At 40.5% G+C, this 57671-nt stretch carries 59 protein-coding genes and 2 pseudogenes (1 of these 61 running past the window's edge); 21 read left to right on the top strand and 40 right to left on the bottom strand.

What is annotated here, in order from left to right:
* The 9 genes and pseudogenes from KG708_RS17770 to ompR all read right to left on the bottom strand — a co-directional run.
* Positions 1–525: the 5' end (the start) of a DUF1308 domain-containing protein gene (locus KG708_RS17770; RefSeq protein ID WP_301003486.1), read on the bottom strand. 1734 nt of this gene lie to the left of the window's left edge; 525 of the gene's 2259 nt are visible here — the first part of the coding sequence; the start codon lies at positions 523–525; its stop codon lies off the left edge, out of view.
* A gap of 11 nt (positions 526–536) precedes the next feature.
* Positions 537–1433, bottom strand: a complete 897-nt coding sequence (locus KG708_RS17870) for a hypothetical protein (RefSeq protein WP_366513631.1) — start codon at positions 1431–1433, stop codon at positions 537–539.
* A gap of 753 nt (positions 1434–2186) precedes the next feature.
* Positions 2187–2396 (bottom strand): hypothetical protein, encoded by a 210-nt coding sequence (locus tag KG708_RS17075; protein WP_213611795.1) that lies wholly within the window; start codon positions 2394–2396, stop codon positions 2187–2189.
* Positions 2397–2492: 96 nt separating this feature from the next.
* Complete coding sequence (locus tag KG708_RS17070; protein ID WP_213611793.1) at positions 2493–3809, bottom strand: VCBS repeat-containing protein; 1317 nt, start codon at positions 3807–3809, stop codon at positions 2493–2495.
* A 459-nt stretch (positions 3810–4268) separates the two neighbouring features.
* On the bottom strand, positions 4269–4802 hold the full coding sequence (locus KG708_RS17760; RefSeq protein ID WP_301003485.1) for a SpvB/TcaC N-terminal domain-containing protein: 534 nt from the start codon (positions 4800–4802) through the stop codon (positions 4269–4271).
* Positions 4803–4929: 127 nt separating this feature from the next.
* On the bottom strand, positions 4930–5301 hold the full coding sequence (locus tag KG708_RS17755; protein WP_301003484.1) for a fibronectin type III domain-containing protein: 372 nt from the start codon (positions 5299–5301) through the stop codon (positions 4930–4932).
* Positions 5273–6874, bottom strand: a pseudogene (locus tag KG708_RS17060) (IS1634 family transposase). Before KG708_RS17060 ends, KG708_RS17755 begins: the two are co-directional and overlap by 29 nt.
* Positions 6875–7410: 536 nt before the next feature.
* Entirely contained in the window at positions 7411–8727 is a 1317-nt protein-coding gene (envZ, locus tag KG708_RS17055; RefSeq protein WP_213611791.1) for a two-component system sensor histidine kinase EnvZ, read from the bottom strand.
* 5 nt (positions 8728–8732) lie between these two features.
* Positions 8733–9452 (bottom strand): two-component system response regulator OmpR, encoded by a 720-nt coding sequence (gene ompR, locus KG708_RS17050; protein WP_076919617.1) that lies wholly within the window; start codon positions 9450–9452, stop codon positions 8733–8735.
* Positions 9453–9646: 194 nt separating this feature from the next.
* Between ompR and greB the strand changes: the two genes are divergently transcribed.
* The 4 genes from greB (at position 9647) to KG708_RS17030 (ending at position 13677) form a co-directional block, all read left to right on the top strand.
* Entirely contained in the window at positions 9647–10120 is a 474-nt protein-coding gene (gene greB / locus KG708_RS17045; protein WP_024602196.1) for a transcription elongation factor GreB, read from the top strand.
* 124 nt (positions 10121–10244) lie between these two features.
* Positions 10245–10550 (top strand): hypothetical protein, encoded by a 306-nt coding sequence (locus KG708_RS17040; protein WP_213611789.1) that lies wholly within the window; start codon positions 10245–10247, stop codon positions 10548–10550.
* A gap of 55 nt (positions 10551–10605) precedes the next feature.
* Entirely contained in the window at positions 10606–11184 is a 579-nt protein-coding gene (locus KG708_RS17035) for a CBS domain-containing protein (protein ID WP_213611788.1), read from the top strand.
* A gap of 168 nt (positions 11185–11352) precedes the next feature.
* Complete coding sequence (locus KG708_RS17030; RefSeq protein ID WP_213611785.1) at positions 11353–13677, top strand: Tex family protein; 2325 nt, start codon at positions 11353–11355, stop codon at positions 13675–13677.
* A 64-nt stretch (positions 13678–13741) separates the two neighbouring features.
* On the opposite strand, the gene KG708_RS17025 is transcribed toward KG708_RS17030, so the two are convergent.
* The 4 genes from KG708_RS17025 to KG708_RS17010 form a co-directional block, all read right to left on the bottom strand.
* Complete coding sequence (locus KG708_RS17025) at positions 13742–14596, bottom strand: putative metalloprotease CJM1_0395 family protein (protein ID WP_213611783.1); 855 nt, start codon at positions 14594–14596, stop codon at positions 13742–13744.
* 6 nt (positions 14597–14602) lie between these two features.
* Positions 14603–14911, bottom strand: coding sequence for a hypothetical protein (locus tag KG708_RS17020; RefSeq protein ID WP_213611781.1), 309 nt, complete (start codon positions 14909–14911; stop codon positions 14603–14605).
* 92 nt (positions 14912–15003) lie between these two features.
* The gene (gene bioH, locus KG708_RS17015; RefSeq protein ID WP_213611779.1) at positions 15004–15741 is read right to left on the bottom strand and encodes a pimeloyl-ACP methyl ester esterase BioH; all 738 of its coding nucleotides are present in this window, start codon (positions 15739–15741) and stop codon (positions 15004–15006) included.
* Between the two features lie 48 nt (positions 15742–15789).
* A complete protein-coding gene (locus KG708_RS17010) occupies positions 15790–16758 on the bottom strand; it encodes an IS30 family transposase (protein ID WP_213607586.1) in 969 nt (322 codons plus the stop codon).
* Positions 16759–16902: 144 nt separating this feature from the next.
* On the opposite strand from KG708_RS17010, the gene KG708_RS17005 reads away from it, so the two are divergent.
* Positions 16903–17580, top strand: coding sequence for a phosphoribosyltransferase family protein (locus KG708_RS17005; protein ID WP_213611765.1), 678 nt, complete (start codon positions 16903–16905; stop codon positions 17578–17580).
* A 2-nt stretch (positions 17581–17582) separates the two neighbouring features.
* On the opposite strand, the gene KG708_RS17000 is transcribed toward KG708_RS17005, so the two are convergent.
* Entirely contained in the window at positions 17583–20132 is a 2550-nt protein-coding gene (locus tag KG708_RS17000; protein ID WP_213611763.1) for a M14 metallopeptidase family protein, read from the bottom strand.
* A 146-nt stretch (positions 20133–20278) separates the two neighbouring features.
* Between KG708_RS17000 and nfuA the strand changes: the two genes are divergently transcribed.
* Together nfuA and KG708_RS16990 are read left to right on the top strand one after the other, a co-directional pair.
* Complete coding sequence (gene nfuA / locus KG708_RS16995; RefSeq protein WP_008465569.1) at positions 20279–20854, top strand: Fe-S biogenesis protein NfuA; 576 nt, start codon at positions 20279–20281, stop codon at positions 20852–20854.
* A 13-nt stretch (positions 20855–20867) separates the two neighbouring features.
* On the top strand, positions 20868–21137 hold the full coding sequence (locus KG708_RS16990) for a hypothetical protein (protein WP_213611761.1): 270 nt from the start codon (positions 20868–20870) through the stop codon (positions 21135–21137).
* 166 nt (positions 21138–21303) lie between these two features.
* On the opposite strand, the gene KG708_RS16985 is transcribed toward KG708_RS16990, so the two are convergent.
* Positions 21304–22575, bottom strand: a complete 1272-nt coding sequence (locus tag KG708_RS16985; protein ID WP_213611799.1) for an MATE family efflux transporter — start codon at positions 22573–22575, stop codon at positions 21304–21306.
* 42 nt (positions 22576–22617) lie between these two features.
* On the opposite strand from KG708_RS16985, the gene KG708_RS16980 reads away from it, so the two are divergent.
* Positions 22618–23649, top strand: coding sequence for a polysaccharide deacetylase family protein (locus KG708_RS16980; RefSeq protein WP_213611759.1), 1032 nt, complete (start codon positions 22618–22620; stop codon positions 23647–23649).
* A gap of 219 nt (positions 23650–23868) precedes the next feature.
* Here the strand turns inward: KG708_RS16980 and KG708_RS16975 are convergent, their stop codons facing one another.
* Genes KG708_RS16975 through KG708_RS16955 form a run of 5 tightly spaced genes read right to left on the bottom strand, consistent with a single transcriptional unit; the run spans position 23869 to position 27657 of the window.
* Positions 23869–24492, bottom strand: a complete 624-nt coding sequence (locus KG708_RS16975; protein WP_213611757.1) for an SCO family protein — start codon at positions 24490–24492, stop codon at positions 23869–23871.
* Positions 24489–25418: a heme o synthase gene (gene cyoE / locus KG708_RS16970; protein WP_213611755.1), complete on the bottom strand. Its 930-nt coding sequence runs from the start codon at positions 25416–25418 to the stop codon at positions 24489–24491. Before cyoE ends, KG708_RS16975 begins: the two co-directional genes overlap by 4 nt.
* Before the next feature lie 12 nt (positions 25419–25430).
* On the bottom strand, positions 25431–26420 hold the full coding sequence (locus KG708_RS16965; RefSeq protein WP_213611753.1) for a COX15/CtaA family protein: 990 nt from the start codon (positions 26418–26420) through the stop codon (positions 25431–25433).
* 12 nt (positions 26421–26432) lie between these two features.
* Positions 26433–26927, bottom strand: coding sequence for a transmembrane cytochrome oxidase associated protein (locus KG708_RS16960; protein ID WP_213611751.1), 495 nt, complete (start codon positions 26925–26927; stop codon positions 26433–26435).
* Positions 26917–27657 (bottom strand): SURF1 family protein, encoded by a 741-nt coding sequence (locus tag KG708_RS16955; RefSeq protein ID WP_213611749.1) that lies wholly within the window; start codon positions 27655–27657, stop codon positions 26917–26919. The genes KG708_RS16960 and KG708_RS16955 overlap by 11 nt, the downstream gene beginning before the upstream one ends.
* A gap of 14 nt (positions 27658–27671) precedes the next feature.
* Here KG708_RS16955 and KG708_RS16950 point away from each other — a divergent pair, with 14 nt between their 5' ends.
* Positions 27672–27983, top strand: coding sequence for a DUF2909 family protein (locus tag KG708_RS16950; RefSeq protein ID WP_213611747.1), 312 nt, complete (start codon positions 27672–27674; stop codon positions 27981–27983).
* Here KG708_RS16950 and KG708_RS16945 read toward each other — a convergent pair.
* The 5 genes from KG708_RS16945 to lexA all read right to left on the bottom strand — a co-directional run bounded on the left by KG708_RS16945 (position 27883) and on the right by lexA (position 33169).
* Entirely contained in the window at positions 27883–28758 is an 876-nt protein-coding gene (locus KG708_RS16945; RefSeq protein WP_213611745.1) for a cytochrome c oxidase subunit 3, read from the bottom strand. The two genes, KG708_RS16950 and KG708_RS16945, sit on opposite strands and share 101 nt — an antisense overlap.
* Positions 28759–28794: 36 nt before the next feature.
* Positions 28795–29325, bottom strand: coding sequence for a cytochrome c oxidase assembly protein (locus KG708_RS16940; RefSeq protein ID WP_213611743.1), 531 nt, complete (start codon positions 29323–29325; stop codon positions 28795–28797).
* Complete coding sequence (gene ctaD / locus KG708_RS16935) at positions 29325–30917, bottom strand: cytochrome c oxidase subunit I (RefSeq protein ID WP_213611741.1); 1593 nt, start codon at positions 30915–30917, stop codon at positions 29325–29327. Before ctaD ends, KG708_RS16940 begins: the two co-directional genes overlap by 1 nt.
* Positions 30917–32059: a cytochrome c oxidase subunit II gene (gene coxB, locus KG708_RS16930; RefSeq protein WP_213611739.1), complete on the bottom strand. Its 1143-nt coding sequence runs from the start codon at positions 32057–32059 to the stop codon at positions 30917–30919. The genes ctaD and coxB overlap by 1 nt, the downstream gene beginning before the upstream one ends.
* A 492-nt stretch (positions 32060–32551) precedes the next feature.
* Positions 32552–33169 (bottom strand): transcriptional repressor LexA, encoded by a 618-nt coding sequence (gene lexA, locus KG708_RS16925; protein ID WP_213611737.1) that lies wholly within the window; start codon positions 33167–33169, stop codon positions 32552–32554.
* A 198-nt stretch (positions 33170–33367) separates the two neighbouring features.
* On the opposite strand from lexA, the gene KG708_RS16920 reads away from it, so the two are divergent.
* Entirely contained in the window at positions 33368–33811 is a 444-nt protein-coding gene (locus tag KG708_RS16920) for a PaaI family thioesterase (protein WP_213611728.1), read from the top strand.
* Between the two features lie 28 nt (positions 33812–33839).
* Here the strand turns inward: KG708_RS16920 and KG708_RS16915 are convergent, their stop codons facing one another.
* Complete coding sequence (locus tag KG708_RS16915) at positions 33840–34220, bottom strand: hypothetical protein (RefSeq protein ID WP_036983336.1); 381 nt, start codon at positions 34218–34220, stop codon at positions 33840–33842.
* 252 nt (positions 34221–34472) lie between these two features.
* Between KG708_RS16915 and KG708_RS16910 the strand changes: the two genes are divergently transcribed.
* Entirely contained in the window at positions 34473–35126 is a 654-nt protein-coding gene (locus KG708_RS16910) for an endonuclease (protein WP_213611726.1), read from the top strand.
* 39 nt (positions 35127–35165) lie between these two features.
* Here KG708_RS16910 and KG708_RS16905 read toward each other — a convergent pair whose 3' ends face one another.
* Together KG708_RS16905 and KG708_RS16900 are read right to left on the bottom strand one after the other, a co-directional pair.
* A complete protein-coding gene (locus KG708_RS16905; protein ID WP_301003481.1) occupies positions 35166–36008 on the bottom strand; it encodes an FAD-binding oxidoreductase in 843 nt (280 codons plus the stop codon).
* A gap of 38 nt (positions 36009–36046) precedes the next feature.
* Positions 36047–36943, bottom strand: a complete 897-nt coding sequence (locus tag KG708_RS16900) for a LysR family transcriptional regulator (RefSeq protein WP_213611725.1) — start codon at positions 36941–36943, stop codon at positions 36047–36049.
* Between the two features lie 116 nt (positions 36944–37059).
* Between KG708_RS16900 and KG708_RS16895 the strand changes: the two genes are divergently transcribed.
* Entirely contained in the window at positions 37060–37626 is a 567-nt protein-coding gene (locus KG708_RS16895) for an NAD(P)H-dependent oxidoreductase (protein ID WP_213611724.1), read from the top strand.
* A 7-nt stretch (positions 37627–37633) separates the two neighbouring features.
* On the opposite strand, the gene KG708_RS16890 is transcribed toward KG708_RS16895, so the two are convergent.
* A complete protein-coding gene (locus KG708_RS16890) occupies positions 37634–38077 on the bottom strand; it encodes a TerB family tellurite resistance protein (protein WP_213611723.1) in 444 nt (147 codons plus the stop codon).
* Positions 38078–38172: 95 nt separating this feature from the next.
* Here KG708_RS16890 and KG708_RS16885 point away from each other — a divergent pair, with 95 nt between their 5' ends.
* A complete protein-coding gene (locus KG708_RS16885; RefSeq protein ID WP_213611721.1) occupies positions 38173–38544 on the top strand; it encodes a hypothetical protein in 372 nt (123 codons plus the stop codon).
* Here KG708_RS16885 and KG708_RS16880 read toward each other — a convergent pair.
* Positions 38541–39134: a hypothetical protein gene (locus KG708_RS16880; protein WP_213611719.1), complete on the bottom strand. Its 594-nt coding sequence runs from the start codon at positions 39132–39134 to the stop codon at positions 38541–38543. The two genes, KG708_RS16885 and KG708_RS16880, sit on opposite strands and share 4 nt — an antisense overlap.
* 189 nt (positions 39135–39323) lie before the next feature.
* On the opposite strand from KG708_RS16880, the gene KG708_RS16875 reads away from it, so the two are divergent.
* Complete coding sequence (locus KG708_RS16875; RefSeq protein ID WP_213611717.1) at positions 39324–39617, top strand: hypothetical protein; 294 nt, start codon at positions 39324–39326, stop codon at positions 39615–39617.
* 51 nt (positions 39618–39668) lie between these two features.
* Here the strand turns inward: KG708_RS16875 and leuD are convergent, their stop codons facing one another.
* The 5 genes from leuD to fabR form a co-directional block, all read right to left on the bottom strand.
* Positions 39669–40268: a 3-isopropylmalate dehydratase small subunit gene (leuD, locus tag KG708_RS16870; protein WP_013466155.1), complete on the bottom strand. Its 600-nt coding sequence runs from the start codon at positions 40266–40268 to the stop codon at positions 39669–39671.
* Positions 40268–41668, bottom strand: a complete 1401-nt coding sequence (gene leuC, locus KG708_RS16865; protein WP_213611715.1) for a 3-isopropylmalate dehydratase large subunit — start codon at positions 41666–41668, stop codon at positions 40268–40270. The genes leuD and leuC overlap by 1 nt, the downstream gene beginning before the upstream one ends.
* A 56-nt stretch (positions 41669–41724) precedes the next feature.
* The gene (leuB, locus tag KG708_RS16860) at positions 41725–42801 is read right to left on the bottom strand and encodes a 3-isopropylmalate dehydrogenase (RefSeq protein WP_213611713.1); all 1077 of its coding nucleotides are present in this window, start codon (positions 42799–42801) and stop codon (positions 41725–41727) included.
* The gene (gene leuA, locus KG708_RS16855; RefSeq protein WP_013466157.1) at positions 42798–44351 is read right to left on the bottom strand and encodes a 2-isopropylmalate synthase; all 1554 of its coding nucleotides are present in this window, start codon (positions 44349–44351) and stop codon (positions 42798–42800) included. Before leuA ends, leuB begins: the two co-directional genes overlap by 4 nt.
* 395 nt (positions 44352–44746) lie before the next feature.
* On the bottom strand, positions 44747–45364 hold the full coding sequence (gene fabR / locus KG708_RS16850; protein WP_013466159.1) for an HTH-type transcriptional repressor FabR: 618 nt from the start codon (positions 45362–45364) through the stop codon (positions 44747–44749).
* Between the two features lie 130 nt (positions 45365–45494).
* Between fabR and KG708_RS16845 the strand changes: the two genes are divergently transcribed.
* Both KG708_RS16845 and sthA read left to right on the top strand, forming a co-directional pair.
* Positions 45495–46628, top strand: a complete 1134-nt coding sequence (locus tag KG708_RS16845) for a fatty acid desaturase (protein ID WP_213611711.1) — start codon at positions 45495–45497, stop codon at positions 46626–46628.
* A gap of 13 nt (positions 46629–46641) precedes the next feature.
* Positions 46642–48072, top strand: a complete 1431-nt coding sequence (gene sthA / locus KG708_RS16840; RefSeq protein ID WP_213611709.1) for a Si-specific NAD(P)(+) transhydrogenase — start codon at positions 46642–46644, stop codon at positions 48070–48072.
* A gap of 73 nt (positions 48073–48145) precedes the next feature.
* Here sthA and hemE read toward each other — a convergent pair whose 3' ends face one another.
* Entirely contained in the window at positions 48146–49210 is a 1065-nt protein-coding gene (gene hemE, locus KG708_RS16835) for a uroporphyrinogen decarboxylase (protein ID WP_213611707.1), read from the bottom strand.
* 507 nt (positions 49211–49717) lie between these two features.
* Here hemE and rsd point away from each other — a divergent pair.
* Complete coding sequence (gene rsd, locus KG708_RS16830) at positions 49718–50188, top strand: sigma D regulator (protein WP_213611705.1); 471 nt, start codon at positions 49718–49720, stop codon at positions 50186–50188.
* A 63-nt stretch (positions 50189–50251) separates the two neighbouring features.
* Here the strand turns inward: rsd and fkpA are convergent, their stop codons facing one another.
* Complete coding sequence (fkpA, locus tag KG708_RS16825) at positions 50252–51004, bottom strand: FKBP-type peptidyl-prolyl cis-trans isomerase (RefSeq protein WP_213611703.1); 753 nt, start codon at positions 51002–51004, stop codon at positions 50252–50254.
* Between the two features lie 195 nt (positions 51005–51199).
* Here fkpA and KG708_RS16820 point away from each other — a divergent pair, with 195 nt between their 5' ends.
* Positions 51200–52198: a hypothetical protein gene (locus KG708_RS16820; protein ID WP_213611701.1), complete on the top strand. Its 999-nt coding sequence runs from the start codon at positions 51200–51202 to the stop codon at positions 52196–52198.
* On the top strand, positions 52185–52400 hold the full coding sequence (locus tag KG708_RS16815) for a SlyX family protein (RefSeq protein WP_013466167.1): 216 nt from the start codon (positions 52185–52187) through the stop codon (positions 52398–52400). Before KG708_RS16820 ends, KG708_RS16815 begins: the two co-directional genes overlap by 14 nt.
* Positions 52401–52403: 3 nt before the next feature.
* Here the strand turns inward: KG708_RS16815 and KG708_RS16810 are convergent, their stop codons facing one another.
* Entirely contained in the window at positions 52404–52607 is a 204-nt protein-coding gene (locus KG708_RS16810) for a YheV family putative zinc ribbon protein (RefSeq protein ID WP_213611700.1), read from the bottom strand.
* Positions 52608–52739: 132 nt separating this feature from the next.
* On the opposite strand from KG708_RS16810, the gene KG708_RS16805 reads away from it, so the two are divergent.
* Both KG708_RS16805 and KG708_RS16800 read left to right on the top strand, forming a co-directional pair.
* Positions 52740–54659, top strand: coding sequence for an ATP-binding cassette domain-containing protein (locus tag KG708_RS16805; RefSeq protein WP_213611697.1), 1920 nt, complete (start codon positions 52740–52742; stop codon positions 54657–54659).
* Complete coding sequence (locus KG708_RS16800) at positions 54646–55059, top strand: TIGR02444 family protein (protein ID WP_213611695.1); 414 nt, start codon at positions 54646–54648, stop codon at positions 55057–55059. Before KG708_RS16805 ends, KG708_RS16800 begins: the two co-directional genes overlap by 14 nt.
* Positions 55060–55911: 852 nt before the next feature.
* On the opposite strand, the pseudogene KG708_RS16795 reads toward KG708_RS16800, so the two are convergent.
* Together KG708_RS16795 and KG708_RS17750 are read right to left on the bottom strand one after the other, a co-directional pair.
* Positions 55912–56554 (bottom strand): annotated as a pseudogene (locus tag KG708_RS16795) (ATP-binding protein).
* 254 nt (positions 56555–56808) lie between these two features.
* Positions 56809–57264, bottom strand: coding sequence for a hypothetical protein (locus KG708_RS17750; protein ID WP_301003480.1), 456 nt, complete (start codon positions 57262–57264; stop codon positions 56809–56811).
* Positions 57265–57671: the final 407 nt, after the last annotated feature.

Raw genomic sequence — 57671 nt, 5'->3', positions numbered from 1 at the left:
TTTTAAATTACCAAAACCATCGTACGCGGAGTAATCGATGTTCATAATGTTGCTATTATTTTTAGCTATTGTTTTTAAGAGCATTTGCCCACTTTTGTTACTGTAAGCAGTATTTTCAGTGAGTCCATTACCTAGCGTATTTTGAGAGCCGTTACCAAATATGTCGAATTCAGTTATAGTTTTATACACATAACCACTAGCTGCATTTTTTACCTGCGTTTGATAGCCTACGTCATTGTAACGGTATTCGAGTGTGAGGTTGTTAGGGTAACGCAGCCCTTTTACACGGCCATAATTATTGTCGTAGAAGGTGGTTGTGGTGTAGCTTTTACCACTGCCTGCAACGGTTTGACCGCTTGGACGACCGCGATTGTCGTAAGTGTAGGTTTTTGTTACGCCATTGCCTACGGCTTGGTTTAATTGCCCAAAGCCATTCGTTGCGCCGTCATAGGTATACGTTAACGTATTTTCACCTGTGGCGGTGCGCCGTGTTACGCGGCCAAGTACATCGGTAACATAGGTCAATGTTTTACTACCTACGCGTACTTCTCGCTGTAACTCTCAAAGCCGTTGTACTCAAAATTAGTAACGCCTTGGTTAGGATCATTCACCTGTGTTTTTTGGCCTAAGCCGTTGTAGGTTGCCTCTATGTTATTGCCATTAGCATCTTGAATAACAATAGGTAAGCCTTGGTTATTATAGCTGTAACGAGTAACACCATTATCAGCATCCACCGTTTGCATAAGCTGTTTAAGGCTATTGTAGGTACGCGACATATCCAAGGTGATGCCATAACAACTATCATAGACCTCAATATCTGTCTTAAGTCCACTGTAGCTGTAATTAGTAGTCATGTTACCGCAATGTTGATTGGTTACTTTTTCGATTACGCGGCCAAGTGCATCGTGTTCGGTGTATGACGTACCATAAACTGCACCTCCTTCTTTATAGGGCATAGATTCAAACGTTTTATAGCCAAGGCTGTTATAATTAACGTCACTAAACACCCAGTCACCATCGAAATTCTGCACAGCTGTACGTAATGTTCGTCCCAGCGCATCTTGATAGATTTTTTGCATAGGCTGCCCTGCTGAGACATTTAACACTTGTATTATTGCATTAGCTGGTGCTTGTGCGTCAGGTGTTTGCATTGCACTGTAACGGGCCGGACTGCCATCAGTCTGAATACTGTAAGGGCGGTTATAATCATCGTAACCAAAGTTTGTCACTTGATAGCTATTGCTACTAAGCTGCTGACGAGTTTGGGTTATCTGCCCTGTTGCAGGGTTTACTTCGGTGTAGCTAATATGCCCTTTAGCATTAGTTTGTTTATATGGGAAATAACCGTCAGTAGCTTCAACAGTTCCGTCTTTACTGTAGGTGGTTGAAGTTGTACGTGTTTGGTCGATCCAACTACCACTACTATTACGCACTTTTGTGGTTTGACTAACAGATAATGGAAGGCCGTAGGCATTATAGATAGTATCTATTTCACTCCCATAACCAGATGATGAGCCACCAAGTGTTGCTGTAGTTGTTATTGTTTGTGGCTGTCTACTACCATGGTAATTACTGTATTCACTTCTAATGCTCGTTTCTTGATCTAAGTCTGCATCCGTTATTGGGTCGTTTGTACTGCGCCCAGCTACACGAGCTTTAGTTTGTATTTTAGTATTAAGTTTATTTAACCACCAGTTACTTTCGTTACCCTCATACTCGCGTGTTTCACTTGTGGTATACGTACCCCAAGCGTCTTCAACTTGCGTAGATGATGCAGTTACATTGCCATATTGATCTAACCTAGTAATATTTTTATCGATGCGTGTTAGATCTTGTTTAGTAACTAAATCTCGAGTAATTTGTGTAGTTTCATTTGGGTATAAATTATAAACGTCAGTTACACTGTGAGCTAGGTTCTCTTGCCACTCAGTATTTGAATAACTTATCGCATTGGTTTCATTATCACCAATATCTAGATGCCCGCTTCCCCTTGTTGCATAATCATCTTCGGTAAATGTAGCTTGTCGCTTTAGCTTACCTTGATACGGAAATATTTGCTCAAAATCAGTTTGAGTGACTAAAGTACGATCTACATCTTTTCTATAATTGATTTAAAACCCATAAAACCACGGCCTTGCCTGCTATAGACCGCTTCCCTATAAAAGTACTCTTTATGCTGCGCAATATCAGTTGCCATCAAAATCTATAAAAGATGAAACAATAGGCATACTCGAAGTAAAATATATATACCCTTGAGCAATATCGCCGCTCAAATAACGCTCTGCTCTATTATCTGGAGTATCATAAAGCGATAAGTTATTTTCATGCATCGGCGTAGATAAATTTGCATATTCCCATGTTGACTCTCGCTTTAATCCGTCAGTAACCTTATGCAAAATTTCTGGTAGCTCATTGTTATCAGTTAGCTTATTTGTCTTAATAAAAAACCATTAACGCCAGTTGAGCGAAGGTTACCTGACATACCTCCTTGCTCAAAGGAATAACCATTTATAGTGAAGTTGCCATTGGCAAAAGTAATATTTTAAATGTTGAAAAGAAAAATCTAAATACCCATCATTGTTATAGTCTGTAATTTCTAAAGGTTGGAACACCTCATTGCCATAAATAGAAGTACGCCCTATTGGAGCTTTAACTATATTTGCAAAGCTACGCCTAATTTCTGTACTGTTACTATTATTTTCAAAATCGATCATCGTCCAGTTAAAACGACGTAAATCAAGGTTGCTTAAGTCTATTTCTAATTTTTCGGCTGAGCTTTCTGTATTGCGATGCTCGTGCATTTGTATGTCATCGTTACAACTTTCTATATAATAATCACGCTGTACAATCCTTCCTAAAATATTGACGCAATAATCATCTTCACTATTAGTTGCAACAAGTAATTCATCCTTTCCATCTGAGTCTAAATCTCCTACCTGTAGCCCACCAAATTTCGCTTGAACACGATATTGCAACGAGTTATTTGTATATAAGAGGCTATTGATTTGCCATTCATGTATACCTATACCAGTTCCCAAGCTGCTAAGAGGCAAAAAACTATAATTACCATTATTGAGTTGCACTTGCCATTCATAAGAATTTCCAGATTTTGCAGCTCTCACAAAATCTTTCAGCCCATCACCATTTAGGTCAGCAAATACAAACTGGTTGTAAAAGTTGTTAATAGGTAGACCTAACTCTTCAGAGAAGTATTCATTTAATTGAACTTGACCATTGATTACTTCTGTAAATGCAATTGAAATTTCTTTAATGTTATCATCGGCTTGATATGTAAGCATTAAATCAAGTAATCCATCGCCATTCATATCATCCCAACTAGCTTGTTGAAATAAACTTTGACCTGCATTGAAACTTCTTTTTTTTAATTTATATAATTCAATAAAGCTATAAAAGTTAATTTGCCCTTCACCACGGCTCTTGTAATACCCTACATAGCTTTCATCATTATTAAAGTAATTTGTTAAAACAATATCCTGCAAACCATCCCCATCGATATCGAAAATCCGTGCATTTGTTGATCGTATATTTTCATAACCGTGATTTAGTTGAAAGTTTGTAGTTACCCTTGTGGCATTAAAATGATCATCATACTGTATATAAACTAAATAACCATTTTCAGAAGTTGTAAAATCAGCTATTCCATCATTATTAATGTCACCCTCTACAGCAGTGAAAATTAAGTGGCTTATATTATCATCTAAGGTTTTTAAATAGGTGTAACTGCCATTCAGTAACGTATATACATCAACATTAATAGATACTCCTCCATTTCTAACAATCTTTAGCAACTCAGCTATACCATCACCATTTAAGTCTTTATAAATAACACGATTTTTTGGCTTAACTCACCTTTTGATGAAGAATTCAGGCCTCCAACATTAGAAAATACACTATCTGCAAGTGAGTTGATATTTACGCCCTCCCAACTCAGGGCCGGGTCCGACATGCTAAAGTGAGTTTTAGGAGTGCAATGATATGAACCACTATAATCACATAACTCAATTGTTTTTATATGGGAACGCGCTGTACTTTGACTCTCGCCGTAACTTAATCCATACCTTTTTACTAAAGTATTTCCCATATATGTTTTAATACTTTTGAGCAAAACTGTTGTGTAGCTTACCCCTCCATTTAAGTAGTTTAACGAAGTATCAGTTCTATCAGTAAAATAATTAAACTCAACTATCCTGTCGCCTTTATCCGTTCTGCTCTTACCAGAATAAAGAATTTTTTCAGCATTAACTGACCTAGACCAAATTCTTCATACTCATAATGTATATAGTTTTTTCCATAACATCATGTTGATACTCGAGTAACCAGGAATAAGCCGCCACTTTACTTCCATGTATTAGCCTCGAATTAGTTGTTTTACCAAAATAAGCTACTCGGCCGTTTTTATATTCAACTCTGAACCATGTAGATGAGCCATTTAGTGAACCACTTTGTGTTACACGCACAAAGCTATCTATTTCAGTACGATATTCAGTCCCTGAGCTTCCATAGCTACCTGATGTATTAATTAAACGCTGACCATCTAAGCACAGCCTGTCATTACTATTATATTGTGGGTTTTGCATGAAGCCATCTTGTGCATACGTAGCTGCGCACCTTGTAATACTTGAGCTAGCAGATAGCGACCATCCCATTCCGGCAATACCATTACCACTGCGAGATGAATAATTAAGTGATACTTCAGGCTGCATGCCAGCTCTGCCCGGCGGTAATTGAATTGGAATATGATACGTTGAGGCGCCACCACTTACACCAGCTTGCCCCTCCAAGGTACCTATTAATTGGCTACTAGGAGCAACTGTGTCAATAAAGTTACTTGTATCATCTGGGGTTTGTGTAGTAAGTGTCGAGTGTGGGAGTAGTTTTTTACTTCGTGAACTATTATGGGAGGGCCAACTAAATAATCACTGTACTTATTTTCGCCATTAATTTTTTTACAGCTCGAACCCTAAATATGTGTTTGCTATATCCTGCCAATGAAAAATAATAACTATTGTAGCTTAATCCTTCAGCTACCATCCTAAAAGAACTGCCATCCTCAGATACTTCTACCGAAAAAGTCGTTTCTGAATTGCAAAAACCGCTGCACGGAAGTGCTACTGCTGATGAACTACCATATAACAATCCTCCACCATCATCATAGCTTCCCCAACGCCAAGAAATTCTGATTGAACTCTCATCTTTTGTAAATGCGAAATCTGTTGGATCTTTTGGATTAATCCGGTATTCCGCACCCATTTTAAGAATAAATTTTCTGGTACTTTTCACCTAAGCAATCAATGATGGTCTGATTACGCGTTTCTAAATTGGCTACCAATGCCGTTTTGTCTGGTAAATATATAACCGCTATTCCTTCAAAGCATTGGAATACCCAACGCGCTGTAGGCCGCTGCTCGGGTTTGTACTTCATACTTGGGAAGTAGCAATTTTTCTCGACTAAGGTTGTACGAATTTGATGCTCTAAGCCCGCATATACCATTAAGCAGCAGGTCATCACCATCAATAGCGCTTCAATACGCTCCGGTTTTTAAGATAAATGGCGCTCGTTAAGAAGTCGGGGCTTTTAAGAAGCGAAAGCCTTTTTCAACATTCTGTTGGGCTTTGTAACTGCTCAGCAAGCTTGCCATATCAAGCCCCTCACTGACATCATTGGTGGCAATAATGAACAGTCCAAGTTGTTCTAAAGCGCTTTGCCGCGAGGCTAGAGGTGTGTATAAATTGCCCGTGATTTGATACTCAATGCGTGTTGGTAACTCGCCTAACTTAGGTCGTCCGGCACTCGCATAAACAGCGACTTCTGTTACTTGCGCGTTGACATTACATACCGCTTGCTTGTCTTGCCATTTTATAAGGGCGGTTTGCGCATCTTGTGCGCAGGCAAAGCGTTGTTGGCCTAACAGTTTGAAGTCTTTTCGCGCTTGCTCGCCCGCTTTTAACATGCGCTTGTTCAAATTGTGTTGCTCACGCTTGTAAGCTTGTTCACTGCGAATAAGTAGCCACTTTTGTTTGACACCACCATACTCGCTGTCATAACTGACGCCTTCATAACCTTGAGAAATAGGTGTAAACATCAAGGTTGGAGCTTGTTTGATCAGTGCCTTCGCTTCTTTGAGTGTTTGCGGTACGCGAGTAATAAATAATTGGCCTTGCGCGTCTAAATCCTCAATCGTTTCTTTCACATAAAGCGCAGCATCCGCCACTAAATAACGGCTCGCTTGCGCGGCTTTTAAACTGCCAATATGCGCTTTTACAATCTGCTTGAAACCCTCCATATCATTACTGTTGCCACTGGCCGGTTTCATGTATACGGGGATCCCAGACTGATTCTCACATATAAGATTTAATATCACTTGATTAAGCTCAGGTCGATGATCGCGTGAATAACCTCTGGCTATACGAATGTGCCTCGGCTCATCGTCCTCAGTGGCTTGACCATCATAATGGAAACTTGTCGAGTCAAGATGCAAAGCTTCAGTTGCCAAACCAAGCTTAGTAACAACGGCTTCGCCTAACTGTTGATACAAGTTGGAAACACCATATTCGTACAAACTATCTAAGCATCGTCCTAGCGCATCATCGTTAATATGCTCAGGTAACACGCCTTCACCAATGAGCCGGTCGACAGGCTTGTTTCTGAAGTATTCGCTATACATATGTAAGGTTCGGCCAGTAAAGCCAAGACCATTTAAGACCATTGCAGTCACCAGTTGGCCACAACTGATTTTACGCTCGGGAGCCGCGCCCCTAAAGCCTTATCAATAATATCAGCAAAACCAAGACTATGACAAAAACCAGCGACGAGACCATGGTGGTCGAGTATTTTAGAATAAGGAACAGGCATAATATTGTGCTCTCAAAAGAGAGTAATAGATCAAAACTCGGGATCGGCGTCAAGAAGTTTTTTTAACAAAAGGCAAAATCATGCTCAGTTATTGAACGATTTTAATTCAAAAATAGAGTGCGGAATGACAGATTAATTGTTATTGGTTCAACTGGTTCAAACATCCCCATAGAGCTTGCAGGAAAGCAAAAAAGGCTTAGCAGTATAGTAAAAAAAGCAAGGGGTACAAGATTATTGTTGGGATAAAACGAGGTTTTCACACTTTGTTCCTTAAAGTTTAACAGCTGCCCCATACTAACAAAAAACAAACAAACATCAACATTTTAAACCTTAAAAGTTAACACCTTACTGTGATGGGCTATTTAAAAATTATTAGGAGTTAGGTGTATGGGATATAGACTTGTGTTTACAAGTTTAGTTAATTATTTACTTTTACTTAACACTTGCTACTAGCGGCGGCACTGCCATCCGCTTTAAAGCACTTTAAATTATTTAAGCTTTAATAAAGTTATTTAAAAAAGCAAACCCTGCACAGGTTACTGTGCAGAGTTTTGTATTTTTATCGGCAGGTAAATTTGTGCACTTAAACCACCCTCTAATCGGTTTTCAAGTTTCACTTTACCATCGTGCATGTCAACAATACGCTTTATAATAGCCAGTCCCAAGCCACTACCTTCACTACCTCGTGCAGCGTCACCTTGCTTAAACGGTTCAAATACTGACTCTAATTCACTCTCTGGTATACCTGGGCCATTATCGTTAACCGCAACAATCACGTACTTTTTATTGCAACTGAAGTAACTTCGCACCTCAATATCCCCTTGCGAGTAACGCAGTGCATTTTCAATCATATTCGTCAGCACTCGTTTAATAGCAACAGCGCTGATAGGAATGTTACCTAAATTAGGATTGCTTTCAAACGTGATCACTCGTTGATGCTTTAGTTCACTTTGTACAACATCTGCTATCAAGGCGTTGATATCTTCATAGCTTTGTTCTTCACGTTTATGATGGCGTAAATATTCAATAAACTGATCGATAATGCTATTCATATCTTCAATGTCGTAAATAATACCTTCACGTAAATAATCATCTTCATCAACCATCATTTCTGTGGCCAAGCGAATACGGGTGAGCGGAGTACGTAAATCATGAGAAACACCGGCCATAAGTAATCTACGGTCGTTCTCAAGGGCCGCTATACCTCGCGACATTTGATTAAACGCACGTGTTACTTCTATTACTTCGGTAGAGCCTTCTTCTTCAAGTTTGGTGTTAAAATCACCTTTACCTACTTTAATTGCAGCGTGTTGCAGTGCTTTTAATGGTCGGTTCAAATGTCTTGCAAACAACCACCCGCCTAATACACTTAAAAAACCGATACTAGAGAGGTAAAAAGTTAGAAATTCGAGATTACTCTCTTTAAATCCGATTAAAGGGACTTTGACCCAATACCCAGGTGCTTGAGGTGCTTCCACCCAATAAATAAGCGGGTCAGTTTGACTAATGCGCACCCGAGCAAAACCATTCAACTGCTCTGACATACTTCGCGATAGCCCCGAATACTCTCGACTTTGGCCTAAGCCATTGCGCATCGCTTCACGCTGAGTCATCACCTCAATACCGGTTATTTCAAAAAACTTTTCTGAAACTTCGTCGGTTACTTCAACACCCTCTTCCCAGTCAATAAATACAGTTTTAATTTGCTTAGCGAGCATCAAATTAACTTGCTCAATGGTGGGTTTAACAACATATAAACTTACTGTGACGTAGGATACAATTTGGTTAATCAGCAACAAAGCTGCTACTAAAAAAACAGTTTGCCCAAACGCACTACGTGGAAACATTCCCATAATGATTACTTTTCACCGTCAGGAACAAACACATAACCTAAACCCCATACCGTTTGAATATAGCGTGGGTTAGCGGCATCGACTTCGATCATTCGACGAAGGCGTGATACTTGAACATCAATACTACGCTCAAGCGCACTATAGTCTCGCCCTCGAGCTAAGTTCATTAATTTATCTCGACTTAATGGCTCACGCGGATGAGACACCAACGCTTTTAATACGGCAAACTCGCCACTGGTGAGCGATACCGTGTTATCGCCCTCACTCATTTCACGGGTGGCTAAATTTAGGGTAAATTTACCAAACTCAATTAAGTTCTCCTGCGCTGAAGGCGCCCCTGGCACTTCTTTTGATTGACGACGTAAAATAGCTTTTATGCGCGCTAATAGCTCGCGAGGATTAAACGGTTTAGGAATATAATCGTCAGCACCGAGCTCCAAACCAATAATACGATCGACTTCATCGCCTTTGGCGGTCAGCATAACAATAGGGATTTGGTTTTCTTTTTGGCGTAAACGTCTGCAAATAGAGAGCCCATCTTCGCCCGGCAGCATTAAATCAAGCACCATGAGGTGAAAATTTTCACGCTCAATTAGCCTATCCATTTGCTCTGAATCGGCGGCTGTTCTAACAATAAATCCTTGCTCTACCAAATAGCGTTCCAGCAAACTGCGTAAACGTTTATCATCATCCACCACCAATACTTTTACTGTCTCTTGTCCCATAATCTGTTGCTTATTTTTATAATTTATTAATAGTTAATATAAATGAAAAACTTAAGAATAAAAAACTAATTAAGCGCTTAGATTGTTACTGAACATTTCAAACCCATTGAGTATGTATTTTATTGATAATACGCTCGACAAATTTCATTTATTTTAATACCGTGCCACATATGAAAATTAAACAAGAACACGGCGTGAAAACAAACTTAATTACTCGCGAAGGCTATTTACAACTTCAGCAAGAACATGACCATCTTTGGAATGTAAAACGCCCAGAAGTCACTAAAATTGTGAGTTGGGCTGCAAGCCTTGGTGATCGCTCTGAAAATGCAGACTATCAGTATAATAAGCGTCTATTACGCCAAATAGACCGCCGAGTGCGCTATCTACGTAAGCGCATCCCCGATTTAAAAATTGTTGATTACTCACCCGTGCAAGACGGCAAAGTTTTTTTTGGTGCTTGGGTTGAAATAGAAAACGAGGCTGGGGAGTGTAAGAAGTTTAGAATTGTCGGTCCCGATGAAATTTATGATCGCAACGATTACATTTCTATCGACTCACCGATGGCGCGAGCACTATTAAAAAAACAAGTAGACGATGATTTTGAGGTCATGACCCCTCAAGGTGCTAAGCAATGGTATGTAAATAATATTTCCTACCAAAAATAAAACGGCTTAGTTTTGATTCAGATCATATTAACTTTTTATTGTTTATATTATCTGAGTAAGCTATAACTAAAGTAACTCAAGTTATGATGTATTAATTTGAGAGTAGTTAATTAAGGTCGTCACTATGTCAAACATTACAGCGCGCATATTACAAAATGCCCTAGTGTTTACACTCTTTATGAGTGTAAGTTTGACATTGCATGCAACACCCAAAAATACGCAAATTGATGCTGGTTTTACACCTGAAGAATTTATTGTTTGCGATTCTCCTGACCAAGCAAACCTCGACACCGATATAGACTCTCATGTTGGTGTTATTGCGCTTAGAGAAATTCAACCACTTCCTTTAGCGTTATACTTTGATTATGAAAGTAACTTTTTAGTCACACCATACAACCATGCACATCCGCGAGCGCCACCCGTTATTTAGTTTAATAACTTGCTTTTAAACATTATTAAATTTTATAACTAATTAGGTGGATATTATGTCTAACTTTAAAGAACTCCGTACCCAAGATATTTCTCATGGCACTATTGCTAATACATTTACTGATGAATCTGTCATTGATTTAACCTCACCTGCTACACAAGTGGTGACTAGTTTTACTGATACAAGCCCGATGCGTGCATCGTTTGATACAACAATTGAACAAGCGTCAAAACAGTTAACGACTCAACGCTCTGATTTTATTTTGGTGACTGATGAGCAGCAAAAGCTAATAGGTATAGTGGCAAGTGCTGATTTACAAAGCTCAAAAATCATGATTTTAGCTCAGCGTTTAGGCTTGCCCCGTAGTGAAATTAGCTTGCGCTATTTAATGACACCGCTAAGTAATTTAATGGGTGTAAGTATGAAAAGCTTAAGCTACTCATGCATTGGTGATGCACTGCAAACTATGGAACATCATGGCGCTATGTTTTTATTAGTCACTGCAGCTAATAATGAAATAAGTGGTTTAATTTCAGCACGCGATATAGCACGTAAGTTGCAAATTCCTGTTCATATTAGCCCAATAGCACACACATTTAGTGAAGTACTCGAAAGTATAGAGCACCCTCACTAAATCAGCTTTTTATCAGTATAGTTCCAACCCCGGTAATGGCATCTTAAGGCAAGTAAAATAGCTTGCTTTAAGAGCTTTTTATTACCCTCCCCTGTGATATTATTCAAGACATTGACGCATCAGTTAACTTCTTAGCTGGTCTTATTTTTTGTATTAAAAGGTTTTTGCATGAGCGATATCTCTGCACGTTTAGCAACTGAGCTAAATGCACAGCAGCAACAAGTGGTTGCAGCAACAAAGTTACTTGATGAAGGCGCAACCGTCCCCTTTATTGCCCGTTACAGAAAAGAAGTGACCGGTGGATTAGATGACACCCAACTACGCCTTCTAGAACAACGTTTATCTTATTTACGTGAACTTGAAGAACGCCGTGGCTTTATTCTATCGACGATAGAATCTCAAAATAAGCTTACCGGGGAATTAGCAGCTGATATAAAAGCAGCGCAAAGTAAAACCGAGCTTGAAGATTTATACTTGCCTTATAAGGCAAAGCGTCGCACTAAAGGTCAAATCGCTATTGAGGCCGGTTTAGAACCTCTTGCTAATGCGTTATTTAACGACCCAATGCTCGACCCAGAAGCTGAAGCCGCTCACTATATTAATGCCGATAAAGCCATTATTGATACAAAAGCAGCCCTTGATGGTGCCAAATTTATTCTAATGGAGCGTTTTGCTGAAGACGCTAAATTACTCGCTAAGTTTAGAAGCCATATTAGTCAAAATGGGGCGATTGAGAGTAAGTTAATTGATGGGCAAGAACAAGCAGGTGCTAAATACAGAGACTACTTTGAACATCAAGAGCCGTTAAAAAAAGTGCCCTCGCACCGTGCATTAGCCATGCTAAGAGCACGTAATGAAGGCATTTTACAGTTAACGATTAACCCTGAGCCAAGTGCTGAAAATCCAGCCCAGTTATGTGCACAGATGATCAGCGATCATTACCGCCTAGATATTAAAAACAAACCTGCTAGTGCATGGTTATTAACTGTGGTGCAGTGGGCATGGAAAATTAAGCTTGGGCTACACTTAGAAAACGAGTTTTTAGCCGCAATGCGTGAAAAAGCCGAAACCGGCGCTATTGACGTATTTGCTAAAAATTTAAAAGATTTATTAATGGCAGCGCCTGCAGGCCCTCGCACGACACTTGGTTTAGATCCCGGCTTGCGTACTGGTTGTAAAATTGCGGTAGTCGATAGCACAGGAAAACTGCTCGCTACACAAACAATCTTCCCACATGCACCGCAAAATCATTGGGATAAATCATTACGTACGCTCGAGCAATTATGTCGCCAACATAAAGTTAAGCTTATTGCGATTGGTAACGGCACTGCTTCTCGCGAATCAGATAAACTGGTTGGCGAACTTATCAAAGCCAATGCCGAGCTTAAACTGAATAAAATGATGGTCAGTGAAGCCGGCGCTTCGGTGTATTCTGCGTCTGAATTTGCCGCTAATGAGTTCCCAGATTTAGATGTATCTTTACGCGGTGCAGTATCTATTGCACGTCGCCTACAAGATCCATTAGCTGAGCTGGTTAAAATAGAACCTAAGTCTATTGGTGTAGGCCAATATCAACACGATGTATCGCAAAGCCAACTTGGGCAAAGCCTAATTTCTGTAGTAGAAGACTGTGTAAACAGTGTGGGTGTTGATTTAAATATGGCCTCAGTGCCTTTGCTTGCGCGTGTTTCTGGCTTAAACAAAACGTTGGCTCAAAACATTGTAAACTACCGTGACACGAATGGGTCATTTACAAAACGTAGTCAGTTGAAAAAAGTAGAACGCTTAGGGCCAAAAGCATTCGAACAAGCGGCCGGGTTTTTACGCATTAATAATGGCAGCGATCCGCTAGATAACTCATCAGTTCACCCTGAAGCATACCCAATCGTTAAGCGTATTTGTGAACATAATCAGGTAGACGTAAATAACTTAATTGGTAACAGTGAATTTTTAAGTAAACTCGCTGCAAACGACTATATTGACGATAAATTTGGCTTACCAACCGTGACTGACATTATTAGCGAGCTTGATAAACCAGGTCGCGATCCACGTCCTGAATTCAAAACCGCGGAGTTTAAAGCCGGTATTGAAAAAATTAGTGACCTTAAGCCTGGTATGATTTTAGAAGGTGTGGTTTCTAACGTTGCTAATTTTGGTGCATTTGTTGATGTGGGTGTTCATCAAGATGGACTCGTGCATATTTCAGCTATTACTAACAAGTTTATTTCAGACCCACGCGAAGTGGTTAAAGCAGGTGACATTGTTAAAGTAAAAGTGGTTGAAGTCGATGCTGCCCGTAAACGCATTAGTTTTACTATGCGCCTAGATGACGACATAGACACCAGCAATAAAGCAGCAGCTGCGGCACCGCAAAAGCCTCGCAGCAATAATACAAATCAAGCACGAGCGCCTAAGCCTAAACGCGATACAGGCAATGCGATGATGGGTAATGCCTTTGCTGACGCCTTCGCTAACGCTAAGGTAAAAAAATAGTTAAAACGATAAATTTAAAAACAAAAAAACCGCTTAGGCGGTTTTTTTATTCATTTAAGATAGCTTATATTTGCGCTGAAAATTCACTTTGAGTTGCAGGTAACGTAGCAAGTTGATAAAAATTAGCGATCCGCTCAGCACGAGCTTCTATTTCGCTGTCACGTATTGGCTGTTCACTTTTAGCAACTGTTTTCTCGCCTTCATCAATTGAGAAAGATGCACTTATCTTACTTTGGCCTTCACTATTACTTTCTTCATCTACAGAAGATAGCTCAGCTTGTGCTGCAGCTATTTTTTGTGTCGCATCTGCAGCTATTGCCCTGTCTGCGCTAGAGGGTTCAGCAGGCGCTAAAGCTGCAGCACGAACAGTTTGCATTTTGTCAATTGTAGCTTGCGGATCACCATTAATTACACCGACATCAATAGGCACTTCACCACCTACTGCATAGTTAGCGCCATCAGGGCCTCTTTGATAATCGTAACTAGGAGAGCCCGCATATTGCCCACCTACGGCGACATGTGCTTGCTCATGTGTACGAACTTCGGTATCGCGAGCTTTTAACTCTTTAATTTGCTGCAGATCTTGCTCAAGCTGAAGCTCTTCTTGCTTACTAACTTCTTCAGCAACTTGCTGTTTTTCTTGCTCGGCATCGTTTTGCTCACCATCAGCGTTACCTTCTCGTTGCTCAATGGTTTTTTCATCTTTTATTTTGCCGCTTGCAGTGTAAGTTGAGCTGTCACTATTGCCAGGTAGCTTGGCTTTTTCTGCATCACTTTGGGCTTTATTTTCTGTGCTACCGGCTGTGTTTGCAGCAGCAGGGGGAATAACTTCACGTAGCTGATTGTCACGCCGAGCAGTCTCCGTATAAACATTTGCAGTGTTTATATTGATAGACGGAAACGGCGTGACGATGTTCATAATATATTACACTTGAATATCAACTAAAGTACCTAGTACATCATCTGCAGTTTGAATTGATTGCGTGTTAGCCTTTGCGTTGAACTCTTCAACTTTTAAGTTTACTAATGCTTCATCAATTCGTGCAGGTTGAGATACTGGTGCGGTTACGGCTTCTTCAGGACGTGCAGCAGAGAGTTGACGTTGCTGCGCTAATTGAGAATCATCTTGCTGCTCTATGCTGGCACGATTGATCTCAGCGCTAGCTTTTTCAATACCTTGGCTGGCTCTGTTAAACCCTTCTACACCGCTATTGAATACAGTTCCGATCGGCATAATAATAAACCTCCAACGAATGAATGTAGGTTAATTATCGCTCAAAAATCACGCAAAATAAAGCTTTAACCCGCTATAATAATGGCTTTACTTCAAAGCATTGATTTAACGGCAGATAAAAATTCACTTTTATGAGAAATAAAGGGGGCATGGGATGCTTTGTCTAATACTTCATACTCAAAGCCAGCATTAAGTGCGACCATTTTCTCAATCGCCCGATAAGGAACAAGCGAATCTAAGCGCCCAAAAATCCCATGAATAGCAACAGGGCACTGTGCAAAAACCTCGCGTAGGTCTTGGTTTTGCAGTATATCTAACCCTGCGCTTAATGCCTCATTATTCGGTGGCGGCGACTGACTCAATAATTGCTTTAGCTGTTTTACATCATCCCGAGCCGACTCACTGCCCATTGCTTGGATAGCTAAAAAGCGCTCTATCGTTTTTGAACGTTCTTGTAATAACTGCTGTTTAAACTGTGCGAGTACTGTGGGTTTAATACCCTCCCATGGCCGTTGCTCTACAAAAAAAGGCGTTGAAGCAACTAAAATGACTTTTGACACTTTTTCAGGCCAATGTTTGGCAATATAAAGGGCAAACAGGCCACCTAAAGACCACCCCATTAAAACAGATTGTGGCTTTAGTTGCTGACTCACAAGTTGAGCTGCATCATGCAAAGTATAAGGATTTAAAGAGACATCATTGTCACCGTAACCTGGTAAATCTAAGCAACGTACTTTGCCAGAATATAAAAATTCTAATTCAGGTTTTATTAACTGCCACACGCCTTGGTTCATTCCCCAACCGTGTAACAACACACATTCTTTTTGCATATTTGCCTAACCTTAACCAAACTTGAATTCAAGTATTAAGTGCAATCATTATGCAGCCACCAGAACTTCTGATTGCCCGGTAAATAATTCATGAGGAGTTTTATACCCTCTTGTCTTTCTTGGCCGATGGTTGAGCTTATCAACTGCCGCCTGTATTTCTGACTCACTTAGCGCCATAAAGTCAGTTCCCTTGGGGAAGAAGCGCCTGAGTAAGCCGTTGGTATTCTCATTTATGCCCCTTTCCCATGATGAATATGGGTGAGCGAAATACACATCCGCTTCTAATTTTTGTGCAATATGCTCATGGTAAGCAAACTCTTTTCCATTATCTAAAGTCACGGTAATAACCTTATCTTTATATGGTGTCATACACTTTATCAGCGCATCGGCTGTTATTTGCGCATGTTTGCTTTCAATTCTGTGAACGATTGTATATAACGTTTTACGTTCAACCATTGTGACAAAGGCATTTTTACGCCCTTTGCCTATCACTGTGTCACCCTCCCAATCACCAATCCTAGACTTTGCATCCACAATACTTGGGCGTTCATCAATACTGACTCGATTAACTATCTGCCCACGTTTATCGTAGCTTCCATAGCGTTTTTTATACTTTTTACATGCACGAGTGAGTGTCTTATGTAGTTCACCACCACGCGCCTTGTCCCTGTAAATATATTGATAAATCGTTTCATGATGTAAAACGACCTTTTTCTCTAAAGCTAAGCGACCTGCCACCTGCTCTGGCGAAAGTCCGTTAAGCAACAATTTATTAATCCATTCAGTAACTTCATCTGTTAACTTACTTGCTTTGAAAGATGATTTGCGTCTTTGCTCTGCAAAATTATTGGCTTGGTTAGGCCGATAGCCTTTAAGCCCTTTATTGCGTTTTAACTCTCTGGAAATAGATGACGGTGAACGAGTTAGTTCATCAGCAATTTGTTTTTGGTTATTTCCTGCTTTTATTAACGCGTAAATCTGGTATCTTTCTTCTTGTGTCAGCTGTTTATATTTCATTAAAGCAATTTCCTTTGGCGAGAAAATGGCCGAATTATAACAGCTGGCCATCTAATCTGAGAAATTGCACTTATTATCCGAATTTAGGAAACTTAAATCTATGATAGCGTTTTAAAGGGAGTTTGTAATGAGGAGAATCAGCGAATGAAACTCAGCCTAGGTGATTGGCTGTTTCCCTCTTACTGTGTGTTGTGTCAAAGTCAGATCCACAGCTCAATGGGGCTTTGTCAATTTTGTTTAGATGACTTGCCATTGCTAGATTTGGCCGAGCATGACAATTTATTTTACCGCCCCGATATTGTAGAAATGTTTCCTAACTGCAGCTTTGAGAAACTGTTCGCGTGCGCTTTTTATCAACCCCCTTTTGACTTATGGCTAAAACAGCTGAAATTTAATAATCAAATTCATTACAAAAAAGCGCTGCAGCAAGTCATTAAAAAACAGCTTACTATTTTTACTGATAAGCAGCATTTAACTGCCGCTGTATTTATTATTTTACCTTTGCATAAATCGCGCTTTTTAAGCCGGGGATTTAATCAGGTTACCCAAGTATGGCAACCTTGTTTGTCATCCTTTAAAGTCTTGAATAACGCATTAGTACGTAATAAACACACCTCGGCACAATCACAATTAAGCAAAGCTAAAAGGGTCAAAAATTTACAGCAGGCTTTTTCATGCACGATTAATTTAGAGGGAAAAACGGTAGTAATTATCGATGATATTATGACCACGGGAGCAACATTAAATGCAGCCACTTCGTCGCTAAAAGAAGCAGGCGCTAAACAAGTCTGGGCATTTACGACCTGTTTAACGCCACTTTAAATTTAGTTACCACTAACTCGAAAGGTATGACCGAAAAATAAAGCGTTACTTAATAATCGGCTAGTGCCGTACCAGTAACCTCTAAATACAGGGTTGTCTGTCATCGCAATCACACTGCCTCGGCCGTAAGAGTGAGCCATTAATGCAGCACCGCCGGCCACTTGCTCTACATTAACTGCATCAGTAAAACCAGCAAGTAACGGCTGCTGTGTATAAGTGAGTATATTTACAAACGGCGCTTGGGAGGCTTCGAGCAACCACGTGCTATTTTTAAACACTGGCAGAGTGCTACGCGTCAATGAGAACGTCAGTGGATGCGTAGTATCTACATCGGTATTAAATATAGCGCCTGCAATACGCTGGCGACCCGCTAGATAGTCTTTGTCTGCATATTTTAAACCTTGGGTATCAAATGCACTGGCGATATTTTTGCGTGATAAGTAGTTTGCTTTTAATAACTGCTGATCAGCTAAGAACTTTGCCCCGCCTTTATGACCCCAAATAACGCCGCCTTTTCTCACCCAGCTTTTAATCGCCACTTTATCGGCATCAGATAAGGTCGTGTAATTACCATGCGCTAACACAATATGGCTATAATCACTCAGTTCAAGGGAGCTCAAGCGGTTCATTTCAACAATTGTTGGCGCTACGCCTACAAAGCGATCTAGGTAATACCACACTTCACCGGCTTCATATTGGCTAACCCCTTTACCGCCAACTAATAATACCTTAGGCGCAGAAACAACCGCCATAGAGCGCGAGCCTAAGTCGACACCTTTGCTAGTTAAACCTGTAGTAATTGGCTTAATTTCAATACCAAATTGAGTTTGCGCTTGGTTAAGCTTTTCAACCCAATTGGATTCAGTTTGTAGCCCTGCAGGAATAATAATACTGCCCGCATCAAAGTCTATTTCATTATGTGTGGATTTAGCAGTTAATGGTTTTAATGCAACACGAGCTTTAATACCTTGCTGTAATAAACTATTGAGCATTTTTGGTGCAAGCATGTCGTCCCATGCAAATCCGTAGGCATAGTTTTTAGTCAGTGGCGCTAACTCTGGCTGCTTTGCTTTTTGCCAGGCCGTAGCGTCTACTTCTAATCCCCAACGACTGTTTACTTTAGCAAACGGCAAATTAAACGCATGCGCTAATGTCCAGCCTGATACATCGTAAAAGGTGTTGTCTGCAAAGTTTTGTTGTTCACTAAAAATAGCTTTAACTAATCGATATTGTGGTTGTGCAAGCGGCACAAAATAACTGTCAGGGGTAAAGTTTTTACCCTCAGCTTTTAGCCCTTCTCTCACTGGGTACGCATTAATTTGGTGTTGTTTGAGTATACTTAAAAAGTCGTTAGTACGTGTATTATCTTTTCCACCTTGAACAATATAGCCTTGGTAATCTTCATCTTTGGCAAGCTCAACCGCTTTGTTGTAAAAGTTAGCTTGGTACTCTAGCAAAGCTTGGCGGTTATCAACCGCAGCTTTAAATGTAGATAAACTGGTTAATAGTTGATTTTTTATAGTGAATGCAAAAGTTAGCGGGCCGTTAATAGTGTCTTGAATATGGCCACGAGAACTTGCTTGTTCAAATAAAATACCTACACCACCATTTACATCAGGGTAGGTTGAACCTTTGCCATAATAAAAGTCATCAAAGCTTTCTTCTGTAAAATATAACGCATTGTTGTCATCTAAGGTTTTTGCATGATAATTTGCAATAGCTTTGGTTAGGCTCACATTTTCTTCAGGGGTAATTGGGTGTTTACGACTTGGGATACCCGGTTGAAAAAAGTAGCTACTATTTGGCCCCATTTCATGAAAGTCAGTTAAAATATTAGGCTTCCAATAATGAAATTTGGCTATGCGTGCTCGCGATTCTGGGTGCTGCAACAACAGCCAATCACGATTTAAATCAAACCAGTAATGATTAGTACGGCTACTTGGCCAGCTCTCTACATGCTCTCGGGTTTGCGGATCCGACGATAAATTCATACCGCGATTACTATTAGCCCAATTTGCAAAGCGCGCTAAACCATCTGGATTAAGCGCAGGGTCGAGTAAAATAATCGTATTGTTAAGTAGCTCATTTATTTCATCGCCTTGCGCTGCCGCTAAATAATAAGCGACTAGTAACGCTGCATTACTACCTGATGATTCGTTCCCATGAACACTGTAACCCATCCACACAACACTGGGCTGATCTGCTGTTTTATTGTTTGAATTATTTAGGCGAGCTAAGTGTACTTGGCGAGTTTTTTCTATATTTTTTAATTTGTTAGCCGCTGTAATCGTAAGCATAACTAACGGGCGCTGCTCGTGAGTTCGGCCTATTACTTCAAAGTTAATTCGATCGCTTTTTTGAGCTAAAATTTCCATGTAGCGAACAAGTTGGTCATGCCTTACATGCCACTCACCCACTTGATAACCCAGTACTTCTTCTGGTGTTGGTATGGTGGAATCAAATTCAACCTGTTGCTCAAAATAATACGATAGGGGCTTTGCCATACTTGAAAAACTGGCCAGTACCACCATTATTGTTAATATGAAGCGCATATAAATCACTCTAAAAATGTTTGTTAATTGCACGCTAGCATTGCTTAAAATAGATGCCAACTTTTTACGTTCAACACTAGCCGCAACACGATGAGCGGAGTATGATATGCAGTATCCGAGTAATTTAGTCAAGTATAGACGGTATTATGATTTCTATTTCCGAAACAGCGCAAGCGCATTTTGCTAAGCTATTAGCAGATCAATCTCAACAAACAAATATTCGTGTGTTTGTTGTTAACCCTGGTACATCACAAGCTGAATGTGGTGTTTCTTATTGTCCAGAAGACGCAGTAGAAGAGAGCGATATTCGCCTAAATTTCAACGGCTTTGATGCGGTTGTTGATGCTGAAAGCGCGCCTTTTTTAGCCGAAGCTGAAATTGATTTTGTTACCGACAAAATGGGTACTCAATTAACACTTAAAGCACCTAATGCTAAAGCACGTAAACTAGGTGAAGATGCCAGCCTGAATGAGCGTGTGCAACACATGCTAGAAACCGAAGTAAACCCACAACTTGCCAACCATGGAGGCCAAGTTAGCTTAGTAGAAATCACCGCTGCCGGTGTTGCTGTACTTCAGTTTGGTGGTGGTTGCAATGGGTGTTCTATGATCGATGTCACTCTAAAAGAAGGCATTGAAAAAGAAATGATTGCTAAATTTGATGAGATCACCGGTGTGTCTGACATTACCGATCATGAAGCCGGCGAGCACTCTTACTACTGAGCATTAATCTAACATGCTAAAGCCACTTATTTATCGCTTAGGAAGCAACCCTAAGTTGAGTTTAAAGCGCTTTTTTCGCGGGCTAGCACTATTTGTGCTAGCCGTGATATTTATTGCTGTGGGCTATTACAATCATTACAGTTTACAAGTTATTGGCTTAGTAATTTTAGCGCCTGCTTTGTTTTTTGCCTTTTGGGGTTATGCAGGTATTTTTGCCAACCGTTTTTCTCAAGTATTAAACAATATAGCCTCCAAAAATAACGACCCAGATCTGTGGAAATAACGGTTTATACTAATCTGCTTGGATAGGGGCTCTATTTCAACGATAAGAAAATTATTTTATAACTAGGTAAAATTTTTGATATCTAGTTGCTCTAAATGAAAAAGTTTAACAACGTTATAGGAGAATTTAATTCGTTAAATTGTTCAAATATTTATGCAGGTTGATATTAATCAAGTAATTGATTATTTGCTTTTAGCCACTGATATTTAACAATAAGCGTAACGCCTCGCATAAGCATAAAACAACTCATGGCTAACCATAAACCATGGTTTTGCCAGTCCTGAAATAGCCAAAACACCCCGAAAAAGCCTACAATCGCTGAAAGCAACATACTGTTTCGCATCGCTTTAGCGCGTGTCAGACCAACAAAAATACCATCGAACAAAAAGCAGCTCATAGCTAGAATAGGCAATGCTATTACCCAAGGTAAATAGTGAATGGCCTCGTCAATAACCTCTGGTACATTAGTTAATAGCTTAATAATGCTGCTGCCAAAAACTATAAAAAACACACTATACAAAACGCCGAATAACATACCCCAAAATACACTTATTTTTACCCATAGCCTTATCTTTTCAACACTTTGTTGACCCTTCGCTTGACCGACTTTGGCCTCGCTTGCATAGGCTATTCCATCAAGCGCAAAGCTAACTAACATTAAAAAGTTGAGTAAAACAGCATTGGCGGCTAATGTTGTTTCACCGAGGCGGGCTGCATAAAAGGTCATAAAGCTAAAACATAACTGCAGTACTAAAGAACGAATAAAAATGTCACGGTTTAAGCTAAGCAATCTAGCCATTTTTTCTACACTAAGCCAATTTGCTACAGCCAAACTCATACCATGCTTTTTAGCAAGTTGAGACACCAGCAATAAAGCAAAAACAAGTGCAATGTAGTCAGCAATAAGTGATGCCCACGCAGCCCCTGCAACCGCCCAATCAAGGTACACTACAAAATAAATATCGAGCACAATATTGGTAATATTAGTCACTAACAGTAAATAAAATGGCCCTCGTCCGTAATGAACACCTAGCATCCAGCCTAATAAAACAAGGTTACACAGTGCTGCAGGGGCGCTAAAAATACGAATACTAAAATACCGATAGGCTTCATTGAGTACATCAGTATTGGCAGCTGATAAATACGCAATGGCATGTTTTATAAGGGGTGATAGCAAAATAAGGAGTAAGGCAACCGAAGTGGCTAACAATAAACTGCGCTTAAGTAAGGCTGCAAGCTGAGTTAAATCATTTTGACCATAAGCCTGCGCCACCAGCCCAGTGGTACTCATTCTTAAAAATCCAGCGAGCCAAAATAAAATAGAGATCACGGTAGAACCTAAGGCAATGCCCGCTAAATAATGAGCACTTCCTAAATGGCCAATAACCGCTGTATCAACAATTCCTAACAGTGGCACAGTAATATTTGATAATATCATTGGACCGGCTAACAACAACAAGCTTTTATGGTGTGCTTTATTATGTATAAGAAATTGTTTCATTTAGTATTATTGTTCCTAATTAGTGTTTCTCTTCGCGCGCAAGCTGCTGTTATTCTACAGTATCATCACGTTAGCGAAACCCTTCCTGCAGTTACAAGTGTCAGCGCTAAAACCTTTACCGAACACTTAAATTATTTAAAAAAGCATAATTTTAATGTGATCCCTTTAAATGAGCTTATTGATTCATTGCAACAAGGTAAGTCTTTAACGAAAAAAACGATCGCTATTACATTTGATGATGGTTATAACAACAATTATGAACAAGCCGCCCCTATCCTTGAAAAATTTGGCTACCCCTATACTATTTTTGTAAACCCTAAATTAATTGACGAAAAAACGAGTTACGTTATGGGGTGGGATAAGCTCAGAGAGCTTGCTAAAAAAGGGGCTCTCATCGCCAACCACAGTGCCGAACATAACTATTTGCATAAAAAGCTTGAAAGTGAAACGCAAAGTCAGTGGCGAGAGCGCACTAAAAACGACATTCTTAGCTCGCAACAGCGCATTAAAGAAGAAATAGGCCACGATTATAAATACCTTGCCTATCCATACGGAGAATTTAACAATGAGTTACAATCTTTGGTAAAAGAACTTGGTTTTATCGGTATCGGTCAACACTCTGGTGCTGTTAATCAACACGCGAACTTTAGTCGCTTACCGCGCTTTCCTGCATCGGGTTTTTATAGCAAGTTAGATACATTAAGCACTAAGCTCAATTCGGTTGCTTTTACTATTAACAAACTCACATACGAAGATAGTGTAACAACCCAGAATCCGCCGTCGTTAACAATAACGCTGGAAACTAGCGACTTTCATAAAAGCCAATTTGCGTGTTATGTGTCTAGCGTTGGGCAAGCTAACCTAAATTGGTTAGATGACAATACGGTTGAGATAACATCACCAAAGCAACTCAATAAAGGCCGCTCTCGCTTTAATTGTACGGCTCCGTCAATAAAACAAGCCGGTAGTTATTATTGGTTCTCACAACCGTGGGTGATTAAAGACGCTTGATATTTATACCCACTGTATAAAATTAGGGTCTGTTGGCATTGATACTGCGTTATCGCCTATTTATGGGGAATAACTACACCACATAGGCGCTGCCTTGGCTAAATACCAAACAGACTACTGCAAATTTAACCTTGAAAGGTCAACAGGCCCTAGTATTAACCGTCGCTGGATTACTTTCCCAGCGACGCGCTTCATTTCAACCCATAAAATCGCAGAGCGTTAAAACGAGTCTTTGTAGTAATCAGCTATCTCAATGAATTCTGCAATTAGCTTAGTGGTATTAACGAGCGGTACATCACCTTGTTTAAACTCTGGCTTAAAAATAGCTCTTAATGACCCATTTCCATCGACAAGTGCAACGGAGGCACTATGATCTACGGCATAGTCCGATTTATTGCTATCACTAATTGCATAAATTAATCCAAGCTCACGGACAAATGGGAATAAGTCCTTGTGCTCGCCTGATACAGCTAAAAAATCTGGATTAAAGTAATCTATGTACTCTTTACGTTTTTGGGCAATATCACGTTTAGGATCAACAGATATAAACCATACTTGTAGTGGGTACTCAGCCTGCAAATTTTTATAGACATTGTTGAGCTTAGCTAGCGTCATTGGGCAAATATCAGGGCAACTGGTGTAACCTAAAAATACTAAATTCCATTGACCTAAAAACTGCTGTTTGGTTACTGAATTCCCTTGTTGATCATTCAACGAGAAATCAGATAACGGCTTTGCGGTTTCATAAACTAACGCATCAAGATCTTGTAAATTATTTTTATCACTACAGGCTGATAAAAAGAGTACTGAAAAAACAACTAAACCACACCATAACTGCTTCATATAACTAGCCATTTATCTATAAATAAGATGATAAATAGTATCATCAAATGAATAATCGAAAAACGAAATAAATTCATTGCGGTGTCTTCTTTGGCGGCAAACTTTAAGTTAATTGCTTTGTATATAAATACAATATTGAGAAGACATGCCCCGCTTAGATAAATAAGCCCTGACATGCCAATCAAATAAGGAAACACACATACAATGGCGAGTAATACCGAATATGCAAGCACGCATGTTTTACAAAAATCGATACCATGGGTGACCGGTAACATGGGGATTTTAGCCCGCTCATAATCACTTTTACGCGCGATGGCGAGCGCCCAAAAATGAGGTGGGGTCCAGGTAAATATAATCATCACCAGCAACCAAGGGGCTGCCGCCATTTGATTTGTTTCAGACACCCAACCGAGTAATGGAGGCATTGCACCGGCTAATCCCCCTATAACTATATTTTGTGGTGTGGCACGTTTTAAAAATGACGTATAAATAAACGCATAACCAACAAGTGCAAATAAGGTCAGTATGGCTGTGAGCGTATTTGCCCACAACATCAGTATAATAAAGCCCGCAACGCCAATGACAGCCGCAAAGCTCAACGCGTGTAATTTACTTAAACGCCCTTTAGCAACAGGGCGATGGCGGGTGCGTGCCATTTTGCTATCAATTTCGCTATCAACTACATGATTAATGACTGCGGCGGCCGCAGAGAGTAATCCAATCCCTAATAAACTGATGAACTGAACCCCAACACCTCTGCCAACATCAGGGGCTAGCGCTAAACCAACCCATGCTGTTAACACTAGCATAGCCACTACTTTAAACTTACTAATTGCCAAATAATCTTGGATTAAGTGGTAGCTTTTAGTCAATGTCGATGTGCTGTAAACGGGCTGCATTGCTTTTTTATTAATTATAAGTGCCATAACCTTTCCCCTTTAAGTACGTACTTTTAGGTAATAACATAACCTAATCATAGTTAATAACAGTATGGCAGCCATTAAGTTATGCGCCAGTGCCACGCCTAACGGAAAATGAAAATGCACAACCGCTAACCCTAAAGCTATCTGGCAAAATAACGCCACTAATACACTCACCGTACAGCTTTTAATTTTTTGAGAATACGCGTGACTGTATATACGCCACATCACTAAGGCTAAAACAATACAGGTAACTAAGGCCCATATACGATGCAGTAAATGAATAGACATACGCGCTTGTTGCGACAACACACCAAATTCATAATTACTGTGCTCAAGGGGAAGCTGAAAAACACTACTGAGTGAAAATGGCTGAGCATAACTACACAGTGGTAAGCCATTGCAATGTGGCGCTGCATAATTAGCGGCTAACCAACCACCGAGGGCAATTTGTAAAATAAGCACTGTGAGTGCCACTAAGCTTAATTTAAAATAAGATTTTGCGCCTGCATCGCCACCTGTAATAGGTTGGCTGGTCAGGCGCAAATACAACAGCATTAATAATGCTAAAATACTAAACCCTCCGAGTAAGTGCCCCATAACAATGAGCGGCTGCAGGTTCATGGTAACCGTCCACATGCCTAATGCAGACTGAAAAACAACCAGCAATAGTAATATCAAAGGTAACTTTACCGGTGTGGTTGGGTACTGGCGCTTTACAAAAGCCAAAATAAACAATACTAAAATTAATACCCCGAGCGTGCCAGCAAAGTAGCGATGGATCATCTCTTTCCATGCTTTGGCTTTTTCAAATATCATATCTGGATAGCTTTGAATCGCTTGTGCAATCTCTGCTTCGCTTTTAGGTACGGTTAAAAAGCCATAACAACCAGGCCAATCGGGACAACCAAGCCCTGCGTCACTTAAACGTGTGTATGCCCCCAGAGCCACCACAATTAATGCGAATAAACTCGTTGCTAATACCAAATTTTTATAGTTTTTATACATAGCATCCTCTTCTTAGCTCGAACGAGAGTAATTAAGTAATTTTTTCAGATCTTTTAATAATCCTTTTTGGATCAAGCGGTTTTCTTGCGGTTGGGATCTAAATGGATACTCCAGGACAATCAGCCCCATATGGTCGATTAAATATAAGCTGGCGGGCTTTAACTGCTGTTGCTCATCAATAATATGCCAACCCGATGTAACCATCTCGGGCTTACCCATAATAGCCATATCAACTTTGTGTTGGTTTTTGCCAAGGGCAATATACAAATTATCCAATGCAGCAAGTTGCTCTGCACAAGGCTCTTCGCATTGTGCTGAATAATTTAAAGCAATGGTCCATTGTTTTGGATTATGCTGCGCCCAATTGTCTAGCTTAATTTCACGCTCTAAAAATTCACCATGGTTAGTAATTGCTGTAGGTAGCCAATCAAGTTTTAACGCGCTGTAAGCCAGCACTAAAGGAATAGCGCAGCACACAGCAAAGAGTAACAGGGGTTTATTTTTCATTATCTATCCTCTTCCTGCTTGCAAAAATAGCGACCACCACACAGGCAACCGCAATTAAAAACCACTGTACTGAGTAGGCATAATGTTTTTCTGGACTCATAACAACGGCTTCATAATGAGGGGCAGCAATTTCATCAGCTTGACCTTGGCGGTAAGCCATAAAATTCACTAAAGGGCGATTAGATTGGCTACTCAATGCTTGTAAATCAATGATTTGAATTCGTTTGGCTAAATCCGACTGAGTATTGTTATTGGCTAAGGTAAAGCCACTTAAATTATCTTCTTTAATTTGTGCCGTTAACGTAAATTTACCACTAGGTATCGTAACGCGAGGTAAAATATCTCTTGAGCGACCGGCTTTTATCCAGCCTAAATTTACTAACAACAAGCGCGACTCATCGGCTAGTTTTAGTAGTGCCAGTAAGTCATAACCTACCTGACCATTATATATTTGGTTATCGAGCAACCAATAATTGTCTGTGTCTAAATGGCCACTTAACGAAACCAATACACCGGTTTTGTTCCATTCTTTGGGTAGCTGCTGCAACTCTGCCCAGCTCATTACGCCATGTTGCTGTATATTTTCAATGGCGCTCAGTTGCTGTTGCTTTTGTTCTGCTCGTTGTAATTGCCAAAACCCTAATCGCACACAAACTAATACCACAATAACAACCAAGCAAATTGTTATTATTGAGCTAAGCTTTTGTTTGTTCAATACAACTAACTGCATAAGGGTAAAATCCAGTGATTATTAAAATTATTATTGTTCTACTGTTATTATTTATATTATTTAATTTATTTCGTGCTTTATTAATTATGGTGTCAGGGAAAACCAATGGACGCCCTATGTCTCACTTTTTAGGGCGTCGGGTGTTATTTTCTGTTGTGATATTAGTGATGGTGATTGCCGCACTAAAACTTGGTTTTATTACGGCAAATCACTCCCCCTTAATCACTAAAGCACATACACAAATACAAACAAACACAGCCAAACAACATCGACAAAATGCCAGTACCACGCCGCAGCTTGAAACGCGAAGTGCTTATCTTTTGTAAAATGGCCTTTTAAGATCCGTAGAAAAACGACCAATAAAATAATCGTACCTAAGGTGACATGCATGCCGTGAAAGCCGGTTAACAAATAGAAAGTATTACCATAAATACCCGCATCTAAGGTTAAGTTAAGATCGTTATAAGCATAAATGTACTCTTCTACCTGCAGCCCCAAAAAGCACACACCCAATAAAATAGTAACGCCTAAAAAAACCTTAAGTGGGGTGCGCTTGTTATTTTCCATCGCCACATGAGCAAAATGCAGAGTCACTGACGAGGCTAATAAAATAAGGGTATTTATAAGTGGTAACCCTTGCCAGCCCATTGCTTGCGTCGTGGTGCCCCCTGGGGTATTTAACAATGGCCACATGGCTTCAAACGTCGGCCACAATACTTCATTTGTCATGGCGTTGTTATCCGCACCTCCAAGCCAAGGCACAGAGAACATGCGGGCATAAAATAATGCGCCAAAAAAGGCCATGAAGAACATCACTTCTGAAAAAATAAACCAACTCATTCCTTGCCTAAAAGAACGGTCCATTTGTGCAGAATATAATCCTTGATCAGACTCGTGTATAACATTTTTAAACCAGTTAAACAGCATGTAAAGTAGTACAGCTATACCTACGTATAACAAGTAAACGCCATTACTACCCTCTTTGCCCATATCCATTACGGTTAAGGCTGCGCCAACCGCAATAAAAAATAATGCAACCGCCCCTACTATTGGCCATGGACTTTGCTCGGGTACATAATAATGTTCATATTTTTGATTCATTTTATTTTGCTCCTAGTTCTTCACTAGTTTTGCAAGCTAGTTATTTCTGGCTACTAGCCGCTCGCTAATATCAAATACGGTATAAGACAGAGTTAACTCTTCTACATCGCTGGGTAATTCAGTATCTACATAAAACAATAATGTAAATTCCAGCTCCTCTCCTGCCTTTAACGGTTGCTGATCAAAGCAAAAACACGCTATTTTGTGTAAATACTTAGCTGCTTTACCCGGTGCTACCGACGGTATAGCCTGCATTACTTTGTCTTCATTGCTATTATTTTTAGCGCTAAACATTACTTCACGCATAGCCCCTGGTTTTACATCTACACTGTACTCTTTAGATTTAACTTCAAAAGGCGCACCACTTTGCGCATGCGTAGTGAAACTAACGCTGACTTCTCTATTTTCAGTGACTAAGGTACTTTGCTGTGCTTGCTCTAACGAGGGCTTACCATTAAGCCCTGTTATATCGCAAAACACGTCATACAAAGGCACCATGGCAAATGCAAAAGCAAACATGGCAATGCAAATAATCACTAGCTTTTTTAACAACGGTAAATGAGTCATTATTTAATATCCGGCGGTGTTGAAAACGTATGATAAGGCGCTGGCGAATCTACTTCCCATTCAAGCCCATGCGCCCCATCCCATACTTTTGCAGGCACTTTATCGCCCCCTTTTGCACACTTATACACCACCACCACAAACAGTAGTTGCGATAAACCAAAAGCAAATCCACCAATACTAATAATGGCGTTAAAATCAGCAAATTGCAGTGCATAATCAGGAATGCGACGTGGCATACCTGCCAAGCCTACAAAGTGCATTGGGAAAAACAGTACATTTACACTCACCAACGACAGCCAAAAGTGCCATTTAGCCAGAGTGATATTAAACATATTTCCCGTCCATTTTGGCAGCCAATAATAAGCTCCCGCCATAATGGAAAATACCGCCCCGGTGACTAAGACATAATGAAAGTGTGCAACCACAAAGTAGGTGTCATGGTATTGAAAATCGGCTGGTGTAATTGCCAGCATCAACCCAGAAAAACCACCCAAAGTAAACAGCACAATAAACGCGATACTAAACAGCATGGGTACTTCAAAACTAATTGAACCGCGCCACATAGTGGCAACCCAGTTAAATACTTTTACCCCAGTTGGCACTGAAATAAGCATGGTCGCATACATAAAAAATAACTCGGCGGCTACTGGCATACCAGTTGTAAACATGTGATGCGCCCATACAATAAAACTTAATAATGCAATAGATGAAGTGGCATACACCATTGAGGCATAACCAAATAGTTTTTTACGCGAAAAAGTAGGAACAATCGTAGAAATAATACCAAAGGCAGGCAAAATCATAATATAAACTTCAGGGTGACCAAAAAACCAAAAAATATGTTGGAACATCACAGGGTCGCCCCCACCGGCGGCATCAAAAAAGCTGGTTGCAAAATATTTATCGGTGAGCACCATAGTAACGGCACCGGCAAGCACAGGCATTACCGCAATAAGTAAAAAAGCTGTGATCAGCCAAGTCCATACAAACAGCGGCAACTTCATCCATGTCATTCCAGGAGCGCGCATATTCACTATGGTAACAACTACATTAATGGCTCCCATTATTGAGCTAATACCCATTATATGTACCGCAAAAACAAATAAAGCCGTACTATCATTACTAAATGCAGTGGATAAAGGTGCATAAAATGTCCAACCAAAAGCTGGTCCCCCTCCAGGCATAAATAATGAGGCAAGCAAAATTAAAAATGCAAATGGTAAAATCCAAAAACTCCAGTTATTCATCCTAGGTAATGCCATGTCTGGCGCACCAATCATCAGTGGGATCATCCAGTTTGCAAGCCCAGTAAAGGCAGGCATAACCGCACCAAACACCATTATTAAACCGTGCATCGTGGTCATTTGATTAAAAAAATGAGGGTCAACTAACTGTAATCCAGGCTGAAATAACTCAGCTCGAATAACCATAGCCATTGCTCCACCAATTAAGAACATGGTGAGTGAAAAAATTAAATATAGGCTGCCTATATCTTTATGATTAGTGGTAAATAACCAGCGTTTAAAGCCTCTGGCAGGTTGATGAGCATGATGAGCCTCATTGGTGTTTGATTGTTCTGCAATGCTACTCATTATTTAGCCTCCCCATCAGCATCCAGTGCCGCTTGTATTTCGCTTGGTTGAATTACATCACCAGTATCATTACCCCATGCGTTGCGTTTATAGGTAATAACAGCAGCTATTTGCTTGATAGATAATTGCTTAGCAAAAGATTGCATCGAAGTACCGGGGCTACCTTTTAGTAAAATATCTATATGCCCCTTAACGTCACCCAATATAACTGGACTGCCTTTCATCGCAGGAAACACTCCAGACAACCCCAAACCAGTTGGCTGATGACAGGCAGCACAGTTGGCCATGTAGACCTGCTCACCCAGTGCCATTAATTCCTCCTTTGGTACAACTTGGTCAAGTAGCGCCGCACTTTCGGCGGCCGCTTTTTGTTTAGCTTGTTTAGCTTCAGCCAACCAGGCTTTAAAGTCTTCCTCTGTTTTAGCTTCAACCACAACAGGCATAAAGCCATGATCTTTACCACACAGCTCTGCACACTGGCCCCGGTAAGTACCCACTTCATTAATATTGGTCCACGTTTCGTTGATAAATCCTGGGTTTGCATCTTTTTTAACGGCAAAGTCAGGCACCCACCATGAGTGAATCACATCATCTGAGGTCATTAAAAAACGTACTTTTTGATTAATTGGCAATACCAGGGGTTTATCTACTTCAAGTAAATAATTCGAATTTTTCTCAGATAAGTTAGTTATCTCATCTTGAGTGGTTGCAAGCATAGAGTAAAACTCAACGTCTTCCCCCATATATTCGTAATGCCACTTCCACTGAGATCCTGTCACTTTAATAGTAAGATCGGCTTTGCTAGCATCTTCCATGGCAATTAAAGTTTTAGTCGCAGGAATGGCCATACCAATTAATATAACGAATGGAATTGCGGTCCAAAGTATTTCTACTTTTGTACTTTCATGGAACTGGGCTGGGACAGCCCCTTTGGATTTACGGTGGTGTATGAGTGCCCAAAACATAATGGCAAACACGATCACCCCAATCACACAACATATTAAAAAAATAGTCATGTGCAGTTGGTATACATTATTACTTATATCGGTTACGCCTTTACGCATATTATATTGGCTATTAGCAAGCACATTCTGCGAAAAAACAAACAATATAAGCCACAAGGAAGAACTCAGCTTACCCATGTGACGGCTCCTTTGATACTATTGCTGACGCAAAGCGAAGAGGCATACGGCTTAAACGCCTATTCGTTATTTTTATTTTTTATAAGGGTGCTGGATTTATTAAATGTGTGTTCTCAAAACGACTAAGCTGTGAGTTATTTTTATTCCAGCTCTTTAATAACTAGTTAAAAAATAAACAATAAGCAAGGTAAGTATAAAAAATAAACAAGGCTTATTTTTTAAAAACCGCAGCTAAAAAAACAGCAACTATTCAGGAAATTAATCTAAGAGTCAGGTTTAGTAAGGGGTGTATTGAAATTACAGGATAGAAATATAAAAAATTGTTAACTTAAAAAAACAGAGCAAATTTTTTATTTATAAAGTATTTAGTGATTTTATTTATGATCGGAGGAGCACTTAACAACATATGGTTATACATTTGATAAGTTAGACGTTGTGCTGCTAACAAACCCAGCGCCTAATCACTATTAAGCGCTAAATTATGTTTTAATATTACATCCAGTCAGCGTTACGAATAACACCTACCGCTAAGCCTTCAATATTAAATGACTCATTTTCTAAGTCGACCTCAATAGCCGAAAACTCATCATTTTCAGCATGTAAGAGTACTTTTCTGCCTGCTTTTTCTAAACGCTTCACAGTTACATCATCGTCGACACGGGCAACAATAACTTGTCCATTTTCGGCAACTTGGGTTTTATGCACAGCAAGTAAATCACCATCCATAATACCAATGTCTTTCATACTCATACCATTAACACGCAATAAAAAATCGGCCGCCGGTTTAAACATTAAAGGGTCAATTTTACAGTGGCTTTCTACATGCTGTTGCGCCAATATTGGCTCACCGGCAGCAACCCTGCCAATTAAAGGTAAGCCTAATTGCTCTGGTTCTTCTTCTTCAACAAGCTGAATGCCCCGACTCGCGCCTGGCTTCATTTTAATCACACCTTTTTTGGCCAGTGCTTTTAAGTGTTCTTCTGAAGCATTCGCACTTTTAAAACCCAGTGTTTGTGCAATTTCGGCACGTGTAGGAGGCATACCAGTGTCTTTAATAAACACTTTGATGAGTTCGAGTATTTGCGCTTGGCGTTTCGTTAATGGTCGCATACAACTGGTTTTCCATACAGTACAATTAACTGTGAGTATATACAGTTATTTAAAAATCGCAAATATAAATTAACGCCCCATATGCCGTTACCATCAAATAATAACCTACTTTAAAAGCATGATGATAAATGTAATGATTAGCAACGCATTATCATATTAATAAATTTTAATTCTCAATTACTTATCCAAGGAGCTAGCATGAGTATTTGGCATCAACCGATTACATTAGAGTTTTGTAAGCAATTAGATCAGGGTATTACAGGCCAAGGGACACTCATGAAAACCATGGGAATAGAGATCAGCGAAATTGGTGATGACTACTTAGTAGCAACTATGCCGGCAATTTCAGAGCATCATAACCCTATGGGTATCGTTCATGGTGGTGCAAATGTGGTACTTGCTGAAACAGTAGCAAGTTATGCCGCTAATTTTGTGGTTGATTTCAATCGGTTTTATTGTGTTGGCCAAGAGATCAGTGCAAGTCATTTAAAGGCATCACGCAATGGCACATTAACGGCCACTGCAAGAGCTTATCATATCGGCAAACGCAGCTCGGTTTGGGATATTAAAATAACCAATAGCCGCAATGAGCTTTGCTGCGTATCACGTATGACCGCAGCCGTAGTAGAGCGAAAAGGCTAGTAAATCTGTTACCAAGGTTGAGGTTAAATTACTTTTCGAGAGGGTAAATAGTAATTTCCACGCCTGCACCAATTGCAGATATACGTAACAAGGTATCTGCATGTAAGGCTTGGTTAAAGCATTTTGGCGACGTACCCGACTCAAACCCCATATCAAACGTTCTGCGAGAACAACTCAACCATTGCTTTAATGCATTGCGTGAACACGACTCGATTAACTCACACAAGTGATTAATTGCTTTGTCTGGCGTGGTTATTTCACCTGCAACCTCAATGCGAGCAAGTTGACGGTATTCGTCTTTATCATAATGTAAAATAGTTGCGACCTTTTTTAAATCAGCAACTAATACGCTAATATCTTGCTTTGACTCAAGCTCTAGATCTACATTTAAAAATTGAATTTCCGACATTATCTCGTTTTTACCCTCTATTAATTTCATTGCAAACTTTAACGCAGTTTTACCGTTATACCAAATCAACAACGCAGGAATCACTGCATTAACACGTTTTTAGCGTTAGCCTCTGAATATTGCCCACTATTTACTCCTAAAAAATGCCCTCTACAAAATACGCAAATTAAAATTAAAGCATGCCGGCGGCAGTTTACTTTTTTATTCTAGGCCTTAAACTAGGCGCTCCTGTAGTTCACGTATGTGATGGATATGATTCGGTTTATTTTAGCTTTGTTGGCTTGCTGTGCTTGTTTTTCAGCAATAGGCGAACAATTTACGCGGTTTTCGAGTGCCAAAAAGCATTTAATTAATACCCTTCCCGAAAACGCTAAAAGTATTTATTGTGGTTGCGATATAAAAAAACAAGGCAAAAAGTTAGTACCCGATCCTACCCATTGTGGCTACGTGCCTCGCAACACACTAACCCGCTCAGGCAAAGTAAATCAACGTGCCCTGCGAATTGAATGGGAACATATTGTCCCTGCATGGGAATTTGGTCACCAGTTACAATGCTGGCAAGATGGTGGGCGTAATAATTGCCGCAAAGTTAGCGCTAAGTTTCGCATGATGGAAGCCGATATAAACAATTTAGCCCCTGCAATTGGTGAAATTAACGCCGATCGCTCAAACTACCGCTTTGGCATGTTAGCCCAAAACGCGACGCAATATGGTCGCTGTGAGGTTAAAGTTAATTTTAAACAACGTGTTGTTGAACCACCTGTTTATGCACGTAAACGCATTGCCGATGCGTACGCTTACATGCAAAAAACCTATGGTTTAAAAATTTCAGCTAAACAACAAAAGCTATTTAATGCTTGGCAACAACAAGCTTATGCCGCGAACACAAATAGTAAAAAGCTGTAAGTTTAAATTTAAAGCGTGTAACACACGCTTTAAATTAACCTATAACGCTTGGTGTGGTCCAAATATTTCGTAGTGAATATTTGAGCTTTGCACACCTAAATCAAGTAATTGGCCTTTTACGTAAGCCATAAATGATGCTGGTCCACACAAATAAAATACACCCTCGCTAATAGGCAATGACACCTCAAGCACCGACAAATCCATTAGCCCAGTGAAATCACACTCCTCGCCACCTTGATTAAACCAAGTAAATGTTTTTAGCTGTGGGTGCATTGCCGTTTGCTGCGCTAAATACTCTTTAAATGAAAATTCGCGGCTGTTTTCACACGCGTGCAAATAACTAATCGCTTGATGGGAATTGTCACTCAGTAGCGTTTGCAGCATCGCCATCATCGGGGTTTGGCCAACGCCTGCTGAAATAAATACCATTGGAGTTGCCTCATTTTTTAAAATGAAATCGCCCGCCGGCGGGTATAACTCTACTCGTGCACCTTGCCCTAATGAGTGTAAATAATTAGACACCACGCCAGGCTTTGGTTGGCACTCTTTTTTAACGCTAATACGATAGTTTTTAGCATTACTTTTTTGTGAAAGGGAATACTGGCGGATCGCTTCATATTCTGCGCTCTGAGGCTTCACTTTAATACCAATGTATTGTCCTAGCTTATGGGCGATAACGGCTTTGCCGTCTACAGGCGTGAGTATAAAGCTAGTTACCAATTCAGATTCAACATGTTTATGCGTAATTTCAAACTTCCGTGCGCTTACCCAGCCACCGTGGTTATTTTTATTGTTCGCATACAACGCCGCCTCTTCAGTAATATAAATATCAGCAAGCAAACCGTAGGCTTCACGAAGCGCATATTTAAAACGGCTAGCCAAACGCTTGGGTATTTCAGTAAAAAATCGTTGTAGCCTTTTTAACTTAACTTGCGCTGCTTAAAATAATTTTTTAATAGCTGACTAAACGCTTGAACCTTTGCTGTTCGGTGCACTAAATGATGCGTAACCAGCCACAAATCGGTTGGCCAGCTTAGTTCGTTAGGCAGTACAGGGACTAAATCGGGGTATTGCGCGGCAACATCATGCTGTAATCCACCAATACCGAGTCCTTTTACTATGGCGCGGGTGGCTTCTGAGGTTTCTGATACCCTTAGCTTAACTTGCGACGGGGAGATATTTTCATCAACCCATACAAAGTAAGGCACTTTAGCATTATACCCTGTCACACCTGACACAAAGCTATGCAGCGATAGTTGCGCTAATGTTTGTGGTAACCCATAACGGCTAATGTAATGCTTTGATGCATAAAATCCTGAAGAGAGCGCCGCTAAATGCTGAGCAATATAATCACCTTCATCCGGTCTGGGCCCGGCTCTTACTGCGATATGTGCTTGCCCATGGTCTAAGCGTAAGCGCTTTTGATCCATAATCACTTGTAATTGCACTTGCGGATGCAAGGTTTGAAACTGCTCACACACCTCACTTAATACGTCAATAAAGCCACTGACTGTGGTGAGCAACAAGCTACCTTGCAAGGTGCTATCTGCAGCAATAATGTCACTGTGGAGACGCTCTAGTTCACCATTAATCGCTTGTGCTGTTGTAAATAACTTAGCGCCAATTTCTGTGACTTTGTAGCCGCGAGCATGGCGATGAAATAGTCGCGCATTTAAGCTTTTTTCTAAGTTGTTTATTCGCCTGAGCACCGTACTATGGTGAACATCTAACACTTCGGCCGCGGCAGTTAAAGTACCTAAGCGCGCTACCTCGTAAGCAACCTTAAGGTCTTGCCAATCATTAAATTGAATTGCCATGATAACCACTCTTTAATCTGTGCATATACGCACACAAGTTTTGCGTTTATTTGGCTTTTCTGCAAGTAATTATTTGTTAAAGTCACGCTATACACACTCATTATCAGGAGCAGCTCATGACAACACCAAAAATTATTGCCCTAGCAGGTAGCTTACGTAAAGATAGTTTTAACCAGAAACTCATTAACGAAGCGGCACGCTTTGCTTTAGAAAGTGGCGCTGAAGTCGAAGTAATTAAACTCGCAGATTTAGCCATTCCTATGTTTGATGAAGATCTCGAGGCACAAGGCACACCAGCCGGTGTACAACAACTAAAAGACAAACTTCGCGCAGCCGATGGCATTTTGCTAGCAAGTCCAGAATATAATGGCTCTATTACTGCAGTATTAAAAAATGCCATTGATTGGGCATCGCGCACCGAGCAAGGCGCAGAGCCTGCATTTGCAAATAAAGTAACCGCGTTATATGCAGCCTCACCAGGTGGGTTGGGCGGTTTACGGGGCTTAAATCATGTGCGCGATATTTTATCAGGCATTGGCAGCTTAGTATTAGCAAACCAACTGGCTGTACCGGCTATTCACACTTTACTAGATGATAACGGGCGAATTACTGACCCCGCTACCGCTGAAAAAGTGGCTGGTCTTGCACAGCAGTTAGTTAGCGTAGCAAGTAAGCTTAAATAAGCAGCCACTACAACTTTGTTGCTGCAAGCTTTGCAGCAATAAAGTCTTCATGGGTAACATACAATAAGTTAGCAACACGACGAATAACGTATTCTTCTTGTGGATCAAGTTCTCCATCGGAGTACGCTAAACGCCAAAGTAACTCAACTATATCAATGCGTTGCTGTGCACTACATTGATTGTTAATTTGCTTAGAAAATTGAAAATAATCAATGGCGTCATCTAAGCTCGCACTTGCTTGCTCGGTTAACTCACCTACTGCTTCATCAGTTAGATCAAAATATTTTTTTAATGTCAGACTTAACGTATGCTGTTCATCTGCCTGTAAATCGTTATCCGCTCGCATTACCTCAATTAATAACGCGGCAACGGCTGTTTTTAAATCATGTTGTTCAATATCAGCGCTTTGCTGATCAATACTCGAAAAAAGCTGTTTAATTTGCTTGAACATCACATTTCCCCTTTTTGGGTGTTAGACTTATATCATAACGGGTGTAATTGATATGCTGATCACACTACCCAATATTAAGATGGAGTTAAAGGTTTATGAGTATAAAAGCCAATCATTACATACATGGAATTATTAGCTGGGGTTTATTAACAGGGTGTTTGAGTGTGTCGGCAGAGCAAAGTGAAATGCAGCGACTTTATGATTTTGATGACAAAGTGCATTACAAGCAAACACAAATAGATACCAACAACTATTACCTAGAGATACAGTCTGACGACTACCCACATTTTAAAAATCAAAGTGTATTTTTGTTGCGCCACGCTAACCGCCTATGTCGCGACAATCCTTTTATGTTAAAAGTGACCGAGGGCGTGCAGGAATATGAACGTTTTCCAACAAAACCGCGCGCTTATCAGCCACCTCTAACAGTACTACTTCAGTGCGAAAGTGAATCCACAAAAGATTAGTCTTTATAACCCCATGGCGCTGCTGGTGGTGTGATAGGTTTTTTTAAATCAAAATCAACGCGGAATTCGCGTCCTTGGCGAATCAAGCGATACGTAAATTGCTCTGGATAAATATACATTTGCCACGTATTACCCATAGACTGAGGTATGCCTTGGCTGACAAACAACTCTTTTGAATACTGATCCGCAGGGAACGATTGTACATTAGCAAAACCCGCGTCAACAGTATGACCACCATACATAGTAGACACATCATCGCTGCCATCTTTATGGCGATGATCGTGTTTTAAGCTTAAACCACTGCCGGTTTTAGTAATGATCCAGGTACGCGATGCATCATCACCAACATGAAACGGTACTTGTAACTCGCTATCGGTGCATTTACGAACATGCATGACTAGCTTTTTACCGGCAAACGAACTTGGGCCGGTTGCATTATCTACCGTTACTTTACCCTCGTAAGCTTTACCACAATGAGCAGCAATATTATCGAAAAAACCATCATGGCTTGGAATAGATACTAAAGGCGCTGGGCGTGCTAATACACCGGTTGATGCCAGCATTAACGCTGCAGCTGTTAATAATTTCATAATTTATTCCTTATAATGTAAATACTAAGATTAACGCGTTAACAAACACAAAGGAAATAATAGCGATGAACTGCAATACAAAATAAAAGAAGAATAGATTTAATAAAACTAAAAGTATCACTTGAAAGAAAATAAGGAATTAAATAGTGTTAGGGTAAATAATGTCGTTAGCAAGGAGTACAGAGATAAATGGAAAACTATATCGGCTTAATAATCATCGTATTACTATTAATTATTCAAAATCGCTACACTCTGCACATATATCAACACCTTGCTGAGCAGCACCCAGAACAATGGAAAAAATTATCACAAAATTCATTAGATGGGACACCCTATGCCAATCTTGCTGAGTCATTTAAAGATGGTTTTTTTTCGACTATCAACGACCCAAAGGTAGTCCGCTACCAGAAATTTAAAACTCTCAATTTATTACTAATGGCAATGATTACATTAGCAAGCTTATTGCGTGGTTTTTTACTATAAGCAATTAAAAAAGCGCAACCTAAGTTGCGCTCCAGTTTCATATGTAAAAGGTTACTGCCAAGGTCTCTCTGCGGCTAACTGCTTTTCAAACGCATCAATTTGCGGATTGAGGGTTTCGGTTACACCAATAAAATCTAAGCCACTTAATAAACGCTCTTTCACGTCTTTGCGAATATCAAAGCGAATTGGCGCAAACTTATTGCTGGTAAGCACTTGGTTTTCAAGATCCACATCAATGTGAATATCGTCGTGCTGCTCACTTAACACAAATAACTCTTCCAACGTTTGCGCGGGCAGTGCAATGGCAAGCATTTGATTGTTGCCACAGTTATTAAAGAATATATCGGCAAAGCTTTCAGCTAAAATCACTTCAAACCCATATTGCTTTAATGCCCATGGTGCGTGCTCGCGTGATGAGCCACAGCCAAAATTATCGCGGGTTAATAATATTTGCGCGCCTTGGTAACAAGGACGGTTTAAAATAAATTCAGGGTTTGGCTCGCCATTATCTAAATAACGCCAATCGTAAAACAGTGCTGCATCAAAACCATCACGGCTTGTTGAGGTTAAAAACTGCTTAGGAATAATTTGGTCGGTATCGACGTTGTTTTTATCAAGTGGGGCCATTAAGCCGCTAAAATAGATGCTCATTAAGCTTCTCCTCTAATATCAACAAAGTGACCATGTATTGCAGCTGCTGCCGCCATTGCAGGGCTCACTAAGTGTGTACGCCCGCCGCGCCCTTGGCGACCTTCAAAATTACGATTCGAGGTGGAAGCACAGCGTTTACCAGCTCCTAAACGGTCATCGTTCATAGCTAAACACATCGAACAACCCGGCTCGCGCCACTCAAACCCTGCAGCTTTAAAAATATCGGCTAAGCCTTCATCTTCAGCTTGCTGCTTAACTAAGCCTGAGCCTGGAACAATCAGCGCTTCAATACCAGCTAAAACCTGTTTACCTTCAACAATTTTTGCTGCAGCGCGTAAATCTTCAATGCGGCTGTTGGTGCATGAGCCAATAAATACCGTGTCTACTTTGGCGCTTGATAGTTTATCGCCCGCTTTTAAGCCCATGTATTTAAGCGCACTGCGAATTGCATCGGCTTTAATTAAATCGGTTTCTTTATCTGGATCTGGAATACATTCATCAACGCCAATCACTTGCTCTGGATTAGTCCCCCAAGTAACTTGTGGTTGAATACTGCCTGCATCTAGCTCTACTTCTAAATCAAAATGAGCACCATCATCCGTTTTTAAAGTTTCCCAGTAGGCAACAGCGGCATCAAAATCAGCACCTTTGGGTGCAAACGGGCGGCCTTTTAAGTACTCATAAGTGATTTTATCTGGGGCAATTAAACCTGCCTTGGCACCCATTTCAATGCTCATGTTACACAATGTCATACGGGCTTCCATTGATAGAGCTTCTATGCCTTCACCACAAAATTCAGCCACATAGCCAGTACCACCAGCAGTGCCTAGCTTACCAATAACCGCCATAATTAAATCTTTAGCTGTTACTGTAGGGCGTAATACACCGTTAATTTGAATTTTTAACGACTTCGCCTTTTTTTGCTGTAGCGTTTGCGTAGCTAATACATGCTCAACCTCTGAGGTACCAATACCATGTGCCAAGGCACCAAACGCACCATGGGTTGAGGTATGGCTATCGCCACATACTATGGTGGTACCTGGCAAAGTAATCCCTTGTTCAGGGCCAATAACATGCACAATACCTTGGTTTACTGAATTTAAATCGTACAGCAAAATGCCAAACTCTTTACAGTTTGCATCCAGTGCCATTAATTGATTTTTAGAGACTTCGCTGGCTGCATCCAGTGAACGACTTTTAGTTGAAACATTATGATCCATGGTCGCAATGGTTTTTTCTGGGCAGCGCACTTTACGGTTTTTTTCACGTAAGCCTGCAAATGCTTGTGGTGACGTCACTTCGTGTACTAAATGACGGTCAATATACAGTAAATCGGTTTGCTCATTAATACTGGCAACCGTGTGTGCTTGCCAAATTTTGTCATATAAGGTTTGGGCCACTTGCTAACTCCCTGATCTGATTGAGTCACAGCCTAACGGTGCTGTGGCTTTAATAATTAAATGCGTGAAACGATGGCTGCAGCTACATCGGTGGTGGTATAGCCGCCCTGCGGATAAATATCCGGCGTTCCCACACCGGCTTCAACCGCTTCTGCGACTGCTTTTTCAATCGTACGAGCCGCTTCGTCTTGACCTAATGAGTAACGTAGCATTAAGGCGGCACTTAAAATTTGTGCGATTGGGTTTGCCACCCCTTTTCCGGCGATATCAGGCGCTGAACCACCCGCGGGTTCATACAAGCCAAAGCCTGATTGATTTAAGCTAGCGGAGGGTAATAGACCCATTGAACCGGTGATCATCGCGCACTCGTCCGATAAAATATCACCAAATAAATTATCGCAAAGTAATACATCAAACTGGCTAGGTTGTTTAACCAGCTGCATCGCTGCGTTATCTACATAAATGTAATCTAAGCTCACTTCTGGAAAGTCTTTACTCACTTCGGTTACCACTTCGCGCCATAAAACGCTTGATGCTAAAACATTGGCTTTATCAACCGAGGTCACATGATTGCTGCGCAACCTAGCGGCCTCAAAAGCAAAACGTGCAATACGCTCTATCTCTTTACGTGAATAAGTTTGCGTATCAAATGCAGTTTCTTCTGCCCCTTCGCCACTGCGGCCTTTCTCACCAAAATAAATACCACCCGTTAGCTCGCGCACACATAAAATATCAAAGCCTTTTTCGCTAATATCAGCACGTAGTGGTGATGCAGCGCTTAATGCGGGTAACAACTGAGCAGGGCGTAAGTTACAAAACAAACCAAAGTGCTTGCGCAGTGGTAACAGTGACGCGCGCTCTGGTTGGTCATTCGGTGGTAAATGCTCCCACTTAGGGCCACCCACGGAGCCAAATAAAATAGCATCGGCGTTTTCACACGCTTTTAAGGTCGTATCAGGAAGTGCTTTGCCAAACTCATCAATCGCTGCTCCGCCAATCGCGTGGTGTTCACGGTTCAGAGTAAAGCCAAACTTATCACTTACTGCATCAAGCACTTGCTCTGCAGCTGCCATAACTTCTGGGCCAATACCGTCGCCCGCTAATACGGCAACGCTGTAATGTGTTTTACTCATCCTGCTTTCCTTTGTTGTTTTAAATCAGACACTTTTTGTGCTCGATAAATTAAGTTATAAACCCGAACCATAGCGCGTACTGAGGCTTCGACCACATCGGCCGCAATACCGGCACCGTGATAAGGACGGCCATCATATTTAGCAATAATATTCACTTGTCCTAATGAGCTTGCACCTTGGCCGGTGGCCTCTAAATTGTATTCAATCATTTCAACGCTCATACCAGTTAAGCGCTCAATGGCTGCAAATGAGGCTTCTACCGGGCCATTACCTGTAGCCGCTTCTTGTTTTGCTTCGCCATCAATCAACAAACCTATCGTTGAGCTGGCTACCGATTGAGAGTTCGACGTAGAGTGAACAAACTCTAATTGATATTTTTCATCTTTGTCGCTGATTTGATTAAAGTAAATCATTGCTTCTAGGTCGTAGTCATATACTGTGCCTTTTTGGTCAGCTAACGCAACGAAACTTTGGTATAAGCTATCCATGTCGTAATCAGATTTTTGATAACCTAATTCTTCTAAGCGATGCTCTATAACATGACGCCCTGAACGCGAGGTCATATTTAATTGATTACTTGGCACACCCACACTTTCAGGTGACATAATTTCATAGGTATTTTGCGCTTTTAAGACACCATCTTGGTGAATACCTGAACTGTGGGCAAACGCATTTTCGCCAACAATCGCTTTATTTGGCTGTACCGGCATATTACAAATTTTGGCTACTTGGCGAGAGGCGCGGTAAATTTCTTCGCTTTTTATATCGGTATATACGTTTAAATGGTCTTTGCGCATTTTCATGATCATCGCCACTTCTTCAAGTGAACAATTACCCGCGCGCTCACCAATCCCATTAATGGTGCATTCAATTTGGCGCGCACCGGCTTGAACGGCAGCAACAGAGTTAGCAACGGCTAAGCCTAAGTCATTATGGCAATGCACACTTAAACGGGCTTTATCAATATTTGGCACGTTGTTCATTAAATGACGGATCATTGCTGCGTATTCGTCTGGCGTTACAAAACCGACGGTATCTGGCAAGTTAATCGTGGATGCACCGGCATTAATGGCTTGTTCAACAATTTTGCATAAATCCCAGTGCGGAGTACGCCCTGCGTCTTCACATGAAAATTCCACATCATCAGTGTAATTTCGGGCTAATTTAATAGATTTAACCGCCATTGCAGTGGCATCATCAAGGCTCATTCGCAACTTGTGTTCAAGATGAAGCGGGCTGGTAGCAATAAAAGTATGAATACGGCTTTGCTGTGCACTGCGAAGCGCCTCGCCACAGGCCTCAATATCTTTGGCAACCGAGCGTGCTAAGCCACAAATAATAGGGCCTTTTACTTCAGTGGCAATTCGCTGCACTGAGCGAAAGTCAGCGGGGCTCGAAACCGGAAAGCCCACTTCCATAACATCCACATTTAAGCGGCTAATGGTATGCGCTAGTTGAATTTTATCATCTTCAGTCAGGCTTGCTTTAAGTGCCTGTTCGCCATCACGTAAGGTGGTATCAAAAATCCATACTTTATCTTGCTCTTGCATAACTGCCCCTCATTCCTGTGTTACCCAAATTTCGATTTATCCCTGCAGCGAGATAAAAAAAACCCCGCAATTGCGGGGTTTTGTTGTTTAGCTCAATGCAAACACACTAATCCCCGCTCACTTGCCACAGCAGTAAGAGGTTTAGCTTTAGTGTAATTAAACGATTAGTTTGCATTTGTTTTCTTGTGTGTGTGTCCAATGAGGCTTATTTTTATCATTGCAGCGCAGTAGGTGCAAGCATAAAAATGCCATAAAAATAATTACACAAGACTTTGCGGGGATTTAAAATTCACAAAAAACACTTTTTAAAGATAAAAAATCTAAGTTTATAGTGGGGCACGTTTAAAATAACAAGCACCGTAAAGCACAGTGCTTATTTTAACTTTTTTTAATATTTACTCTTTCTTTTCAGCACGCACGTAGTTTGACGCACCACGAGTAATGTAGCGTAACTGCCAAATAACTCGCTCAATTAGCTCATCGCGTTGCTGACCTTCAATATCGAGTGCTTCTGCACCTGCATTAAATACTAGCGTAACCATAGCTTCTGCCTGAATATATGCATGAATAGCATCACAAGGCGTTTCGCTTTCCAAATAGTGTGCAAGCTCTAAAATAAAGTGTTTCACTTCACGTGCCACTGCCGCTCTAAATGCTTTTGAAGTGCCTGAACGTTCACGTAATAAAAGCCTAAACTGATTACTTGAGTTATCAATAAACTCCATAAACGTAACCACTGAGGTATTAATTACACTACCACCACTGGCTATTCGCCTACGTGCTTGGCGCATCAGTTGGCGCAAGGTTAAACCGGCTTCATCGACCATGGTTAAACCCAGTTCATTCATATCTTTAAAATGACGATAAAAAGAGGTGGGCGCAATACCCGCTTCGCGCGCTACTTCACGCAAGCTCAAATTTGAAAAGCTATGATCAGCACTAAGCTGATTAAAAGCAGCTTCAATTAATGCTTGTCGTGTTTTTTGTTTCTGTTGTGCTCTAACGCCCGACATCAACAGCTCCCTGAATGAATTTGTAATAAATTTTTAATTAAAAAAATAGCTAATAGTACAGTCTAATACTTGACGGCAGCAGATTGAAATATTATTTTAGCGTACAGTTGTACGCTGAGAAATGAGAAAGATGAAAAAACCACCACTTATATGGACCAACGTCCTTTTCTTTAGCCTGACGTTTTTGGCTGCTGTTACACTTGTACCTTGGTATGGGTTTAACTATGGCTTTACAGGCACACAATGGGCTGCTTTTGTAGCTTGCATGTTTTTCGCGGGATTATCGATCACTGCGGGTTACCATCGTTTATGGGCGCACAAAACCTACAACGCACACCCGGTCGTTGAATTTATTTTTGCCTTAGGCGGCGCGTTTGCTTTGCAAAACAGTGCGCTGCATTGGAGCAGCGATCATCGTATTCACCACGGTCAAGTTGATGACCCTGTAAAAGACCCTTATGCCGCTACCAACGGCTTTTGGTATAGTCACATAGGCTGGATGCTGCGCGACTACCAAGGCGATAGCTACGGTGATTACAGCAATTGCCGCGACCTACAACGAAATAAAATTGTTATGTGGCAGCACAAGCATTACTTAAAACTTGTAATAGCGATGAATGTTGGTTTACCTTTGGTATTAGGTTTAATACTCGGTGATGTATGGGGCATGTTAATACTAGCGGGATTACTTCGTTTAGTACTGAGCCAGCATTTTACCTTTTTTATTAACTCTGTTGCGCATATTTGGGGCTCACGCCCTTACACAGAAAAAAATACCGCCCGCGATAACGGCTTTTTAGCCTTATTTACTTATGGCGAGGGTTATCATAACTTTCATCATATTTTTGCCAGCGATTACCGCAATGGCATTAAATGGTTTCATTACGACCCAACAAAATGGATGATTCGCTCATTAGCTGCTCTGGGTTTAGCCAGTAAATTAAAGCGTACACCGATTGAGCGCATTGAAAAAGCAAAAGCCGAAACACTAATGAGTAAAACACAAACTCGCCTTGCAAAATTGCCTTTAGCGCAAGATAAGCTTACATTATTACAACAAGAGTACGATTTATTGCTTAAAAAGTTGCAAAATTATTGCTCACTGCAAAAACAAGTATTGGAAGCTAAAAAAAATAATATGGCAAAGCAGTGTGAAAAGTCGGCATTAATGGCACAATATCACGAGCTTGAAGCCGCCTGGGAAACACAAAAACAGGCATGGCTAGCACTTAATGCGAGGTTATTAAAAGCCTCTTTTAGTTAAAATAGGAGTGGCTGTGGCCAAACAACCAGAAAAGAAAAAAGTACCCGTGACATACCAATATGATGCAATCATTATTGGCACGGGTCCTGGCGGTGAAGGGACCGCTATGAACCTCTCTAAAAGTAACAAAAAAGTAGCGGTTATTGAACGCCAAGCTGCTGTAGGTGGTGGGTGTGTTCACTGGGGAACCATTCCCTCAAAGGCACTTCGTCATTCGGTTAGCCGCTATATTGAATACAAAGCAAATCCTTTATTCAACGTCGGCGAACGCCCTACTCGGTTAACTTTTCCTGATATTTTACGCCATGCCAGCTCAGTTATTTCAAAGCAATCGAATCTACGTAGTAGCTTTTATGATCGTAACCGTATTCATATGTTTCAGGGCGATGCCAGCTTTGTTGATAAACATACTATTGAAATTAGACGTAATGACGGTTCTACTGAACGCCTTACTGCACAAACTATTGTCATTGCCACAGGCTCACGCCCATATCGCCCACCAGGTGTGGACTTTACTCATTCACGAATTTACGAAAGTGACACTATTTTAGGCCTTGAACATGACCCTCATCGCGTACTTATATACGGCGCGGGTGTAATTGGTTGTGAATATGCGTCTATCTTTAAAGGGCTAGGTGCCAAAGTCGACTTAGTGAATACTCGCGATCGCTTATTGGCGTTCATGGATGCTGAAATATCTGATGCATTAAGCTATCACTTTTGGAATAGCGGTATTGTAATTCGTCATAACGAAGAGTTTGATCGCATTGAAACCCGTGATGACTGCGTTGTTATGCATTTAAAATCGGGCAAACGTGTTAAAGCTGACTGTATTTTATTTGCCAATGGCCGAACCGGTAACACTGATACCCTTAATTTAGAAGCGATTGGCTTAAAAGCAGATAGCCGCGGACAGATAAAAGTAAACGAAACCTACCAAACAGAAGTAGACAATGTATACGCGGTAGGTGATGTTATTGGCTATCCAAGCCTTGCTAGTGCTGCCTTTGATCAAGGTCGAATTGCCGCAGATGCCATCGCGTGTGGTAATTGTGATGAAAAGCTGATTATTGATATTCCAGCCGGTATTTATACTATTCCTGAAATGAGTTCTGTCGGTAAAACAGAGCAGCAATTAACTGCTGCAAAAGTACCGTATGAAGTGGGACGTGCGCAATTTAAACATTTAGCCCGCGCGCAAATTGCAGGCACCGATGTGGGCAGTTTAAAAATATTATTTCATACAGAAACCAAAGAAGTACTCGGCGTGCATTGCTTTGGTGAGCGCGCATCTGAAATTGTGCATATTGGCCAAGCTATTATGGAACAAAAAAATGGTGGCAACACCATCGACTACTTTGTAAATACCACGTTTAACTACCCAACCATGGCAGAAGCCTACCGAGTTGCGGCGTTAAATGGCTTAAATCGCTTGTTTAAGTAATATTAAGCGCTAGGTAACAAAAAGCCCGCTTGAATCAAGCGGGCTTTTTTAATAACTCATCTTTATTTAGAAACTATTTATGATATTGCGCACTTAACTCATGCACGGCGTTAATGAATACACCGGCATTTTCTGGATCAACATCTGGTGTAATACCGTGGCCTAAATTAAATACATGGCCATTGCCAGTACCAAAGTCTTCTAAAATAGTACCCACTTCTTGGCGAATGCGATCAGGCGTACCATGGAGCATTGATGGATCCATATTGCCTTGTAAAGCAACTTTATCGCCAACACGGCGTTTAGCATCACCAATATTGATTGTCCAATCTAGACCCACTGCGTCACAGCCTGTTGCAGCAATAGCTTCAATCCATTGACCACCATTTTTAGTGAATAAAGTAACCGGTACTTTACGACCATCGTATTCACGAATTAAACCGTCAACGATTTTATGCATGTATTGCAGCGAAAACTCATTGTAATCACGCGGACTTAGTACGCCACCCCATGAGTCAAAGACCATTAGTGATTGCGCACCCGCCTTAACTTGCGCGTTTAAATAATCAATTACTGAATCAGCCAGCTTATCGAGTAACAAATGCAGTGTTTGTGGCTCAGCAAAGGCCATTTTTTTAATTTTACCAAATACTTTGCTGCTACCACCTTCAACCATATAAGTTGCAAGTGTCCAAGGTGAACCCGAAAAACCAATTAAGGGCACTTCCCCTTTGAGCTCACGACGAATAGTGCTAACTGCATTCATTACATAGCCAAGCTCATCGGTTGGATCTAGCTTGGGGATTTTTTTAACATCAGCAAGTGACGAAATAGGGCGTTCAAACTTAGGGCCTTCGCCGGTTTCAAAGTATAAACCTAACCCCATTGCATCTGGAATAGTTAAAATATCACTAAACAAAATAGCGGCATCTAGTGGATAACGGCGCAGTGGCTGTAATGTCACTTCACAGGCTAATTCAGCATTTCTACACAGGCTCATAAAATCGCCCGCTTGTGCACGTGTAGCACGGTATTCAGGTAAATAACGTCCAGCTTGACGCATCATCCATACCGGCGTGACATCAACAGATTGCTTAGCAAGGGCACGTAAATAACGGTCGTTTTTTAATTCGCTCATAGCTTATAGAGTCCTAGGGCTTTTAGAAATTGTGCAAGATTGTACCACCATATTCACGCCCCCTCTATCGCTAAGCGATTAAATCGCTACAGAGTAGCGTTAGATCAAGTAATTTTTAATTTTCATGTTGCTTTGTTCATAAAACAACCAAACAAACGTCAATAATAAAAACTTCTCATTAAACTATTTGCAACATCTAAAAAAGCTTGATATTGTTTATCTCGCGTTAACAAAACAATAACAAAAATTGTTAATATAAAAATAATAAAAATCTCTAATAAAAATAAGAATGCTTGTTTAAACAAGTCTAATAAAGAAATTAAACCACCCTAACAGGTGGTTTTTTCTTGTCTGAAATAAATTACTTGCAACTTATACCCTTAAACAAAACTGTCTCTGATATTACATCTACTTTACTTGTTGATATACACGCCAATTAAATATATCTTGGATAACATAAGTTTTGTTTTTAATTAAAAAAATCCAACCCAGCTTAGGAGAAGAATTATGCTGAAGCGTGTAGAAAAAGCTCAACAAAAATGGGGGGGTAGCCATACGATCATCGATAATTGGTTAAACGAACGCCAAGAGCTGATTGTGCTTTACTATAAAGTTGCAGGCTTTTCACCTTATGATAAAAAAGAGCAGACTTTGCCTGAACCGTCACAAATTCAAGCTTTTTGTCAAATTTTAATGGATTACCTGTCAGCCGGCCACTTTGAAGTATACGATGATATTGCTAAAGCCTGCGAAAAGAAAGGCGTAGAAAGCCAGCAACTTGCTAGCACTATTTACCCACGCATTTCAGATACCACAGATATCGCACTGGATTTCAACGATAAATACGCTGAAGTAGATGCTGAAGATTTATTAGAAGGGTTTGATAACGACCTATCAGTGGTAGGTGAAGCGCTAGAGGCACGCTTTGCACTTGAAGATGAGCTTATTGATAATTTATATTCAAACCATGCAAACTAATGCCTAATTGACAATTAATAAAAAGGGACCTAGGTCCCTTTTTTCTTTATAAATCAATAATATTTATTCTGCAGCGGCAGCTTCTGCATCATTTTGAATTTCTAATAATTCAACTTCAAAAATAAGTGTTGAATTAGCAGGAATTTTACCTAAGTCACGATCGCCGTAAGCAAGGTCTGAAGGGATAGTAAATTTGTACTTAGACCCTACAGGCATAAGTTGTAAACCTTCAGTCCAACCAGGAATTACACGGTTTAGTGGGAACGTTGTCGGCTCGTTACGTGAGTAAGAGCTATCAAATTCAGTACCATCTAAAAGAGTACCTTTGTAATGCACTTTAACCACATCAGTTGCAACTGGTTTTGCGCCTTCACCTTCGCTCATTACTTCGTACTGTAAACCAGAGTCAGTAACCATCACGCCTTCTTTTTTAGCGTTATCAGCTAGGTATTTTTCACCTTCAGCTTTGCTTTTTTCAGACTCTACTTTTGCTTTTTCTTCTTGTTTAGTACGCACTGACTCATCTAATGCTGTTAATACTTCACGAATTTTTTCTTCGTCAATTTTAGCATCACCTGCAAGTGCATCTTCAAAGCCGCGCATTAACAATGCTTGGTCTAATTCAATACCAATTTCTTTTTTATCCGCTAGGTCTTTATTTAAAAAGTTACCTACAGATGCACCAATACCGTACGCTTGTTGCTGTGCTACAGTATCTAGCTTAACGTCTGCTTGCTCTTTTTTTGCTTCTTGATTACAAGCTGTAAGCGCTAAAACTGACGCTGCAATCAATGACAATTTAATCGTCTTTCTCATTTTAAATCTCCGACACACTTTGCAGTTGTCATTTATTGTAATATTACTAGTTAAAGATTAACGGCCTACATGGTAGGCTGCTTGTTTAATAGCTAAACTAAAAACATACCCAGTGATTAGACAAGCAACCTAGGCGTTTTTCACAACCTAGTCTAACCTCTCAGTCACTAAGAGTTAAGAGGAAATACCTGTAATATGTCGTTATTTCGTACTTTTTTAGTTGCTACGTGCTGTTTTTTAACAATTGCATGCAGTGATAAAAAACAACAAGCAGTGGCTAGCTTTGAGCACACAGCACAGGGGGCTTTCTCATCCGCATTATCCCATGATGGCCAATACAGCTTAGTGTCTTCTATCAATCATGGGGTTGCACTTTGGGATAATCAACAGCAAGCGCTTAAATACCAATGGTTTCAACAGCAGGCTGAAGATAGTTTAGTTTATGCCGTTGCTATCGCATTTGATAATAGCGTGGCAGTTACCGCCGAAAAAACCACCTTTGCCGTTTGGGATATTGCCACAGGCAAAAATAAAGGCTTTTATAAAATACAAAAGGCCAGTATTCGCGATATTGCCATCAGCAATCAAGGCAACAGCGTTGTTTACGGGCGTAGCGATGGCGTCGTGGTATTTATAAACCTTAACACGGGTAGGCGCATTGAATTTTTAGGCCACCAAGAAAAAGTAAATACCGTTGACCTATCACCCAACGGGCGCTATGCACTAAGCGGCTCAAACGATTACGTGGCCTACTTATGGGATACTCAAAGCGGGCAAGTTGTTCATCGCTTTAATCACCCAACCCGAGTAACGCAGGTCGCTTTAGATCCTCAAGGGCGCTATGCTTTTACCGCCGATAGTATGGCACAAGCAAATGTATGGAAGCTGACTACAGGTGACCTTGTTAGTAAACTAAAGTATATTGCGCGTCAGAAAATTTTTACCGCTGTGCGCTTTAACGATCAAGGCACTTTATTAGCAACCGGTTCACCCAACAAACGAGTGGATTTATGGCAGCTAAATAGTGGTGAAAAAATTCAAACATGGCAAGTCACTCCACGTGAAGGCAGTAAGCCCAAATCGGCGGTAGTACTTGATGTGACATTTACAGATAACGGTAAATCATTGTTAACTGAAAGCTCAAGCGGAATCGCTGAGCGCTTTATTATACGAGAACCAAATGAACACAATTGAACATCGGTTAATGGAACTTGAAGCTAAAGTGGCTTTTCAAGACGAAACGATTGAAATTTTAAATGATGAAATAAAAGTTCACCAGCAACAGTTGGCAAAAATAAAGCGCCAAACTGAGTTGCTGGCTGAAAAACTTAAAGAGTCGCAAGCATCGCAACCTATGATGTCGAATATGCCGGAGCCACCGCCACCGCATTATTAAGGTTTAGTCACCAGGATTAAACACGCCAATGATCTGTTCAAATTGGCGTGTTGATGCCTGCACAGCCTGCTCGGGTTGCGCCATTTTATGACCACACTGCATACATTCAACTTTTTCTACGTCGTGCTCTTTGTAAAGCATTAGCATATCCATGGTTTTACACTCAGGACACGTTGCTCCAGCAATAAATCGTTTTTTATATTTCACTTCGTTTTTCCTACCATTTTGACTAACGTTATTTTATCGCACTATTTGCCTACTTGATACGATTGATATAGCTAATAAGATCCGTGTTATAATGGCGGTAATTCAATCAAGGCACAGTAAAGTAACGTATTTATGATCCAAATCTCAGAAATAGAACTGCTTCGCGGTGGCAAAGCTTTATTAAAAAATGCATCAGCTACATTATTCCCAGAGCACAAAGTAGGCCTTGTAGGTGCCAATGGCTGCGGTAAGTCAACGCTATTTAGTTTATTAAAATCTGAGCTTTCGTTAGATGGCGGTAATTGCAGTATTCCTAAAGATTGGTCACTGGCCTCAGTAAAGCAAGAAACCCCCGCTCTTGAAATAAGCGCCATGGATTACGTACTGCAAGGCCACCCTGATTATTATGCACTGCGTATAGCGCTTCGTGAAGCCGAGCAAAATAACGATGGCGACACCCAAGCTAAAGTGCATATTCAGCTTGAAAATATTAAAGGCTATAGCATTGAAGCCAAGGCAGGTGAGCTATTACATGGTTTAGGCTTTGCCAATAACCAAATAGAAAACCCAGTTAGTGCGTTTTCGGGTGGTTGGCGTATGCGTTTAAACTTAGCCCAAGCGCTTATTCGCGATGCCGACTTACTGTTACTGGATGAGCCAACAAACCACCTTGATTTAGATGCCGTGTATTGGCTAGAGCGTTTTTTACGTGCCTACACTGGCACCTTAGTACTTATTTCTCACGACCGAGAGTTTTTAGATGCGGTGGTCGATCAAATTTGGCATATAGATAAACAACTTATTAATGTATACAAAGGTAACTACTCGCAGTTTGAACGCCAAAAAGCTGAGCGCCTATTACAGCAGCAAGCCATGTTTGACAAGCAACAAGAACAAATTGCCCACCTTGAGCAGTTTATTACCCGCTTTAAAGCTAAAGCCAGTAAAGCCAAACAGGCACAAAGCCGCGTTAAAGCACTTGAACGCATGGAAAAGCTTGCCCCTGCGCATGCAGACTCGCCATTTAATTTTGAGTTTGCCGAGCCAACCGCCCTGCCTAACCCGCTAATGACACTTGATAAAGCCAAAGCCGGTTATGGTGATGTGACTATTTTAAACAGCATTAAGCTCAATTTAGTGCCGGGAAGCCGTATTGCACTGCTTGGTAGAAATGGCGCGGGTAAATCAACACTTATCAAACTGCTCTCTGGTGATTTACAACCTCAAGCAGGTGAAGTGTTTCAGCACCAAGGCTTAAACATTGGCTACTTTGCGCAGCATCAATTGGAGTCTCTAGATTTAAAAGCCAGTGCCGTCACTCACCTGCAACGTTTAAACCCTAAAGCCAGTGAACAATCACTACGTGATTTTTTAGGCGGCTTTGCCTTTGTAGGCGATAAGGCACTCGACCCTGTAGCTCCCTTTTCTGGCGGTGAAAAAGCCCGTTTAGTACTGGCTATGTTGGTTTATCAAAAACCAAATTTATTACTACTCGATGAGCCAACCAACCACCTTGATTTAGAAATGCGCCACGCTTTAGTTATGGCATTACAAGGCTTTGAAGGTGCCATGGTCACAGTATCGCATGACCGCCACATGCTTAAAAACACCGCTGATGAATTTTACTTAGTTGATAACGGCGAGGTCACTCAATTTGGCTACGACCTAGATGCGTATTATCAGTGGCTGCTTAATGCTAATAAAGAAGCCGCTAAAAGCGACACCGATGACGAGCCAAAAGCCCACTCACAAGTAAACCGAAAAGAGCAAAAGCGCTTAGAGGCTGAATTTAGAAAGGCCGTGCAACCACTTAAAAAACAGATTGAAAAGCTCGAAAAGCAACTTGATAAACACGCAGCAGAATTAACTGAAATCGAAGAGGCACTTGGCGATAACACCCTTTATAACGATGACAACAAAGCAAAACTCAAAGAGCTACTCACAAAACAAGCGACATTAACGCCAAAGGTAAATGAGATCGAAGAGGAGTTACTCATAGCCCTTGAAGAGATGGAACAAAAAGAACAGGCGTTTGCCAATGAACTTGCTTAACAGCAACGACTTTTGGCAATTTGCATGTCAGCTTTATAGCGAAGGTGACATGCAAGCACGCCTGTTAGATTATCAAAACCAGCAAGGTAAAAACGTTAACTTATGTTTATTACTCTATTACTTGGACTCGTTAAATTTAAGCATTAATGCCGAGCAATTAAATACGCTGCAACAAGTGGCTAGTGAATTTGATATCAAGGTATTAAAGCCGCTACGCAGCGCTAGAGGTTATTTAAAAGCCAATCAGCAAGAAATAGTCGATTACACAAATATTCGACAAGAATTACTGAGCGCCGAGCTCAAACTAGAAAAACAGCAACAGCACATACTGATTGATGCAGTTAATGGGCTTGAGTTAGTAATATGTTCAGCGCCAGATAATAGTTCACTGTATTTATAAGCTATTCGTTACTAGCGCTCAGCGGCCTAAGCCCCACTTATTTACTGCTTGTTCTATTCTCATAGTGCAAAAAAACCAATACATTGAAGAAAGCAAAAGCAGATTACACTATTACTGAATTGTGTCGTATTTTAGAGGTCAGTATGAGTAGTTATTACTATGAGTCTTTCAAACCTGATGAGCAAGAGCAGGTGCTTTTAGATTTAATTGAATCGATAGCTGATGACTCTGGTAATACGTATGGCAGGCGTAGAATACACCTGAAATGGATTCACGTGGTCAGACAATAGGGCCACACTAATAACAAGCCATTGCGCCGAAGGAAAACATGATTACACCCATTCAGATGATGAACATTCACCAAACACATTTAACTCATGATCTATTTAAATTACCTTCTTTTTAAGAGCTAATACTCATACATTTGTCATTATCATTAAGTCTAGCTTGTCTACTATCTCTAACTTTCCGTATACCTGAGATGCACGATTAAAACCACGTTATAAGGTTATTCACCTTTTTCTTGAAGTAAAAAAATCGTACTGTTGTCATCAAAACCATACGCGTTAGTTATAGATTGGTTAATTAATGGGTTACTGCATACTTATCCGATGGAGTTAAAGCGCTTGATATTAATAAACAATCAGATCGCCTTTGTTGCTTAACATTAAAAAAGTGCCAGCTTAAAGATTACATCTGTGCGCATGCAGTGAAAGAGGAAGATGAGAGGCTGATAGGTTAAGATATGCGTAAATACATTTGGTACCCAATATACGTATTCTCATGACTTTGATCACCAATTCTCATCAGCTTTGATCGCTTGATTTATCATTTTGTAAAGCCATTTTTGAATTAACTTAACTGTTCATCATCAGTCAATTCATTTAACTGTTTTTGTATCGATTCTCCTTTTAAATTCAACTTAATTGCACCATGAATCAACCTATCTAAAATAGCATCAGCGTGCGTTGATTCGCAGATCATTTGGTGCCAATTTTCCTGTGGTAGCTGACTAATGATGATGTGTGATTTATAACCATATCTAATATCGATTTATTTAAGTAAATCGCTTCGTTGCTGAGCACTGAGTGGCTCTAGCCCCCAATCGTTTAAAATAAGTAAGTCGTATTTAATGAGTTTACCCAATAATTTTCGATAACTTCCATCGGCCTGTGGCGCCTGTCATTAATATATTCTGATGTAAGTCCAGCAAGCTATTTTGGCTTAAGTTACGTATCTGTGCTTTTTCTATAGTGCGTGCCGGCGAGTAAATGAGTTGATTTAACTGACCCGGTAAGCGGAATTTAGCGTGTCGATCGAGCCGGTCGATTTTTCTTTGGTCACGCGTATCAATTTCATGAGTTAACAATAAACTGATGCGCTCTATAAAGCTTTATTCTTGATATAAGTTTGGCTGTTCGAGCTGCTGCTTGAGCTCTTGCTTTATACTCGATAACTTGAGCAATTGAAGTTGCTGATTAATGGTGTCTATCATGTTTTCATTCCTTAATGGTAGTAATCGGTGCCACGTATGTTGCTATGTGTAATTGGTTTTTCTCGCTCTGTTTGGAGTGTGGGTAATGGTTGTTGGTCTAACCCTTTTTGCAGCATTTGCTTAATAGATCTGAGTGTGGTCGTATTAATCCAAATTGCTCGGTAACATCCTCGCTCGAGGCGTTCCTTTGAATACGTTCAGCTAGACTTAACACCCCTGAACAGGTGCGATAAGCTTGCTCTGGATGAAGTTTGCTATACCTTATTGTTCATCATATCCAGTAGCTTTGCTATTTCATGATTAAGTTTCTCTAAGCTGTGGAAAGTTTGGTTACGCAGGCGTGCCATGATCCAACGCTCAACAATTTGTACGCCTACTTCATCCTTCGATTTATCTTTGGGTTTATAAGGTCTAACTGAAATAATAGTAACGCTAAAGTGCTCGGCTAACTGGTGGTACGTCGGATTTAAATCAGGCTCGTTGCGACAGGTTTTACTAACGGCACTTCTGAGATGGTCGGGAATAAAAACGTCATGGACGCCGCCTAAAAATTTAAAGCAACGCACATGACTCATTACCCAATCTTCAAGTTGCTGAATATACGTTGGTTCAGCATAGGTATAATTTGATGCACCTAGTACAGCAACGAATATCTGAGCAGTGCGCTTTTCATGTGTAGTTGGACAAGTAATGGTAATTGTGGGGCACAATAATCTACAAACAGCTTTTCATCCCCTTTATGCTGCTGACGCATTGAGAATCATTGCGTACCTAACCATTGTTTATAAGCCCGGCAGAAGTGACTGTAGCTGTAATAAGACTCACCCACTTTTTCAAGTAACTCATCAAACACGAGCTGTAATGTTAGGTGTTTATGTTGTTTTAAATCTTTATTAATATTTAATACCAATCTGCCTGGATATGAGATCTATTTTAACGATAAGAAAATTATTCAAATATTTATGCAGGTTGGTATGATTTTAGTGACCCAAGCTTAATGAGAATAAGCGATCAAAGTTGAAGCGTCACATAGTAAATGCGATACTCTCATCGGCCTGTGCGGGCTTATGGCTTTGGGGTTTTACTTTGCTGCAAATAGCAAAAAACCCGTTACATC

The sequence above is a fragment of the Pseudoalteromonas sp. genome (assembly GCF_018402495.1).
GTDB lineage: Bacteria > Pseudomonadota > Gammaproteobacteria > Enterobacterales > Alteromonadaceae > Pseudoalteromonas.
Note: the sequence above shows the minus strand (reverse complement) of the source record. Positions and strands in the feature narration are given on the sequence as shown.

Excerpts from the sequence above, each read along its gene's own strand:
- KG708_RS17025 (WP_213611783.1), bottom strand. The coding sequence starts at position 14,596 with ATGAACATCGTCACGCCGTTTCCGTCTATCAATATAAACACTGCAAAT.
- KG708_RS16895 (WP_213611724.1), top strand. The coding sequence starts at position 37,060 with ATGACAACACCAAAAATTATTGCCCTAGCAGGTAGCTTACGTAAAGAT.
- lexA (WP_213611737.1), bottom strand. The coding sequence starts at position 33,169 with ATGCGACCATTAACGAAACGCCAAGCGCAAATACTCGAACTCATCAAA.
- KG708_RS16880 (WP_213611719.1), bottom strand. The coding sequence starts at position 39,134 with ATGAAATTATTAACAGCTGCAGCGTTAATGCTGGCATCAACCGGTGTA.
- leuD (WP_013466155.1), bottom strand. The coding sequence starts at position 40,268 with ATGAGCATCTATTTTAGCGGCTTAATGGCCCCACTTGATAAAAACAAC.
- ctaD (WP_213611741.1), bottom strand. The coding sequence starts at position 30,917 with ATGAGTAGCATTGCAGAACAATCAAACACCAATGAGGCTCATCATGCT.
- KG708_RS16980 (WP_213611759.1), top strand. The coding sequence starts at position 22,618 with ATGTATAAGAAATTGTTTCATTTAGTATTATTGTTCCTAATTAGTGTT.
- KG708_RS17000 (WP_213611763.1), bottom strand. The coding sequence starts at position 20,132 with ATGCGCTTCATATTAACAATAATGGTGGTACTGGCCAGTTTTTCAAGT.
- KG708_RS16885 (WP_213611721.1), top strand. The coding sequence starts at position 38,173 with ATGAGTATAAAAGCCAATCATTACATACATGGAATTATTAGCTGGGGT.
- KG708_RS16920 (WP_213611728.1), top strand. The coding sequence starts at position 33,368 with ATGAGTATTTGGCATCAACCGATTACATTAGAGTTTTGTAAGCAATTA.
- KG708_RS16945 (WP_213611745.1), bottom strand. The coding sequence starts at position 28,758 with ATGAATCAAAAATATGAACATTATTATGTACCCGAGCAAAGTCCATGG.
- cyoE (WP_213611755.1), bottom strand. The coding sequence starts at position 25,418 with ATGGCACTTATAATTAATAAAAAAGCAATGCAGCCCGTTTACAGCACA.
- hemE (WP_213611707.1), bottom strand. The coding sequence starts at position 49,210 with ATGAGCGAATTAAAAAACGACCGTTATTTACGTGCCCTTGCTAAGCAA.
- KG708_RS16815 (WP_013466167.1), top strand. The coding sequence starts at position 52,185 with ATGAACACAATTGAACATCGGTTAATGGAACTTGAAGCTAAAGTGGCT.
- rsd (WP_213611705.1), top strand. The coding sequence starts at position 49,718 with ATGCTGAAGCGTGTAGAAAAAGCTCAACAAAAATGGGGGGGTAGCCAT.
- KG708_RS16990 (WP_213611761.1), top strand. The coding sequence starts at position 20,868 with ATGCTAAAGCCACTTATTTATCGCTTAGGAAGCAACCCTAAGTTGAGT.
- ompR (WP_076919617.1), bottom strand. The coding sequence starts at position 9,452 with ATGGGACAAGAGACAGTAAAAGTATTGGTGGTGGATGATGATAAACGT.
- KG708_RS17035 (WP_213611788.1), top strand. The coding sequence starts at position 10,606 with ATGTCTAACTTTAAAGAACTCCGTACCCAAGATATTTCTCATGGCACT.
- KG708_RS16890 (WP_213611723.1), bottom strand. The coding sequence starts at position 38,077 with ATGTTCAAGCAAATTAAACAGCTTTTTTCGAGTATTGATCAGCAAAGC.
- leuB (WP_213611713.1), bottom strand. The coding sequence starts at position 42,801 with ATGAGTAAAACACATTACAGCGTTGCCGTATTAGCGGGCGACGGTATT.
- KG708_RS16910 (WP_213611726.1), top strand. The coding sequence starts at position 34,473 with ATGATTCGGTTTATTTTAGCTTTGTTGGCTTGCTGTGCTTGTTTTTCA.
- KG708_RS16805 (WP_213611697.1), top strand. The coding sequence starts at position 52,740 with ATGATCCAAATCTCAGAAATAGAACTGCTTCGCGGTGGCAAAGCTTTA.
- KG708_RS17040 (WP_213611789.1), top strand. The coding sequence starts at position 10,245 with ATGTCAAACATTACAGCGCGCATATTACAAAATGCCCTAGTGTTTACA.
- KG708_RS16975 (WP_213611757.1), bottom strand. The coding sequence starts at position 24,492 with ATGAAGCAGTTATGGTGTGGTTTAGTTGTTTTTTCAGTACTCTTTTTA.
- KG708_RS16875 (WP_213611717.1), top strand. The coding sequence starts at position 39,324 with ATGGAAAACTATATCGGCTTAATAATCATCGTATTACTATTAATTATT.
- fabR (WP_013466159.1), bottom strand. The coding sequence starts at position 45,364 with ATGTCGGGCGTTAGAGCACAACAGAAACAAAAAACACGACAAGCATTA.
- KG708_RS17010 (WP_213607586.1), bottom strand. The coding sequence starts at position 16,758 with ATGAAATATAAACAGCTGACACAAGAAGAAAGATACCAGATTTACGCG.
- KG708_RS16820 (WP_213611701.1), top strand. The coding sequence starts at position 51,200 with ATGTCGTTATTTCGTACTTTTTTAGTTGCTACGTGCTGTTTTTTAACA.
- KG708_RS17020 (WP_213611781.1), bottom strand. The coding sequence starts at position 14,911 with ATGCCGATCGGAACTGTATTCAATAGCGGTGTAGAAGGGTTTAACAGA.
- KG708_RS16845 (WP_213611711.1), top strand. The coding sequence starts at position 45,495 with ATGAAAAAACCACCACTTATATGGACCAACGTCCTTTTCTTTAGCCTG.
- nfuA (WP_008465569.1), top strand. The coding sequence starts at position 20,279 with ATGATTTCTATTTCCGAAACAGCGCAAGCGCATTTTGCTAAGCTATTA.
- envZ (WP_213611791.1), bottom strand. The coding sequence starts at position 8,727 with ATGGGAATGTTTCCACGTAGTGCGTTTGGGCAAACTGTTTTTTTAGTA.
- KG708_RS16985 (WP_213611799.1), bottom strand. The coding sequence starts at position 22,575 with ATGATATTATCAAATATTACTGTGCCACTGTTAGGAATTGTTGATACA.
- bioH (WP_213611779.1), bottom strand. The coding sequence starts at position 15,741 with ATGCAAAAAGAATGTGTGTTGTTACACGGTTGGGGAATGAACCAAGGC.
- KG708_RS16955 (WP_213611749.1), bottom strand. The coding sequence starts at position 27,657 with ATGCAGTTAGTTGTATTGAACAAACAAAAGCTTAGCTCAATAATAACA.
- KG708_RS17030 (WP_213611785.1), top strand. The coding sequence starts at position 11,353 with ATGAGCGATATCTCTGCACGTTTAGCAACTGAGCTAAATGCACAGCAG.
- KG708_RS16965 (WP_213611753.1), bottom strand. The coding sequence starts at position 26,420 with ATGTATAAAAACTATAAAAATTTGGTATTAGCAACGAGTTTATTCGCA.
- KG708_RS16960 (WP_213611751.1), bottom strand. The coding sequence starts at position 26,927 with ATGAAAAATAAACCCCTGTTACTCTTTGCTGTGTGCTGCGCTATTCCT.
- coxB (WP_213611739.1), bottom strand. The coding sequence starts at position 32,059 with ATGGGTAAGCTGAGTTCTTCCTTGTGGCTTATATTGTTTGTTTTTTCG.
- KG708_RS16900 (WP_213611725.1), bottom strand. The coding sequence starts at position 36,943 with ATGGCAATTCAATTTAATGATTGGCAAGACCTTAAGGTTGCTTACGAG.
- KG708_RS16800 (WP_213611695.1), top strand. The coding sequence starts at position 54,646 with ATGAACTTGCTTAACAGCAACGACTTTTGGCAATTTGCATGTCAGCTT.
- fkpA (WP_213611703.1), bottom strand. The coding sequence starts at position 51,004 with ATGAGAAAGACGATTAAATTGTCATTGATTGCAGCGTCAGTTTTAGCG.
- KG708_RS16915 (WP_036983336.1), bottom strand. The coding sequence starts at position 34,220 with ATGTCGGAAATTCAATTTTTAAATGTAGATCTAGAGCTTGAGTCAAAG.
- KG708_RS17005 (WP_213611765.1), top strand. The coding sequence starts at position 16,903 with ATGAAACTCAGCCTAGGTGATTGGCTGTTTCCCTCTTACTGTGTGTTG.
- leuA (WP_013466157.1), bottom strand. The coding sequence starts at position 44,351 with ATGCAAGAGCAAGATAAAGTATGGATTTTTGATACCACCTTACGTGAT.
- KG708_RS16940 (WP_213611743.1), bottom strand. The coding sequence starts at position 29,325 with ATGACTCATTTACCGTTGTTAAAAAAGCTAGTGATTATTTGCATTGCC.